This is a genomic window from Nitrospira sp. CMX1, from assembly GCF_054902215.1.
On sequence record NZ_JBUBKD010000043.1, the window covers coordinates 1 to 57,088 of the forward strand.

A 57,088-nucleotide genomic window follows, 5' to 3' on the forward strand; every position below is an offset into this window, starting at 1 on the left:
TCAGTCGGGGAAGGGGGGGGGGGAGAGAGGAGAAGATCTACGAGTGGGAGACCCAGGAAAAGCGGGTGTGATGGGGGTGGGGGGCACAAAAACCAGCCTTTCCCCCCCGCCTCATGTGTGAGAATGTTTTGGCGTGAGTACTTCTGACAGAAATCGTCCGGTGTATGATCCTGCCACTTTGACGATCTGCTCGGGACGTCCTTCCGCGACGATCTGGCCTCCTGCAGCGCCGCCTTCGGGGCCGAGATCGATGATCCAGTCGGCGGATTTGATGACATCGAGATTATGTTCGACGACAACCAATGTGTTCCCGGCGTTCACGAGTTTGTGGAGCACGGCGAGGAGCTTCTTGATGTCTTCAAAATGGAGCCCGGTGGTCGGCTCGTCCATGATGTAGAGCATGTCCTTGGCAGAGGCATCTTTCAGTTCGGCGGCGATCTTCAATCGCTGGGCCTCACCACCTGATAATGTCGTCGCGGATTGGCCAAGGCGAAGATAGCCAAGTCCGATGGAGGAGAGCAGCTGGAGCTTGTCCTGTAGCTTCGACGTTCCATTGAAGAATGAAGCGGCTTCTTCCACGGTCATGTTGAGGACGTCGGCGACATTCTTGCCGCGATAGCGGATTTTCAAGACCTCTGCTTTGAAGCGCTTGCCTTCACAGGCCTCGCAGGGTGCATAGATATCCTCGAAAAAGTACATCTCCAGTTTTTCCACCCCACTGCCTTCACAGCGTTCGCAGCGGCCACCGGCGGCATTGAAGGAAAAGTGTCCTGGCGTGAGTCCTTGTTGTTGCGCCTCTCGTTCCGCGGCGAAGAGCTGACGGATCTCGTCGAAGGTCTTCAGATAGGTGATCGGATTGGAGCGTGGCGTACGTCCAATCGGTTGTTGATCAATCAAGCGGATGCCTTTGAGGTGCTCGATGCCCTTAATGGCTTTGAATCGCCCCATGGGAAGAGACTCTACGCGAAAGGCACGAGCCACAGCTCGATAGAGCGTTTCTTCAACCAACGTGCTCTTGCCTGAACCAGACACCCCGGTGATGCAGATCAGCATGCCGAGGGGAATGCGGATGGAGAGGTCTTTCAGATTGTGCTCTGTCGCTCCGGCGAGCACCAGCATCTTCCCGTTTCCATTTCGACGCGAATGAGGTGATGGGATCTCCTCTTCACCGCGCAAGTATCGGGCTGTGATGGCTCGACGGTCCTGAAGGAATTCTTTCGTTGAGGCTGCACAGACGATCTCACCACCTTTTTCACCGGAGTGAGGGCCCAACTCGACAAGGAAATCGGCTGACTCAATCATGCGACGGTCATGCTCAACGACCACGACAGTATTGCCGGTTGCTGCGAGATCACGGAGGATTCCGGCCAATAGGTCTGTATCTCTTGCATGGAGACCAATGGTCGGTTCGTCGAGCACGTAGAGTGTCCCGACCAGTCGAGAACCAAGTTGATTCGCCAGCGCCACCCGCTGGGCTTCGCCGCCGGAGAGGGTTTTCGTTTGTCGATTGAGCGTCAGGTACCCAAGGCCGACGCGTTGGAGGAAGCCTAGCTTGGCCTTGAGCTGCCGGAGGATATCTGAGGCGATCTCCTGTTCGGATTGGCGTAAGGGGAGGGAATCCACCCACCCTGCCAGACTTTCCACTGTTCGTTCCGTCGTCTCGTGAATATCGTTGCCGGCGAGCTTGACGAAGAGGGCTTCCGATTTCAGGCGGCTGCCATGGCAGCCAGGGCAATCGAAGGGAGTGCGGTAGCGGCTGAGAAAGACGCGCACGTGCAGCTTGTACCGCTTGCCTTCGAGGTACTCAAAAAAGTCGTTGATGCCGTCGAAGGATTTGGCGCCTTCCCAGAGCAATTGTTGCTGGTCCACCGACAGTGCCTTGAAAGGAATCTCGACATCGACGCCATGTTTTCTCATCGCAGTCAACATCTGTTTCTGCCACCAGGCTGAGCTGGGTTTACTCCAGGGTTCGATTGCTCCTTGGGCGAGAGATTTCGACTGGTCGGGGATGACCAGTTCCGGATCATATCGCAGCACATTGCCGAACCCTTTGCATTCGGGACAGGCACCGAGGGGATGGTTGAATGAAAAGAGAATCGGCCGCAGAGGCTCAAAGGTCCGCCCGCAACTCTGGCAGAGAAACTTAGTGCTGTAGGATTGCCGTCCGTGGTCGATGATATCGACAGAACAGCGGCCCTCTCCTTCACGAAACGCTGTTTCGATGGCTTCGATCAGGCGTGTATGGTTGTCCTCTCGGATGACCAGGCGATCAAGGACTATATGGATTGAGGAGCACTTGTGGAGTGATGGCTTGTCCACTTCATGCAAGTCGATGACGTCGTCCTGCGTTTTGAGTCTGGTAAAGCCACGAGTCAGCAGCGATTGAACGAACGCAGCTTCCTCTTTGCGCGAGGGAGTCGTAACGGGGAACAACACCATGGCTCTAGTATCGGGCCACCGCGTGAGCAGGTCGTCCGTGACAGAGTCGGGTTGAAATGCCCGGCCTTCCTGCTTGCAGTCAGGGCAAGTGGGTTTACCGATCTTGGCAAAGAGTAGACGCAGCAGATCGGCGATCTCCGTCGTCGTGCCGACCGTCGAGCGGGAGGTACGCACCTGATTCTTCTGCTCGATGGCAATCGCCGGCCGCACATTGATCAGCCGATCCACATCCGGGCGAGCCACTTTGTCGAGAAACATGCGGGCATAGGTCGAGAGGGATTCGACGTAGCGCCATTGGCCTTCGGCAAAGATTGTGTCGAAGGCAAGCGAAGATTTCCCGGATCCTGACACACCGGTAATCGCCGTGACCTGATTGTGGGGAATCTGCAGCGAGACGTTCTTGAGGTTGTTCTGCCGAGCCCCCTCGATGATGAGGTGATTGGTTGAGGGATTGGGGTTCAGAGGGGTCGGCATGGCAATTGTTTCAGAGAAGGAACGACCGGCCATCGTAGCAATACCTGACGATCTGTTCAACGAGGGGGATGCCGAAAATCGAGTCATGCCATTCGAAGGGCCTGCCCTGAGCTCTTCGACAAGCTCAGAGCAGGCTCGCCGAAGGGTTGCCTTTGTCTGGTGGAGGCGTAGAATGCGCCTCGTACGTAGCCTCCTCGGTTAGCCTGAAATTGTTATGGCCACCATCTATCTCTCATCAACCTACGAAGATCCAAGGATTTCCGATCCGCGGTGATACGTGCGCTTCGCCAAAGCGAGTATCATGTGATCAATATGCTGGACCATGAGAGTCTTATCTCCGTCGCTCACGAACGGCGCTTCGTGGGCTGGCCGAGGCTGGCCCTGTGGATTAAGGCCAACCAAGAGAGTTTATTTGTCCTGCGTCAGGCGGAGATCGAAGCCAATGAATGGAAAGACCACAGTTATGATCTTAACTATTTGTGGCCTGACGAGCGCCTCAAGGTTAATCGGTATCTCGCAGCATTTGGTGATGCATGGCCTGGGGTTGAGCTCGCAAAGGACGGCTTGCCGGATATCGTGTGGATTGAAATCCCCAGAGAGCAGGTCAGATTGCGGGATGTTGGCCACCTGTTTACAGTCACACCATTCCGTATTGCCAAATATCCAGTGACCAACGAACAGTGCGAGGCGTTTCTTAAGTCAGAGGACGGCTTTGGAAACAAGGTGTGGTGGAAGAATCTCGAACAGAGCCCTAAAGATGATAGGCTGGCATGGAGTGAGGCGAATGCGCCACTGGAGACGGTGTCGGGGTACGAAGCCGTCCCTTTTTGCCGATGGCCGAGTGCCAAGGCCAGAACCAGCATTCGTCTGTCCACTGAGTGGGAGTGGCAGCAAGCAGCGACGGGCGGAGATCTGCAGCGCGACTTTCCGTGGCCTGGAGGCTGGGATTCAGGCCGATGTAACAGCGAGGAGAGTCGCCTGAGCCACACGACCGCTGTCGGGATGTATCCACGGGGGCCACGCTTCAGGGTGTGTACTGGATATGGCAGGCAATGTGTGGGAGTGATGCTTAAATACGTACGACAAGCCTGAACACGAGAAGGTGTTACAGACCGACAAAGGAGGTGGCGAGCACGTGATCCGGGGCGGTCCCTGGAGCAGCAGATCGGTGCTCCTGCATGCATGGTATCGGTTCAGGAACTTCGCCGTCGACCGGAGCCTCAATATCGGCTTCCGTCTTGCCCCGGATATTGAGAAATAAGACCGTTCAAGCTTAAGCAAGGAGGGACTCACCATGGCACTGTACGCGTTTGATGGTACATGGAACGAAGATGAAGCCGATGAAGCCAAGGAAACGAATGTTCTGGCCTTCTACAAATGCCTCTCCCCTAATACGAAAGAGTTCTACTTAAAAGGTGTGGGGACGCGGCTTGGTTTTGTCGGTAAACTGCTCGGTGGTCTCACCGGGGCGGGAGGGCATTTTCGGATTCACGAAGCGATGGAGAAGCTGCGACAGTATTTTGCGGAAGGGGATCGGACGGTCGACATTATCGGGTTCAGTCGAGGAGCGGCGCTGGCGTTGCATTTTGCGAATCAAGTGCAGGAGGAGCAGCCTGGGGCCGTGGTGCGTTTTCTCGGGCTGTGGGATGTGGTCGCTTCGTTCGGCATTCCAGGGAACGATCTGAATATCGGTTGGCACTTGACGCTGCCCGACAATGTTCAACACTGTTACCACGCGATGGCGCTGGATGAACGCCGCCGGAACTTCACTCCCACTCGGGTTGTGCTAAGAAAGGGTGGTGTCATCGGTGATCGGCTTCAAGAAGTATGGTTCCGTGGGGTTCATTCCGATGTCGGGGGTGGACAATGTGCCGGGCTGGCAAACATTGCTCTCTGTTGGATGCTCCGGCGTGCCAAGGAAGCGGGCCTTCCGCTGGTTGAGGAAAAGTTGCGGGAACATGAGGCTCTGTGTAATGCGGATGCTGCCGTGTCCAAGAACTTTGATCCCAAAAAAGACCCTCAGCGCACGATCAATTCCGGAGACTTTGTGCATGAGTCGGTGAAAGTCCGTGGACAGTTGGGGGGGAGAATCCATAATGATCCACCCGCGAGTTGCGTGATTATCCATGGGTAGTGTGTCCATCAAAATGCCGTTGGGCTTGTGCACGAGGCCGTTTGCTGCTGTGGAAACGGGAAAGGGTTTGGCAATTCTTCAAGATGAATGATCGGATAAGGGTACTGAACCAGGAGGGCACATGATTCTATCGACGACCAACAATATCGAGGGCAAGAGGGCAGTAAAATATCTAGGCTTGGTGTCCGGGGATGCGATTCTCGGCGCGAATATTTTTCGAGATTTTTTCGCGTCGATCCGAGATATCGTCGGTGGGCGTTCGGCTAGTTATGAGAAAGAACTGCGGAAGGCCAAGAACATTGCGCTGGAAGAAATGGAGGAACAAGCCAAGAACTTGGGGGCCAATGCGATCGTCGGGATTGATATCGATTATGAAACTATCGGCACAAACAGCAGCATGTTGATGGTCAGTGCGAACGGGACGGCGGTGGTCGTGGAGTAGCAGGAGACTGAAAATGCCCGCCAGCTTCGTTCTCGCATTGTTCAGACCCTCAACATACCCCAGAGGGTATGCCTCGGCCCTTCACTTGCTGCAGCCTCGCTGACGGTCATTTTGAGCCTCCTGCAGGAGAAGGGGCCTTCAGCGCGCAGCAAACGCCGGCTCCAGATGCTTCTCAAGTATGACTTTCCAGCTCTGCATTGGATACTGTGGTGTGGGCTTGTTCAAGTTGGTCTTGGCGCAAAGTTAGTCAATGCGGCAAGGCTTCTCAGCGGTATATGCAACCACGTAACTCTTGGAAAGTCGGAGTTCTGGTAAACCTGAGCTCGTGCGGCTAACGCAGCATCACCTTCACCAGCCCCACGCATCCCAGATAGAGGACGAGCGCCCCGGCCATTGCGGGCCAGAAGCCAAGGCGTGGGATGCCCATGATCATGGCAACCACATAAACCGTCCACGGTGGGACAAACCAGAGGAGGCTCTTGGCATAGTCGACCGTCGTTGTACCGCCTCCGCTTGCATACAGCAGGATGAATGTCACGCCGGTGATGGCGGGAAAGGTGCTCGCCATGGCTGCCAGGAAGGATTTACCCTGCGAGCCAAGATACGTGGAGAAGCTGACAATCGAGCCGCCCAACAGAAAATAGAGCAGATACTTGCCGAGATCATTCACCGACTATCCTCCTTCGTTCCCGTGAAACGCCTCCATGGCTTCTCGCTTCACCGCCTCCCCTTGGCCGGTATAGCGGGGTGAAAAGTGAAACACGACGAGGTCTCGAACCTGAGCCTTGCGGGCCATGGAGCCGGCTTGTCTGGCCGTCAAATGATACCGGTCACGAGCCTTTTCTGCATTACAATCCAAATATGGTGATTCGCAATAGAAGACATCGGCGCCGCGGGCCAATGCGACGATTTTGGCTTCGTTCTCCTCGTCATGTCGCGCATCGACGACGTACGTAAGTTTCTGCCCTCGTGAGATCGCCAAGAATCGCTCCTTGACCTCACCCAGCACAAACTCTCGGTCTTCTCGTCGATGCTCGTCGTAGAGCGCCACGGTGAATCGGAAATCGTCCGGTTTGCCCTCCCAGATATACCGCTTGACCTCTTTGAGCCACGCGCCGACTCTCAGCCCCGCCTCATGCAGTTTCTGCTTGTTGACGTTGATATGGAACTGTTCCTCCAGCGAATATGCGAACGAGGGGATGCGATGATTTAGAGCGACCGCCTTGACGGTGAACATCGGATCGTCCAGCACGATAAAAGGTGGATCATCGTGGCGTGGTGCCGGAATCGTTACTTGTTCAGGCGACTGGAATCCGTTACTGGCGAGAAACACTGCCTGGCGAATTTCATCTTTGTGGAACTCGCGGACTTTGATTGTGAGGGGGTAGCCATCCACCAAATTCCAGGTGTAGCCGCGCAGCTTGCCTTGCACGTTGTCGATTAAGCCCGGAGGGCCGAACAGTTTGAGCGTCTTCCCTCGTCCTAATGCCACACGAAGAATCGTGTCGAATCCGATGAAGTGGTCCATGTGTGTATGGGAGATGAAGATCTCTTCAGCTCGCAGCAGCCTCGTGGGCCCAAGGTTGTCGTTGTGTCCGAGATCGAACAGCAAGGCTCGTTTTGACCACCGAATGTTCACATACACACCAGGATCACCGAAGACATCGTTGACCAGGTAGCTGGAGAAGGAGGGATTCATCAGATCATGTGGACGAGGCCATCATTGCGAAGGAACACTCCATTTTATCCGATCGCTGCCCTGACAGCACTGTACATGATGATGACTTCGACGGCGTGGGCGATGATCGTGATCCAGAGGTTGCGCGTTCTGAGCCAGATTGTTCCCCAGACGAGTCCATCCCACAGCGCGATCCAATGGAGATAACGAAAGGTATTCACCATGAATGGGTCGAATGAAAACGTCAGTGTCGTCGCCAGCAACGCAAGGGGAGCAAGCTGTTGCCCGGAATGAGCCCCTCTCCATTGCCGTTCGTATTCGGCCAATCGACCTAAGACGAACCCGCGAAAGGTGATCTCCACGAAGAATGCGATGCCGCAGATGAACCAGGGCACCATCAGTAAGACCGGCAGACGACCGTGAGGGGTCTGTTGCAAAAAGGTGATATCGTAGCCGAGTGCTGGATAGATCGAGAGGATCACGAACGTATTGAGGCAACCCAGGGTCAGCCCTATAAGCAACCCCCAGTTCAGCCCGGCGATAATCTTCGTTTGTTCCAATCCCAGGTCAGTCGAGAGATCAGCTGTGCGCGAAGCCCAGATGCCCATTGCCAGATAGGCTAGCAACTGCGGGGTGAATTGAAGCAGCAGGTGGTCTTGGAGGGAAGCGGGCAGGGCGTAATAGCCGAGTGTAGCTCCGATGGGGAGTAGCGTCAGTGCTGCTCCCGTCTGAACAACGTGACGGTGAACGAGCCGATGGGGCTCGGGCGTCATGGATGGGCTACGACAGTTCGAGGTGATAGCGATCCAAGGTGGTTGCCTTGTGTCGAGACAAATTCGACAAAGACTTGTTGTAATCGACGATCGCACGCAACTCGTTCCCTTGCGCGGTTGCGAGGTCGCGCTGGAACTCGAGCACGAAGCGCGTCGTGCTGAGTCCCACTTTCAATCGTTCCTGCTCGGCCTGGAGTTGTTTCTCCGCCATGATGCGGGCGGAACGAGTGGTTTCGATCCGTTTGAAATCCGTCTGCACCCGGCGCACCGCTTCACGAACGCCGACGATGACTTGCTGCCGCACGTTCGCGAGAGCCACCTCAGCGTTTTGAGCCTCGAGCTTCCGTTTATTGTAGGTGCTGACGGCAGCTCGGTTTCCGAGGGGATAACTGAGCACCAATCCTGCGCCGTAGTTATAAAAGTCTCCGCTGAAATTTCTAGTGAAAGATTCGCTATAGTCTCCGCCCAGGCCGGCTAGTCCGACCGTGCCTTGAAGGGAGAGCGTCGGAAGCAGCTGGTTACGCGCAAACTGCTTATTGAGCTCACCGGTTTCGATGTTTTTCTTGGCCTGTGTAATTTCAGGCCGTTGTTCGATCGCGGTATCGATGGCCTCCTGGAGGCTCAGGGGTTCAAGCACGGTGACGGGAGGATCGACGGGAGTGAGGCGGACGTCTTGCCGCAGATCCTCCTCACCAGGATTCAAGAGTCGCCGGAGTTGATCTTCTTGATCGCGAATGGCTTTCTCAGCCACGAGGACTTGCTCCACCCGTGAGGCCACCGCAGCTTCGGCTTGGAGGACATCGACGATCGACATGACACCCGCCTTGGTCTTCGCCCGGTTGGCGGCCAAGAGTTCTTCGGCGGCCTTCAAAGCTGCTTGAGCGACCTTCAGGTTTTCATTGGCAAATACCACTTCCCAATAGGTTTGTTCCACCGAGGTGATGACGGTCATGACTCGATCTCGAAAGACGTGTTGCTCGACAATCGCGTTGTTTTGCGCGACCGTGATGAAGGTCTTGTTGATGGCGATCCCCGCGTTTCTGAGCAACGGTTGGGTGAAGGTGAATGCCAGCCCTCCCGTCCAGGACGGGTTGAACAGAAATCCACGCGCGACGTTTTGGTTCACACTGTTTCGGGCCGGGCTATAGTTGATGTCGAAATTGCCGCCGGTGATCAGGTTGGTTTGTGCATCCACCGTCAACGAATGGTTCCGTTGATCGAAGGTGGTGATCTGGTCAAGGACCCCAATAGTTCCTCCGAAGACGGGGCGATTGAGCGGATTCACGGTTCGGTTATATTGGCCGTTGATACTCAGGTTTGGGTCGAACTTCGATTGTTCGATGATGATATCGGCCAGTCGACTTTCGCGATTCTGCCGGCTGATGCTGATATCGAGATTGCTTTGCAACGCCCGCACTGCAGCGTCAGCCAGGGACACGGTTTCGCGCCGTTCCGTCGTGATCGGCTGGGTCACGTCCAGACTCCAACTCATGTGAGGCCAGACAATGCATGCCCATCCTACGATCGCAATGATCGCCAGACGATAGTGGTGCGCCGAGGATGTGCTATGCATAGGTGCCTCCTTGATCAATGATCGATACAAGAGCATACTATAAAGTGTTGTATGGTTCACGTCATGGCTATTCAAAGATATCCGGTTCGACACGTAGGTGCTCAGAAGTGTCAGGTCGGTTCACTAGGCGGGGTACTGTGTCTGCTTACCGCTATGACCCTCTGCACCGACGTGTCTGTATGGGCGCAAAGTACCTCGGGGGTGCGATCGTTCGCCGGCGGGGTCTCTCCGCTGCTGAAGCTTCCCGGAGGGAGTTTGTATATCGACAACCAGGGCACGCAGGGTTTGATCTATGCACCGGGACCGAACGTGCAAACCTACAATTTCAGAAATCCCACGATCGGCCAAGCCTGGAGTGGGGCTATCATGACATTCGGACCCCAGCTTTCCATTGGACTGATCCAGGGTGCGAATCAGATTGGGAGCCCGACCGTTCTACCTCCGCCACCGCGCCAAACGGATCTGTTACCGCCGATTGAGTCTGAGTTGCTTGAACCATTTCCCTAACAGGCTGTTGATAAAGTCCGCCAGCGGCGCTCTCGTCTCGCTCAGAGGCTCACCCGCGAAGAAGTATCACACTGGTGGAGTCTATCCGTTTTCCAAAGATCAATTCGATGGGTGAACGGTTCACACGAAGTGCGGTATGTACCTCCTCGCCTCTTCGCTCTCTGCGGCCTTGTTGGACGGTCTTTCTGAACAGTCTGCGGAGTATCTTTGTCCGGTCGGCCACCGTGTGCACCAATTCTATTTTGGAAACAACGTTGGGTTTCTCAGCAACCGGCTAAGCAAGACAGGGAGAGAATTCCATTGGTTGCAGCCTGGATGCCAACAGGGGGCGGGACGTCAGTTCGTTTGCTGCGGTACGGGAGATCCAGTGGCGGACTCGCCCGCTATGTCCGTCGGTTCGTATGCCAAGTGCCAGGTCACTGCCAAGGCGAATTGGGTTGCAGCTTTGAGGATCTTGGGGTCGATGGTGTCTGCGGTATCAGTTGGTTGATGGAAGTGTGGGTGGATGCCGCCGCTCACGATTGTGATGGTCGGGACGCCGGCTTCTTTAAACGGGACATGATCGCCGCCAGGGAAAAACCCATAGAGATCCAGCTTCTCCTTCACACCGGAAGACTGGCCTGCCGCTAATGCGATCTCCTTCTCAATTCCGGTTACTCCGACGGTGAGTCGCCCGTTTCCAACTCCAGCGTGATCGATATTGATCATGGCCTTCGTTGAACTGAATGGGACAGGCGGACGCGAGGTGTAGAGCCGGGAACCAAGTAGGTCACGTTCCTCGCCGCTGAACGAGGCAAACAGGATCGTGCGCTGAGGCTGGACTCCCATCTTCGTCAGGACCCGTGCGAGTTCTAAGATGACAGCAGTTCCAGAGGCGTTGTCATCGGCACCAGGGAAGAGGAGTCCGCCGGGACGACCGAAATGGTCTCGATGGGCTCCGATGATCACCGTCTCTGGTCCTGTTCCGGGGATCATTCCCAGCACATTGACCAGAAGCCCCTCCTCAGTCTTCGTTTCCCACTGGAGCGAGGCAACCTGCTCAGTCCTTGTTGCGTGTGATGAGGTTGTTTGATTCAGGTGCTCCTGAAGGACACGCAGGCGATCCGGACCATTCCCATTCGATTGTTGGAGAAGCTCTTGGGCCAGGGTTGTGCTGATCCAGACGCCGGGAATCGCTTGGTCCGGAGGTAGCTGTCCGTAAAAGGCACTGGGACTCCCCGTGACGCCGCGACGGATTTCATAGGGGTGGAGAATGGGACCTGTTGCCGTCAGATAGCCGACGGCACCACGTTCGCGTGCGACCCGGACCTTGTCGGCGTGGCTGACCGAGTGTGGATAGTGCTCCGGTTTGCCGCGTAGAAACAGCACGATGCAATTATGTACGTCGACACCGGCATAGTCATCCATGCCGTGGGAAGGGTCGACGATGCCATACCCAACAAAAACGATTTGGCCCTGGACATCCGCAGAGGGCGAATCAAAGATAGGAAGATAGTCTGAGCCAAGAACCTTAGCGGTGAGATGCTCCCCGGAACCGGCTCGCAACGTTGGATCTGATGTGATCAGGGGAGTCGCTATCGGGCTCGCCATCGCACCGGATGAAGCAAGGTCCTTGCTTGTGAAGAACGGTACGGTCAGTGAGTCGTCGCGAACGAGTGGTAAGCGTAACCCAGCCGAAAGAAACCCTTGTGCCACCCACCGTGCAGACTCGAGGTCGGCGCTTGTGCCGCTTTGCCGCCCATTGAACGAGGGACCACTGAGTGTTCGGATATCGGACAACATCCGTTCTGGAGAGAGTGCAGTGATCGCGGCCTGCAGAGCCGTCTCTGGTGCTTGTGCGAGAGGGACCTGAGGTTGTAGCACGAGGGCGATGGCAGCGCAGATCACAATTCGAATGAGCGGCACAATCAGACAGGGGACGACAGCGTTCATGATGATCTCTGGGCCACCGCAGAATAGTGGGTGATCATAACACGTGGAGAAAGCTGGTTGCAGCGCCGTACCGAGCCCAGGTACTATTCGATCAACTGGTATGGATGGCTGTTTATGTCGTGAGGATGGAGATTCAGGATGGCAGGGGGTGAACAGGGAAAAGGACTGTACGATCACTTGTACCGACGGTTTTTTGCCGAGCGTGATACCCATGAAGGGTATTCCTTCCAGCAGGCTCCGGGAGGAAGTGCAGCGCCACCGATGGTGACGTTCAGAGAGAAGCTTCGGTGGTGGACCTGGGATCGCTGGAAACGTCGACGAACGATTCTTGCTGAGCGAGACCGGTTGCAGCGCGACATTCTTCAAATCAAGAAACCGGGAAGCTCGAAGTAGGACAAGGTGTATTGAGAGGGATGGGTGTTCACGTGTCACATATCGGAAGAAACCTGTTAGCGACATTAGCCCTGTTGTCGGTGGTCGGAACGGCCTTCATGATAGAGCCTTCCCTGAGCTATGGCGTTCAACGGGAGACGCAGGAGGAAAAGGCAGCCAATCTCAAGCAACAGGCGAAGGGCGGGCTTTTTCAGCAGTGGCCGTTTGATCAAGAATCGCCTGGAAGGTTGCCCAATGGTTTTGTCAGCGCCGTGTCCGGTGAGGAGCGGCTTGCTGAATGGGTGGTACAACAGCATCCCACGGCTCCTTCTCCGCCCAATATCGTGGCCGCCTCATCGAATTGTCGACAGCTCTGCTATCAGGTGTTGTTGGCGGAAGGAATGCAGTATGAATATCCTGACGTGAGTGTTCGGTTCCATGCCGCCCCGGGGACTGGCGGATCAGGCGGAGTGGTGGTCGGGGCACGTGATGCGAAGAATTTCTATGGTGCGATCGTAGATCTGGCTGCTCAACAGGTCAGATTTATTCGGCTTTCCAGCGGAGTCGCAACGATGCTCGGGCAAGCGCCCGTCAATCTCAAACCGGTTGATTGGCACACCCTCAGAGTGCAACGCAATACGATCATCAGCAAAGATTTCGTCGAGATGTTTGTAGATGGCACGCTCGTGCTCTCTGTTGAGGACCAAGCGTTGGGATTGGGGCAAGTCGGTTTTGTCGTGACGGATAAGTCCGCCATGCTGTTTGATAGCTTTCATGCGGTTCCGCTCTTTTCGCACCGGCCACTTTCTCCGCCGCCGGCGTACTAACGCGACTCTTCCGGTAATTGGAGTTGGTCTCAAACTTGCCTTTATCTTTGCATCTGAGGTACGATTGAAATGCCGGCTTGTGAAAGGCCTGCGCAAGCTCGGCGCAGAAAGTGATGAGGCCTGGGTAGATGTTGTATTGGGCCAGTCCGGGAATCTGATCGGAAGCCAGAGCTAAGCCGCCGTTGTGTTGACGTCTTCGGCCCATTCCTTCCTCGTTGTTTTCTCGAGTCCAAGACAACATCGTTGTGTCAAAGGAGGAGCCTGATGGGTGCGAAGATTTATGTCGGAGGATTGCCCTATGCAACAACCGAACAACAACTGAGTGACTTGTTTGCGGTGCATGGGGCGGTGGCCTCAGCCCGGATCATCACAGACAAGTTTACCGGACAATCTCGTGGGTTCGGATTTGTGGAAATGTCGTCCGATACTGAGGCACAGGCGGCGATTACGGCGTTGAACGGGACGCAACTGGGGGGACGTACGTTGACGGTGAATGAAGCACGTCCGCAAGAACCTCGTTCCGGTGGCGGAGGCCGCGGTGGATTTGGCGGTGGTCGCGGTTAACCAGAGAGCTAGTTCGTAGCTGATGAGGGGCTGCCGGAGGTTCCGGCAGCCCTTTTTGTTTTTGGGGGACTTCGGAGAGATTTGATGCTGATCGAGTACTCATTCTGGCATCTCACGGGAGGTCGTCGTGCCTCCCTTTAAGCTCGATGCTCCGTTCAAGCCCTGTGGGGATCAGCCCGCCGCGATAGAGGTGCTCACGGCAGGAATTCATGCGGGGAAGAAGCATCAGGTATTGCTTGGCGTCACGGGGTCCGGCAAGACCTTTACCATGGCGAATCTTGTTGAACGCGTCCAGAAGCCGACGCTGGTGCTCGTGCACAACAAGACTCTGGCCGGTCAACTCTACCAGGAGTTTAAACAGTTTTTTCCTCATAATGCCGTCGAGTATTTCGTCAGTTACTACGATTATTATCAGCCGGAAGCGTATATCCCGCAGAGCGATACATACATTGCCAAGGACTCCTCGATTAACGACGCAATCGATCAGATGCGGCATTCCGCGACGACGGAGCTGCTGCAGCGAAACGATGTCCTGATTGTCTCCTCCGTCTCCTGTATTTATGGGCTGGGATCACCGGAGGTCTATCATGACATGCTGATTTATCTGGAGGTGGGCCTCGAAACGAGGCGAGAAAAGATCTTATCGAAGTTGGTGGAAATTCAATACGAACGCAATGACGTGGATTTTCATCGTGGAACCTTTCGGGCACGCGGGGATGTGATCGAAATTTTCCCTGCGTCGTCAGAAGCAAAATCCGTTCGCATCGAACTCTTTGGGGATACGGTGGATGCGATTCATGAAATTGATCCGCTCACCGGCAAGTCCTTGAGAAGGCTTCCCAAGATTGCGATCTACCCCAACACCCACTACCTCATCGCCCCGGATCGCTATGAGCGAGCCATTACGGGCATTGAGGAGGAGCTCGACGAGCGTGTCGCCTACTTCAGAAAATCTGGACGGCTGCTGGAGGCTCAACGGATTGAGCAGCGCACGAAGTTTGACCTGGAGATGATCCGAGCCATGGGGTACTGCCATGGGATTGAAAACTATTCCCGCCATCTCAGCGGAAGAAGCCCGGGTCAGGCGCCTCCCACGTTGCTGGATTACTTTCCGAAAGATTTTCTATTGATCGTCGATGAGTCGCACGCGACCATTCCTCAGGTCGGAGGCATGTATGAGGGGGATTTTTCACGAAAGCGAACGCTCGTGGAGTATGGGTTTCGACTCTCGTCGGCGGTCGATAATCGACCGCTGAAATTTTCGGAATTCGAACAGTGTCTCAATCAGGTGGTGTATGTATCGGCCACCCCCGGTACCTACGAACTCAAGCATGCAGGTGATGAAGTCGTGGAGCAGATCGTGCGTCCGACTGGACTGATGGATCCGCACATTGAAGTCGTACCGGCCAAAGGGCAAGTCGATCATCTCCTGGGACAGGTCCGTGCGGAGGCGGCCAAGCAGGGGAGAGTGCTGGTGACCACTTTGACGAAACGGATGGCGGAGGATTTGACGGAGTATTATCACGACTTGGGAATTAAGGTCCGCTACCTCCATTCCGACATCAAAACGCTTGAGCGGGCAGAGATCATCCGCGCTCTCCGGTGCGGAACGTTTGACGTCTTGGTTGGAATCAATTTGCTTCGAGAGGGGCTCGATCTTCCCGAGGTGAGTCTTGTCGCGATTCTGGATGCGGATAAGGAGGGCTATCTGCGGTCTTACCGTGCGTTGATTCAAACGGCAGGCCGAGCGGCGCGGAATCTCGAAGGTCGGGTGATTTTTTATGGAGATAGTGTGACGGATTCGATGAAACAGGCGATCGACGAAACGAATCGCCGTCGTGGGATTCAGGCTGAGTACAACCGCATCCACGGCATTACGCCGGTTGGCATTACGAAAGGGATCCCGTCTCTTGAATATGCGGTGGCTGATCTCGATTATGTGCAACTGCCGCTTGCGGCTGAATCAAGCGCAGAGTACGGACAAGCAGAATCAACCGATCGACTCATTCAGCGACTGGAGATCGAGATGAAAGTGGCTGCGAAGGAGCTGGCATTTGAGCGGGCAGCAGAGCTGCGGAATCAGATTCGGGCCTTGCGACTTCAGGCGTTACAGGCGAAGGATTAACAGAATGCTGAAAAAACCCACCAGCGGCGTTCTTACATCGCTCAGAGGCTCAGCGTACCGGAGCGTACGCCTCACCTCTTCGCTTGCTGCGGCCTTGCTAGACGGTCTTTTTGAGCATCCTGTTAGACGTGCTTATAGAGATAGATGCCGACAAACATGCCAAGGACGCTCAAGATGTTGATCTTGAGGCTGAGCCCTAATACGAGTTTGGCCAGCACAAGATCCACAGTCAAAGGGGGATCAATGCCGGGCATAAAATGCGTGGAGAAGATACTTTGGATGGTGCCTTGAGGCGCCATTACATGGAGAATTTCGCCGAGAATTCCACCGAGCAGACCTCCGATGATCACGAAAACAATCAGAATCCAGGGCGATTTTCGCACGCGTTCGCTCCTCCTTGACGACTTCCCTGTACGTGAGTTGTGAGGTCTAACGGTCTTACAGTGGCACCATATCTGACGGGTTTCAGTATGTCAATAAAACTACTGACTTCTGGTGACCTTGACTTGCTTTCCGTGGTTCTATACACTTTCCGATGCTCTTTCTCTAGGATTTTCGAGGCGATCGGAGGTCTGGTGCAAGGCCTCGATGGCCTATTTCTGTGTTGCGGTACGGTGTCATGCTTGATGCGTTGAGTGAGAAGTTTGAAAAGGTCCTGAAAAAACTACGTGGGCAGGGTGTGCTCACTGAGCAGAATATTTCCGAAGCGCTTAAGGAGGTCCGATTTGCCCTCCTCGAGGCAGACGTCAACTTTAAGATCGTCAAAGAGTTTATCGATCGTGTCCGAGAAAAAGCAATCGGCCAGGAAGTCCTGCAGAGTCTGACTCCGGGGCATCAGGCTGTCAAGGTCGTCTGGGATGAGCTCCGGGCGATGATGGGACAGGATCGGGTTGGTCTTGCCCTCAACTCCCAACCACCGACCATTGTGATGATGGTTGGACTGCAGGGAGCGGGAAAAACGACAGCCAGCGGGAAACTTGCTCGTCTTTTCAAGAATCAAGGTAAGCGAGTGTTGCTGGTTGCCGCTGATCCGCGTCGTCCTGCCGCCGGAGAGCAATTGAGTGCGTTGGGGCGAGATCTTGGTGTCGAGGTGCATCGTGTTGATCAGGCACACGCGTCACAATCCGATGTGGTGCGGATCTGTAGTGGTGGCGTGGACCGAGCCCGAGAACAGGGCTTTGACCTTGTCATTTTGGATACCGGTGGACGCCTGCACATCGATGACGAGTTGATGGGGGAATTGACTGCGGTGAAGGCCGCCGTGGCCCCGCATGAGGTGTTGTTAGTTGCCGATGCGATGACTGGCCAGGATGCGGTCACCATGGCCGGACAGTTTGATCAACGGGTCGGCCTCACCGGCGTGATCTTGACCAAAGTCGAGGGGGACGCGCGCGGCGGGGCGGTCTTGTCGATTCGGGCTGCAACGGGAAAGCCGATCAAGTTTTTGGGGGTCGGGGAAAAACTCGATGCGCTTGAACCCTTTCATCCGGACCGGATGGCCTCCCGTATTCTCGGAATGGGCGACGTATTGTCGCTCATTGAAAAAGCGCAGGAAAGCATTACCCGGGAGCAGGCGGAGGAAGCTCAGAAGCGGCTCACGAGCAATACCTTCACGTTAGAAGATTTCCGGACCCAACTGGGACAGATGAATCGCATGGGTTCCTTTGAACAGATTTTGGGCATGCTCCCCGGTGGCCAAAAGCTCAAGCAGGCGATGGAAGGTGATAAGCCAGAGCGAGAGATCGGTCGAGTGGTCGCCGTGATCGATTCGATGACCGTGAAGGAGCGCCGCGATCATACGATTATTAATGGAAGTCGAAAAAAACGGATTGCGCGGGGAAGCGGTACGACCGTGCAGGACGTGAACCGGCTGATCAAGCAATTTCTATCGGCGAAGAAGTTGGCAAAGGCAATGACCGGTGCGGGAGGGCGTCGGCAACTCGCTCAGCTCTTGCGTGCGCGGTAATCGATTTAGATCATTCGAACTAGTGTAAAGGAGGAATGGCTGTGGCTGTACATTTGAGGCTCGCTCGCACAGGACGACATAAACGACCGATGTATCGGTTGGTGGCGGCGGATTCGCGGAAGGCGCGCGACGGCCGTTTTATCGAGATTCTTGGAATTTTCGATCCGTTGAAGGAAGCTGGTGTGCCGGAGCTTAAGCAGGAGCGGGTGTTGACATGGCTTCATCATGGGGCGCAGCCGACGGTGACCGTGCGGACACTGCTCCGTCGCGCGGGCGTCTGGAAGCAGTTTGAGGCTGAAAAGTCCGCAAAGGAAAAGGCGCCGGTTGAAAAATCTGCCAAGAAGAAGGCTTCGGTAAAAGCCTGACCACGGAATGGTGAATCAGCTGGAAACCGTGACGGTGGGCCGGATTGAGCGGCCGTTTGGTGTCCGGGGAGAAGTCAAGGTTCTTTCCCTCTCCGATGTCCCCGGGAGACTGGAAGGGCTGACGCGCGTCAGCCTTTTGGCAGTAAACGGGCAGACACTGGAGACCGGCGTCACCCACGTGAGGCGGGCGGGAACGCGTTTTATTCTTGGGTTGTCGGCGTTCTCCACACCAGAGGAGGCGGGGCTTTGGCGAGGAGGATTGATTCGAACGGTTCGTGGGTCGGTTCCCGAGCTTCCAGCCGGGCAGTACTATGAGTGTGATTTGGTGGGACTTGACGTCCGAACGGAGGCAGGAGAATCGCTCGGTGTTGTGGAAGCAATTTGGGAGTTGCCTGGCAATTCTGTGGTTGTCCTGCGTAATGGAACCAAAGAGGTCTTGATTCCGGCCGCAAAAGAGTTTGTTGTGGCGGTTGATCTGGTTGCTCGAATCATGACGGTACGGTTGATCGATGGGCTTGACGATTAGTTTATGGTACGGTTCGACGTCCTGACTCTGTTTCCAGGTATGGTTGCACCGGTCTTGGCACACAGTATGCTCAAGCGTGGCCAGGAGAAGGGACTACTCGCGGTGCGTGTGCATAATCTGCGAGACTTTACGGCGGATCGCCACAAGAACGTCGATGATACGCCATATGGAGGTGGTGCGGGGATGGTCATGAAGGCTGAACCGATTCTCCAGGCGGTTGCCGCTGTGCGGAGAGACGCGCAGTTGCAGGGAGAAGAGATTCGGTTGCTGTTCCCGACTCCCCATGGGCGTCCATTAACTCAGGCCTATGCCCAAGAGTTAGCGACCGAGTCTCGTCGAATGGTGATCCTGTGTGGGCACTATGAGGGCGTGGATGAGCGGGTCCGTCAGGCGCTGGCGCCTGAGGAGATTTCGCTCGGCGATTATGTACTTACGGGAGGTGAGTTGCCGGCGTTGGTCTTGATCGACGCCACGACAAGGCTCGTCCCTGGCGTGTTGGGCGATCCAAGTTCTGCCGTTGACGAGTCGTTTTCAGACTCGCTCTTGGAGTATCCGCAGTATACGAGACCGGCGGAGATCGAAGGCATCACGGTACCGGAGGTCTTGCTGTCTGGCCATCATGAGGCCATTCGCTTGTGGCGTCGAAAACAGGCCTTACGCAGCACGTATCTCAGACGCCCCGATCTTCTCAAGGATCGGATGTTCACGAAAGAGGATCGGCAATTGTTGGAAGAGTTGATGAATGAAGGCCTGTTGACGGCCCCGTTATTATGCGAGGAGGAGGGTTGAGGACATGAATCAGTTGGAGCGAATTCAGCGATCATTGACAAAAAAATCGGTTCCGCACTTTGAGATCGGCGATACCGTACGTGTCCATGTCAAAGTCGTGGAAGGAGAGAAAGAGCGTATTCAGGTGTATGAAGGAACGGTGATCGCCCGTAAGGGCAGTTTGAACACCGAAATGTTCACGGTCCGAAAACTCTCGTATGGTGTAGGTGTCGAGCGGATCTTCCCCGTGCATTCTCCAATCGTGTCTAAGATCGATGTCGTGCGCCAGGGACGCGTTCGACGTGCCAAGCTGTACTACCTTCGCGGGAAGAAAGGGCGGTTTGCCAAGGTTGAGGAGCGAGAGTTTGTTGGAGAGAGCAAATCCTCGGCACAGCCAGCAGCGCCAGAAGAAGGAGCCGTCACAGCATAGGTCGGTTCAGCGCATGCGTTCCATCATGGCTGGCCGATTGACCGGATCGTCGGTAAAGAGCAGTTGATGGGACCCACTGATGAATTCGAACGAGCAGCACGGCTCTGTGGGTATCGCCGTGTTGCTGGAATCGATGAAGCGGGGCGTGGTCCGTTAGCCGGCCCCGTGGTGGCCGCTGCAGTGATCCTTCCGTTACGCAGTCGGCTCCCTGGGGTGAATGATTCGAAGCAACTCTCGGAGCGTGAGCGTGAGCGATTCTACCTCGCCATCCTCGAGCAAGCGGTGGGAACGGGAATCGGATGGGCCGACGCTGCGGAAATCGACCAGTTGAATATTCTTGAGGCGACTCGTCTTGCTATGCGGCGGGCTCTCGGGCAGTTGATTCCGTCGCCTGATTATGTGCTTATCGATGCCGTGACCCTTCCCGGTGTCAGCATTCCGATTCGTCCGATCATCAAAGGCGATTCCTTATCTGTCTCCATTGCTGCGGCTTCTATTGTGGCTAAGGTCACGAGAGATCGGCTAATGGCGAGATACCATGACACGTTCCCGGAGTACGGCTTCCTCTCGCACAAGGGGTATGGGACAGCTGAACACCTGGAACGGCTTGCGCATTACGGCCCCTGCTCTATCCATCGTCAAAGTTTTGCTCCAGTCAAACTTGCTATAAGCGTCAGGAAGATGGCGCAGGCTCATCTGTCTGATCCCACGTTGTCCGAGGCCTAAATCTCATGTTCGTTGCAGACCCGCGTCACCAGTTCGGCCAAGCCAGTGAGATGCGGGCGGAACAGTTTTTGATCGCCAAGGGTTATCGCATCCTCGATCGAAATGTGCGGCTGTCAGTTGGTGAATTGGACCTGGTCGCAGATGATCGGGGTGTCGTCGTGTTTGTTGAGGTTAAGGGGAGGAGTACAGAGGCGTTTGGCGGTGCGCTGTTGGCAGTGAATCGTCGCAAGCGGGCGAAGCTTTTGAAGGTGGCCGCACAGTATTTGGCGCAGCGGCATTGGTCTGACAGGCTCTGTCGATTTGATGTTGTTTTGGTTCAAGGGCAGGCGTCAATTTCTGAGCACATTGAACACATCCCCAACGCGTTCGATGTCACTGAACAGTGACCGGTCTCGACACTATCGAGAGGGGTTTTTGTGGACGCGATGATTCAGCTCATTCATGTCTCGAAGTGGTACGATCGAAGATCGGCATTGTCCGATGTGATGATCGAAATCGAGAAGGGGGAGTTTGTGCTGCTCATGGGCCCCAGTGGATCAGGAAAGTCGACAATCCTACGGATGCTGATTGGCGAGGAGCAGCCGGACGAAGGGCAACTCTTTGTTCAAGGTAAGAATGTCACGAAACTCAAACGGTCCGAGATCCCCTATCTGCGACGGAAGGTGGGGTCAGTCTTTCAAGACTTCCGGTTGCTGCCGAAGAAATCGGTGTTCGACAATGTGGCACTCCCTCTGATCGTGCAGGGAGTATCCGAAAAAGATATTCGACGCAAAGTCACGGAAGCGTTGCGGGCGGTCGGTGTTGAGCACAAACGGGACCAGTCGCCGAGCAGTTTGTCCACGGGCGAACAGCAGCGGGTGTGCATCGCTCGAGCAATCGTGAACGGACCAGTTATCCTGTTGGCGGATGAGCCGACGGGGAATCTCGATCCGGAACTCACGGGTGAGATCATTGAGCTGTTCAAGCTGATCAATGCTCGGGGGACTACCGTGGTGGTGGCGACGCATAATCCGCATGTCATGCATCAGGTCAATTGCCGAGTGATTACCCTGACGCAAGGAGTCGTCCTTCCGGAACGGGCGGTGCCCGAGCGTGTTGTCGTATGAGACGGCTCTTTTATCTTGTTCGGGAGGCCTGGGCCAACATGCGGACCAATCGCATGACGACGATTGTCGCCATCTTGACCACGGCTTTTACGTTGACGTGTGTCGGAATCTTTCTCTTACTCTATGTGAATTTGCAGCATGTGGCGGGATGGCTCCAAGAAGACGTGAAAATCATGGTCTATTTGGAGGATCGTCTGTCGCGGGATGGGCGTTTGCAGATGGAATTGATGCTCAAGTCCGATCGCATGGTTGCCAGTGTGCTGTATATTTCAAAGGAGCAAGCCCTGACGGAGTTCCGCACGCAGTTTCCCGCCGACTCTCATCTGCTCGAGGGGCTTGGCGAGAATCCGCTTCCGGCTTCGTTCGTCGTGACGCTCGCCCCGAGCTATCGTTCTCCCGAGGCCGTGAAAGACTGGGTCGAACAAGTTCAAACCATGGAAGGGGTAGCGAAGGTCGACTATAATCAACAATGGATCAGCCTCTTGGCCGACATGATTGGCTATATCGAGCTGGCCGCGATCGGTGTGGGGATTCTCCTCTCTGCCGCTGCAGTGACGATTATTGGCAATACGATCAGGCTGGCCTTGTTTGCCAGACGGGGAGAGATCGAAATTCTTCGCTTGATCGGAGCCACCGGGACATTTATTCGTGTTCCATACTTCATGGAAGGGGCGGTGCTCGGAGCCTGTGGGAGCGCCTTATCCTTGGGCATTCTTAAACTCGGCTTCGAGTTGTTTCGGCAACAAGTTCAGTTTGTTAGCCGCTTCAGCGGAATGGAGGGCCTGATTTCATTTTTTCCATTTTCAGCTTGTCTCACGCTGGTCTTGGCTGGAATGGCGCTGGGGTTTACCGGGAGTGTTGTCTCTCTTCTGCGTGTCGGAGATGGGCGTGTATGAGATCCCCCCTCCTGCTGCTGATAGGGGTTCTGGTGTTCAGCGGATGGGGCGTGAACGTTGATGCGGCCACAGATCCCCTCGCCGAAAAAATTCAGCGTGAGCGAAAGCATCTTGAAACGCTGAAAGACAAGATAGAAGAAAAGCGGAAGCGGGCCGACGCAGCGGAAAAAAAACGGGAATCCGTTCTGCAAGGACTCCAATCCCTGGATGAACGGTTGGTTCGTCATCGGCAAGATCACCACGACATCAATCGGAAATTGCGGCAAAAGGATCGGGAACTGGAGGAAATTACGGAACAGTTGGTGGCGATGCGGACCAGCATTCAGACACGGCGAGAGGCCATTTTGGCCCGACTTCGCGTGCAGTACATGGAAGGTCGCTTCGGATACGTAAAGGCGCTCTTGACGGCTGGTTCGTACAATGACCTTCAACGTCGCGGGCAGTATCTCTCCGCTGTCTCGCAAAAAGACTACGAACTCCTGCGGGGATTTCGAACCGATATGGGCAGGATGGAGCAGGGCGAGCGTCAGCGGGCGGATGCCCGAGATGGCCTGATGGTCTTCAAGCAAAGCATCGAAAAGAAGCTGACCGATATCCGAGTCCTTCAAAAAGAGAAAACGCTCTATCTGACAAAAATCACCCATCAGAAGGATGCCTATCAACGGGCGGTCGAAGAACTGGAACGGTCGGCTTCACGGGTCGATCACTTGCTGCAAGACCTGGAATCGCGTCGACGAACCGTAGCCATGCACCCGCCCACGACGGCATCGCTTCCACGCGGCGTTCGGGGGGCACTACCGTGGCCGGTCGAAGGGCAGGTGGTGTCGTTCTTCGGGCGGCAGAAACACCCCACCTTCGATACCTATGTCCAGCGCAAAGGAATTGATATTCGTACGACCGAGGGAAGTTTGATTCATGCGGTGATGTCCGGGAGCGTCGTCTATGCGGACTGGTTGAAAGGGTACGGACTCGTTATAATCCTTGACCATGCCAATGGATTCTTCTCGCTGTATGCCCATGCGTCCAAGATTCTGATCCAGGTTGGTGATCAGGTGGTCGCAGGTCAGTCGATTGGCGAAACCGGAGACACGGGCATGACGGGGGAAAATACATTATACTTTGAGTTGCGTGAGGGAGCTGAGCCGGTCGATCCGCTCCACTGGCTGGCGAAGAGATAGGCGAGGTCGTGAACGCGTCTCTCGGCCGAACGGTCCGACGACGCAAGAAAGAAGGGATGAAACGATGATGGAACAGCAGCCGCGGCGGAAATCTTGGGTGGTCGGGCCGATGATTGCACTTGCCCTGCTCTGTGGCGTCATCATCGGGAAGGGCTGGGAGCGGACCGGTCATGCCAGCGAAACCTATGAGGAACTCAAGACCTTCTCGGAAGTGCTGAACCAGGTTCAGAAGCACTATGTCGACGAGACCAAACCAAAAGATTTGATTCAAGGTGCCATTCGCGGGATGCTCTCCACCCTCGATCCGCACTCAGCCTACATGACGCCTGAGATGTACAAAGAGATGCAGGTGGAGACCAGGGGAGAGTTCGGAGGAGTCGGAATCCAAATCGGTGTGAAGGACAACCGTCTGGCGGTGATTGCACCGATTGAGGGCACACCCGCTCATCGAGCCGGTATCAAGGCAGGGGATTTCATCGTCAAGGTGAATGAGGATCCGACCAAAGATTTGACGCTGATGGATGCCGTGCAGAAGATGCGAGGCCCGAAAGGGAGTAAAGTCAATCTGACCATTCAACGGGAAGGTGCCCCAGAGCCCTTAGTCTTTACGCTCGTTCGGGATACCATCAAGATTGAAAGTGTCAAGTCGAAGGTGATCGATAACCTTGGCTATGTCCGGCTCACCCAGTTCCAAGAAGCCACAGGGAGAGACCTGGCCAAAGCGATCAAGCAATTTAAAGAGCAGAAGGTCCAGGGCGCGATTCTCGACCTGCGAAACAATCCGGGCGGATTGCTGACCGCGGCGGTCGATGTGTCCGAACAATTCCTGCCGACTGGGAAGCTGGTGGTGTATACCAAGAGTCGAGAAGGGAAGAAGGATGAATGGTTTGCGAAGGCCAAAGATCAATTGGAGGATCTTCCCGTTATTATCCTTGTGAATGAAGGATCGGCGAGCGCATCGGAAATCGTCGCGGGAGCGCTCCAAGATTGGGGGAGAGGCCTCGTAGTGGGGACCACCTCATTTGGAAAAGGATCGGTTCAGACGATCTTGGCCTTGGGAGATGGGTCTGGTCTTCGCCTCACGACGGCGAAGTATTATACGCCCAAAGGTCGCTCAATCCAGTCGACCGGGATCACGCCCGATATTGTAGTGAAGCTGGCTATGCCAGTGGTAGCCAAGGGTTCTGAAGGAAAATCGGGAGACAAGGAAACCGAGCCGAAAGCCGTCAAGCCTCCAACGGGGAAGGATGCCGCACCACAGAATGGGAAGTCTCCGGAGGAGGGAGGATCGAAGAATGGGACGCCCCCACCAGCCTTACCCGAAGCGGGCGGGGAGCTGTCGCTTGAGCAGGATGTTCAGCTCCAGAAGGCGGTGGAATTGTTGAAGAGCTGGAAAATCTTCAAGGAGCTCAAGCCATCGTAGTCGGTACGTTATTAGGAAGATCCCTCAGCCTCATGAGGCTGAGGGATCGGTTCAGTGAATCAAGACCCTCTCCTTGGCCCAAGCCTGCTAATGCTCGGGATTTTTAATCCGTTGTTGAACGGCTTGAAGCAACTTCTCTTCCGACCCTGAGAAGCTCGGGAGGGTGCGAAGTAAGTGCGATTGGATGAGCTGCACTAGGTCAGGCAGTGTCTTGATGCCCAGTCGGAAGTATAAGTAGGACACGAGTGAATCCGACAGTCCCGGAAGCGTTGCCCAACTCTTGACCTCCTCCGGAAGCGGAGTCTTCAGCTCCTCGTAGACGCGGATAGTCCCAGTTTCAAGAAACTCGTCGATCTTTTTGGCCAAATCCGTGCCGATCCCGTCTATTTCTTCAAGCGCCTGGCGCTCTGCTACCACTGCCACATCTTCCTCGAGAGCAAGCAACGCATCGGCTGCACGTCGATAGGCCCGCACCCGATAGGGGTTCGCTCGCTGAGTCGATAGAAGATCAGCCATTGATCGAAAGATGGTGGCGAGTTGCTGGTTGTTGTCTTGCATGGATAAACTCTCGGCAGACTATTGTGCGGGTTTCGTTGAGACCCGCGCAAGCCCTATTTGTTGACAAGGCGAATTCCCGTCCCATAGGATGACAGGCATGGAGAATGCCATTAAAATCCATGTGAATGGCGAAGCTCGGTCCTGGCGCAGCGGTACAACGGTCGCGGATTTATTGAGAGAGTTGGACATCAAGACCGAACGGGTGGCTGTGGAACTGAATCTTGAAATTCTGGATCGTGCAACCTTTGGGCAACGCCAGATCAAGGACGGAGATCGGGTGGAGATTATGAGTTTCATCGGAGGGGGATCATCCTCAAGAGGGCAACATGGCAGATGATCGACTGGTTATTGCAGGACGAGAGTTTAAGTCCAGGCTATGGGTCGGGACGGGAAAATACAAAGACTTTGCGGAAACGAAAAAGGCGATTGAAGTGTCGGGAGCCGATGTGGTGACCGTCGCCGTTCGTCGAGTGAATATTACTGATCGATCGAAAGAGAATCTGCTCGACTACATTGATCCGAAAAAGTATACGATCCTTCCCAATACCGCGGGCTGTTACACTGTGGAAGATGCGGTCAGGTACTCACGGTTGGCTCGTGCGGCCGGTGTCTCTGACCTGGTGAAACTGGAAGTGCTCGGGGATGAGAAGACTCTCTTCCCTGATACGGCTGGCCTCATCGAGGCAGCGAAGATTCTGATTAAAGAAGGGTTCATCGTCCTTCCGTACACGAATGACGATCCCATCGTCGCGAAGAAGCTTGTGGACATCGGCTGTCCAGCTGTGATGCCCTTGGCCGCACCGATCGGATCGGGTCTGGGGATTCGTAATCCGTACAATTTGAAGATTATCATGGAAACCGTGAAGGTGCCGATCATCGTCGATGCCGGTGTCGGAACAGCATCCGACGCAGCTTTGGCGATGGAATTGGGGGCGGATGCAGTCCTCATGAATACTGCTATTGCCGGCGCACAGGATCCGATTGCCATGGCGGAAGCGATGAAGTATGCGGTTGATGCCGGTCGCCTGGCCTACAAAGCTGGTCGTATCCCCAGGAAACTCTATGCGACGGCGAGTAGTCCGATTGAAGGAATGCTGTAGCAGGATGTTGAAAAAATCTCCCAGCTTTGTTCTCGCGTCGCGTAGAGGCTCGACGTACGGCTCAAAGTACGCTTCTGCTTCTGCGCTCGTTGCGGCCTCGCCGGGAGGTTTTTTTGAACATCCTGCGAGATATTCCAGCATCAATAGCGAACAGCTCTCATATAATATAGAGAGTTCCCACACCTCAGCACTCAGCACTCGGTACTCAGCCCTTCACTGATGCCTCCTGTCAATTTTCGCCTGCTCCTCGTCACCGATCGCCACCACACTCAAGGCCGTCCGCTTGTCCCACTGCTCGATTGTGCGATCGAAGCTGGTGTCCAGGCCATTCAGCTCAGAGAACGAGATCTGCCGACCACTGAACTCCTATCGCTGGCGAAAACGATTCATAATATAAGCACACCGCGCTCGGTACCGCTGTTGATCAACGACCGCATCGATCTTATGATGGCGCTCGACCTGGACGGAGTGCATCTTCGATCCAACAGCTTGCCGACACATGCCGCTCGTGAGGTGATCGGGCCGCGACGATTGCTTGGGGTTTCCACGCACTCGGTCGAAGATATGCAACGGGCAAATCAAAACGGCGCCGATTATGTTGTGTTTGGGCCCATCTTTGACACGCCGTCCAAACGATCGTTCGGACCTCCGCTGGGACTCGCATTGCTGACCGAGGTCTGTCGTCGATCGTCCATTCCGGTCTTTGCCATCGGAGGCATCACGTGTGAACGGGTTCCAGCTGTTCGTCGAGCCGGTGCTCACGGAGTGGCGGTGATCGGGGCGGTGTTGAGGCGTGACGATATCGGTGAAGCAGTTCGAGAGTTTATTCACGCGTTGCAGACGTGATGTGGCAACAGGTGAATCTGAGACGCGTCAGATCGTCTGTTGGAGTTGACCACCCCTAGGTCGGGTGTTAGAATCCCTTACACCAAACGTACTCTCGCTTAGGTTCGATATTTCGAGCTGATCGTGTCGTCTCACTATGGCGGATAGCAAGAGTCAGCCAAACCGACTCCGGTCCCTCCGAGATTCTGTTAAGAAGATTACAAAGCAGTTGTCCGAGGGGGAGGAGGGAGAGATGATTCACAAAAGCGGCGAACAGGCTCGAGAACTCGACAAACTTCGCGTGCAAATTCAGTCGATGGAAGAAGAGATCCGGCGACTGTATCAATCTCGCTACCAGCTCGATCAAGCTACCAAACAGAACGAAAAACTCGTTGCGACGCTCCAAGACGCCAAGGCTCAGATCGAGGCTCTCCGGGCTGAGGTGGAAAAGCTGACGGCGCCTCCGTCGAGTTACGCCATCTTTTCCAGTTTGAACGAAGATGGAACGGGCAATGTGTATGTCTCTGGTCGGAAGATGAAAGTTAGCCTCCATCCCTCGATCAAACGGACCGAGTTACGGAAGGGACGAGAGGTCGTCCTGAACGAAGCCCTCAATGTGATTGAGGTCAAGGAATTCGAGAGCCAAGGCGAGGTCGTGCGACTCAAGGATGTGTTGGAAGGGGGGCGGGCATTGGTCACGCTCCATTTCGACGAGGAAAAGGTGGCCGATCTGGGAGATCCTTTGTTGACTGAACGGCTGAGTGTGGGGGATCATCTGCTCTACGATGCCCGTTCCGGCTACGTGATCGAAAAGCTGCCCAGGTCCGAAGCGGAAGAGCTGGTATTGGAAGAAGTTCCGGATGTCGATTACGCGCATATCGGGGGTCTGCAGAAAGAGCTGGAGCAGGTGCACGATGCCGTCGAACTTCCGTTTCTGCACCCACAGGTCTTCGCCGAATACCGACTCAGTGCGCCGAAGGGCGTTCTGCTCTATGGCCCCCCTGGTTGCGGCAAGACGCTGATTGCCAAAGCGGTGGCCAACTCGATCGCCAAGAAGCTGGGTGACCGATCAGGAAAAGAAATTCGGAGCTACTTCCTGCATGTCAAAGGTCCGGAACTGCTTAACAAGTACGTCGGTGAGTCGGAGCGTCAAGTCCGTGAGGTGTTCAAGAAGGCCAAGGAGCGGGCCGAGGATGGGCACCCAGTCATCGTCTTTTTTGATGAGATGGATGCGCTCTTTCGCACTCGTGGGACTGGCGTGTCCTCGGATATCGAATCGACGATCGTCCCTCAATTTCTTTCCGAGATTGACGGTGTCGAGCGGCTGCGCAATGTCATTGTCATCGGGGCGAGTAATCGTCAGGATCTGATCGATCCCGCCGTGCTGCGCGCCGGGCGGTTGGACGTCAAAGTGAAAGTGGGGCGTCCGGATGCTGACGCGGCACGGGACATTTTCTCCAAGTACATCTCGACGGATCTTCCGTTCGCCGAGGAGGATGTCGCGCGTCATGGAGGGGATCGGCACGCGCTTGTGGAACGCTTGACCTCGATGACCGTCGAGGCCATGTATGCGGCCAGCGAAGAAAATAAATTCATCGAGGTGACCTATGCCAACGGCGAAAAGGAGGTGTTGTACTTCAAGGACTTCGCCAGTGGCGCGTTGATCGAGGGGATTGTGTCGCGAGCGAAAAAGTTTGCCGTAAAGCGGGTGATTGCGAATGAGGGAAACGGTTTGCGCTCGGATGACCTGATTCGCGCCATCCGTGAGGAGTTTAAAGAACACGAAGATCTTCCGAATACGACCAATCCGGACGATTGGGCCAAGGTCGCCGGCAAGAAGGGTGAGAAGATCATCCATATTCGAACCATCAGCGGTGGACCGACGGAACATCGTCAGATTGAAACCATCAGTACCGGGCACTATCTCTAGCGAAGTTATGAACGAACAGACTGCCATGAACTCCGCCCGGGTGCTTGGGACGGAAACTGAGTTCGGGATTGCCTCGAGAGATGTGTCGGCACAGGACCCAGTGTCCGGGTCCTGTGCCGTGATCGGGCACTATCCAAACTTGCCGGCTCCGACTGCGATCTGGGACTATGAACACGAGAACCCCTTAGTCGATGCACGTGGGTTTGAGGTCGAGGGAGAGCGTGAGCGTCCGAACCCGGACTATAACCGCCAGTTGAACAAGGTGTTGGCGAACGGCGGGCGGCTGTATGTAGATGGGGCTCATCCAGAGTACTCGACCCCTGAGTGTTCACACGCTCGAGAGGTCGTCGCATTTGAACGGGTGGGGGAGCGTATTCTGGCTTCGTGTCTGCAGACGATGGCCCGCGCACGAGGCGGTGAAGTCTATACCCTCTATAAGAATAACTCTGATGGCAAAGGGAACAGCTACGGATACCATGAAAACTATCTGGTAGCGAGGACAGTGCCGTTCGATCGGATTGCACGGACGTTGACGCCGTTTCTTGTCACCAGGCTGATCTTTGCTGGGGCGGGAAAAGTCGGTGCTGAAAATCAGACCACCCCAACGGAATATCAGCTCTCTCAGCGCGCGGACTTTTTCGAATGTCTTATGGACCTCAATACGATGGTCAAGCGTCCGATCATCAACACGCGCGACGAACCCCATGCAGATTCGGCGAGGTTTCGGCGGCTGCATGTGATTACCGGCGACGCCAACATGGCGGAGTTGTCTACCTATCTCAAGGTGGGGACCTTGGACATTGTGCTGCATCTGCTGGAAGCCGGTGCCGACCTGCCGCAGATCGAACTCGAAGAGCCGGTTCGGGTGTTTAAACAGGTGTCGCGCGACTTAGAAGTCAGGCAGACGGTGAAGTTAGCCGGTGGAAGGCCCACCACGGCGCTGGCAGTCCAACGAGCCTACCTGAGTGCGGCCAAGGTATTTTACGCCTCGCAGGCGCATGGATCCACTACCCAGGATGTGCTGCTCCGTTGGGAAGATGTTTTGAATAAACTTGAGCGTGATCCACGGTTGTTGGTCCATTCATTAGATTGGGTGGCGAAGCGACACTTGATCGAGTCCTACATGGAACGAAAAGGGTGTGGATGGAACGATCCCCGCGTGAAATTGATGGATCTACAGTACCATGACGTCCGTCCAGAAAAAGGGCTTTTTTACACGCTGGAGCGTAGTCAGCTGATCGAACGAATCGTTGACGAGGAAGAGATCCAGCAGGCCGAGTTCCATCCACCGACGGGCACACGAGCCTATTTCCGTGGGCGCTGTGTCAGTAAGTTTGCGAAATCGTTGTACGGGGCCAGTTGGACTTCGGTTCTGTTTGATGCCGGTGATACCACGATCAAGAAAGTCCCCTTGATGGATCCCCATCGTGGGACTCAAGTCTTGACTGGGGCGCTGCTCGATTCTTCCGATTCGGTTGATGTGCTTCTCGAAAAACTCAAGGTGTGACGACTGGTGCTGATACGACGATGAAGTTACCCCACCTTCCCGACCACGACGGTTCCAGTTTTGTGGAGTTTCTTTCGCGACATTATCCAGGTATGGCGCTTGGAACGCAGGCGCTGGCTCCGAATTCCGATCCGGCACGAGCCGCCGGTTCCGTGTCCGTACCCTCTGCCACCACCGTACTCGCGATCAAATATCAGCAGGGAGTGATTATTGCCGGAGACCGCCGCGCCACAGAAGGGTTTCAGATTGCGGATCGCCGGATTGAGAAGGTGTTCAAGATCGATGAGTGGTCGGCGATGGCGATTGCGGGGGCAGCTGGTCCTTGTATCGAGATGGCCAAACTATTCCAAACTGAGTTGGAGCATTACGAAAAGTTGGAAGGCATGCCCCTCTCGTGCGAAGGGAAGGCCAATAAGCTGGGACAGATGGTGAAGGCGAACTTGCCCATGGTGTTTCAGGGGCTGGTCGTGATGCCGCTCTATGTCGGGTATGACCTGAAACGTGGGGAGGGGCGTATTTTTAAGTACGACATCACCGGTGGGAGATACGAAGAGTCCGATTATCATTCGATCGGGTCCGGGGGAAAAGATGCCCGCAACACGATGCGGGAGCACTTTCAGCGAAATCTGTCGGAGGCCGAGGCGATCAAACTCGCGATGCTCGCCCTGTACAATGCGGCGGACGACGACGTTGGAACCGGTGGGCCCGACCTTGTGCGGGGGATTTATCCTACGGCGAAGATAGTGACCGCTCACGGCATTACGGATGTCTCGGAGGATACACTTCGGTCAGTGTGCGACGCCGTCATGTCGGCTCGTCGTTCACGGGAGGCCTAACCTATGCCCATGCCCTACTACGTCTCCCCTGAACAGATGATGCAGGATAAGGCGGAGTACGCCAAGAAGGGGATTGCCAAGGGCCGTTCGATCATCGCGATGGAGTATGTCGAGGGGATTCTCTTGGCCGCCGATAATCCGAGCGCGTCGCTTCATAAAGTCTCTGAGATTTACGACAACATCGCCTTTGCCGGGGCTGGTAAGTACAGCGAGTTTGAGAATCTTCGGAAGGCGGGGATTCGCCATGCCGATCTCAAGGGGTTTATGTATAGCCGGGAAGACGTCACCGGCCGTTCATTGGCGAACGGTTATTCGCAAAGCCTCGGAACTGTCTTCAGTCAGGAAATGAAACCACTGGAGGTGGAAATTCTCGTCGTACAGACCGGCGCCAACAGCCATCCAAATGAAATCTATCGGATTTCCTTTGATGGGAGCATCATCGACGAAAAGAACTTTGCGGTGATCGGGGGCCGGGCGGAAGCAGTGCAGGGATTCCTGAAAGAGAAAAACTCGAGCCATACTCCGACACTCGAAGAGGCCTTACGGCTTTGTGTGACAGCTCTCGATCAAACGACCAATCAAAAGCTTCAGCCGGAGGGGTTGGAGGTTGCGGTGCTGGACCGCAGTCGAACCGGCCGAAAGTTCCGTCGCCTCTCGATCAGTGACATTCGACAGGCGCTCTCTGCCTGATCTCTGCCGTTCATATTGGCGTCCTTTGTTGAAGATCCCGGTCCGGGCGTATAATCTGAGTGTGGCTCGCGCATGTTGACGGTGGGTCCCATGAAACAACGGATTTACGGCCTCGAGAACGAATACGGCCTCATTTTCTCCCCCAACGGCAGGATCTATTTGCCGATGGAAAAGGTCCTGGGATATATCTTTGAGGGACTGATTCCGAACAGCTGGCCGTCGAACGCCTTTTTGGTCAACGGAGCCCGGTTCTATCAAGATACCGGTTGTCATCCGGAATACTCGACCCCGGAATGCGACAACATTGTGGATCTGGTCGTACACGATAAGGCGGGAGAGCGCCTGCTGGAAGCCTGTTTGCCTGCCGCAGAAGAGCGGTTGCGTGAGGAAGGGTTGTCCGGGGAGATTTATATATTCAAGAATAATACCGACTCGTTGGGCAATACGTACGGATGCCATGAAAACTTCCTGATGAGGCGGGACGTCGATTTTTGGAAAGTCACCGAACAGTTGATTCCGTTTTTCGTCACCAGACAGATCTTCAGCGGAGCCGGGAAGGTATTAAAAGTCTCAGGGAAGCCGCAGTATTTTATCTCGCAGCGCGCGCAACATATTCATGAAAAGACGTCGTCATCGACGACGTCCTCTCGGAGTATCATCAACACCCGCGATGAGCCGCATTCCGACGCCGAACGGTATCGCCGTCTGCATATCATCGTCGGGGATTCCAACATGTCCGAGTTCGCGACCTACCTCAAGGTGGGAACCGCCACGCTGGTCTTGTCGATGATCGAAGAGGGGTATGCAGTCCATGGGATGGAACTGGAAGACTCGGTGAAGGCAATCCGAGAGGTGTCTCGCGATCCAACCTTGAAAAAGAAGGTGCGGCTCGATGACGGTCGACAGATGACCGCCATTGAGATTCAGCGAGTCTATCTAAGCCGTGCGAGAGACTATCTGGCGCAAGAAGCGCATGATCCGGTTCTCGATGATGTGTGTAGTAAGTGGGAAACGGTGCTGCAGCAGCTGGAAGACGATCCGATGCAGCTGACGCATCAGATCGATTGGGTCACCAAGAAGCATCTGATCCAATCCTACGTCGACAAGAGGAATTGCGGGTGGGACGATCCGAGGGTGTTGCTGTTGGACCTGCAGTACCATGATGTGAAGCGGACGAGAGGGCTGTACTATCTGATGGAGTCTCGCGGGTTGGTCGACCGAGTTGTGGAGGAAGAGGCTGTCCAGCGGGCGATGTCGACCCCTCCGCAAACGACGAGGGCAAAGGTGCGGGGAGACTTCATTCGCTTTGCTCGCGCGAAGAACCGATCCTATACGGTTGATTGGACGTATCTGAAGCTGAATGGGTACTGGGAGGAGACGATCCTCTGTATGGATCCCTTTAGCGCAGTGAATCGACGGGTTGAAGAGCTGATTTCCCAAGTCTCTGGAGGACGATTCTACCGATGACACTATTGTCCGATCCCTATCGTCTACGGCCAGCCTGGCTGACTCAGTGCGCGTTTGTTGTCGTGCTCCTAGCACATATTGTCGGGGCTCTCTTGCCTGGCTCGATACCGGTCGCTCACGGTACAGAGGGCCGTTATAGCGGTAAACAGGGTCAGGTGCTTGTCGTGAAAGTGCCGTGTGACGATGAATCGGCCACGGTACAGGGAACGTTCCTTGGGCGTTCCATCCGTTTCTTTCCTGAGCCGCGACTCGACGAGCCGAAAGGATCTGTGGGGTTACTCGGGATTGACTTGCAGGATGAGCCAGGAACGCATGAGTTGACTGTGGAGCTGAAACAGGGGGAGCAGAGTCGTACCTTCAGTTACAGCGTGACGGTCGTCAAAGAGAAATTTCATGTGGAGCATCTCTCGCTGCCCAAAGACAAGGTCGATTTAGATGAGAAAGCCGTAGCTCGATGGAAGGCAGAACAGGAGCAGGTCAAAACGGGACTGGCCGTCGATTCACGGGCGAGACTATGGCAGCCTGGTTTCATAGAGCCGGTGAACGGCAGACGCACCGGGATCTTCGGCAGCGTTCGAATCATGAACGGCCAACCGCGAAATCCTCATAACGGAGAAGATATCAGCGCTCCCCTCGGCACCCCAGTCGCTGCCACAAATGATGGGGTGGTACGGCTCACCGTCGAGCACTTTTTCTCTGGGAAGGGCATCTTTCTCGACCATGGACTGGGGTTCTACTCGATGTATTTCCATCTGTCCGAAGTTCTTGTCAAAGACGGCGATGTGGTGAAGGCGGGGCAAATCGTGGGGAGAGTCGGTGCCACTGGTCGGGCGACCGGTCCGCATCTCCATTGGGGAGTGAAACTCAACGGCGCGCGCGTGAATCCATACGCACTGCTTGATCTTCCCTTCAAAGGTGCCGTACAGTCCGCAAGTCCAGCCCTCATTACCGAACCTGCCTCCGGGATGGGTTCGCCGACCCCATAGTGTTGTGTCAAAAATCCATTCGTCCTGAGCTTGTCGAAGGGTGGTCGAGTATCACAATAGAATTCAAGTCACAGGACTGTTTTCAGCCGCTGTCCCACTCCAAGATTTCCAGTTGACCCGAGTCTCACCACAGGCATACCCTTTGGAGCATTATTCACCATGAGTTATCTGACATGCGAAATTTCTTATTCCTCTGCTCGGCACTCTCCCTTCTCATCTCTGCGCATAAGTTTTCACTGGCCGAGCCGAGTGGCCAGTACAAGAGCGCGTTATTCTTTCTCCTCATCGGCATCCAGATGCTGATCACCGGAGCACTCATCGGTGACCATCAAGACGAGCGAGATCTCAAGTCAGAGGCGGAGACTGAGAAGGAAGGTTCAAAAGTAACCGAGGCAAATGCGGTGAATGAATTGGAAGAACAAGGGAGGAAATCCTGAGGGACTGTTCGGTGAATTACCCAAAGAAGTAGTGTGCTGATCCTACCCGTCATGAGTAATGAACGCTTCTACTGAAACCAGCGAGACGCAGCTGTGATAGGATTGGTTAGTGATCTTTACATAAAAGCCGTGGGCAGGTGTTTCGTCCGCGTGTCCGGCGGACGTTTTCGTGAGTTGTCGACTTGATCTCTACCTCCAAGCAATGCCATCGAGGCGATAGGCTGACTTTACGCGAAACGGCGGAGTTGATCGAACATGGGATTACCGTTGGGCGACCCTTGTGCGACTACCTTGAAGTGCCCGACGCCCATGAGGCGGTCTCATGGGTGCGCAAACTTATGGCTGCGATGACACTGATTGCAGAAGTCGCCGTGTGTGAGTTGCATCGACGGATTGTGTCTAGCAGTCAGCCTGAGGTTGGAGGAGTGTATAGTACTCTTCCCCGCCGCATTGCCAGCTCCTTGGTGGTATTTCCCAACGCAGTAAAGATTCCCGAACTGATGTGGGCTTATGGCGAATAGGTTTCACGGCTGGCATCTGAACCGGTGACGAGCTTTGATGCGCATTCGCGCCTCGTAGTTATTCACCTGTTTGTGGATGGGAACGGGCACATCGCTAGGCTTGTGATGAATGTCCTACGCTTGCGTGGCGGGCATCCGCTGGTTGCTCTACGATCTGAAGACCAAAAACCTATCTTGATGCGCTTGACCATGCTTCCATGAAGGAAGATCTGATGCCCTTTCAAGCGTTCATGCACTGGAGACTGGACGTGCCCCTTGGGCCGTACCTGAGAGCCTTGCAAGAGGCATGGCTCCCTGAGAGTCGAAGGATCCGAGTCATGCAATCTTTTCGGCAGAAGAGTGAAACACTATCCAGATCGCTTTCATCAATACACGATCGTCGGGCGCTTACCTCTTACGATCAGCAGCAGCCGCTTAAACTGTAAGGGCTTATCGGGATCGCGGGTATAGTGGGTGGGATCTTCTGAAACCTCAAGCTCGCTCAGCGGGATGGAGAGTTTCTGCCGCATATGAGGGACGGGTGTCTCAAGCTCCAGGTCGACTAACTGATCGGTACAGTTGGTCACGACCGTATTGATATCGCCTTGGTCGTCAAACTGGACGGTGATCCGTTCCTCCGGATTGATCCACGGGGTGATGAGAGCTAACTTTTCTGCTCGGCTCATGGTTGAGGAATCGTCCACCATGCTGTCATCTTACCCTCAAGACCCCGGCGAAGTCACTCGGAAATTCCCGCAGTGATCATCAACATTGTCTCCAATAAGGCGTGTGCAGGTCTTATCGTGACTGAGGAAGTAGTATGAGATACTGTCGATCGTGCCACATAAGAAGCTATCAGAATGCTGAAAAAGTCCTCCAGCGGCGTTCTCGCATCACTCAGACGCTCAATGTACCGAAGCGTACGCCTCGCCTCTTCGCTCGCTGTGGCCTTGCGGGACGGCTTTTATGAGCATTCTGAGGTGTAGAGTGCCACAGTGCTTTCCAACAACCTGCAACGATGCGCGAAGCCGAAGCCGAGTTTTTCAGCAAACTGCTAGAGGCTCGATCACCACAAGTGCCTAACTCCTATGACGAAGGGGAAGGGGGTTGGATACCTTTACTTCACAGCTTGCCTTGCCACGGGCGCGTCTTGTACGGACCAACTCGACACAGTGGAGTAAGCTTCGTGTGACGGGACAAGGCACGGAAGAGAGCCTCAATGACGAGCAGCAAGGACCATGCTAGCTGAGGAGCCATTCCCAGAATGTGGTGAACCAACTGAGAATCATGCTCACCCACGAGTTGCCTGAATCAGGCGGGTTCGCATTCATCGACGGTGATGAGACTGAGGGTGGAGGAGTGGAGAGACTTGGCAGAGGAACCACTGGTTCTGGTCGTTGAGTCACGATGGGTGCTTGCACCGGTGGTTCGGCAGGTACGGGTGGTTGAACGGCAATGGCCTGCACGACGACTGGATCTTCTTCATCCGTGCGTATTGGTACAGCAGCTTGGGCATCTTCCATCTCCTGCTTATACTGTGCGGCCGTACTGTGCAAGGAGGCACTCTCCTGCCGAAGGTCTGCGATCTTGCGTGCCAGGTGCCAGCTCTGGTTCAGCAACACCGAAACCTGCCCTTTTAGCGAGGTGAGCATCGTCTCTGCCCGCTGTCTCATGACCGGCAACTGTTCTTCTTCGTGTTGAAGCGCAATACGCATTTCGGCTGTCGTTGCATCTTCTTGTCGATTGGCGGCTTGCAGCTCAGCGATCAGCTGATCAAGTTCCTTTACCTCGCCTCTTACCACCTCAAGCGTTTGCGTATCTTCTTTGGCCTGGGCTTTGAGCCGTTCATAGGCACTCTGACCGACGCAGCCAGCTTCTATCCAGAGCATACCCACGAGTACACAGACTGTGATCCGTTGAAGGGCTCTTGGGGCGGTGCTGGTAGGGTTTGTCATAGACTTCGCCTCATGGGTTAGGTGCCAAGAGCGCACGTGTGTCTTGAAGTGTCATTGGGTCGGTGAGGACCTGAGCGTAGTGTCTCAAGAATCAGTGAATTGCTCAACATACTTACGAAAGTTTACCTGGCTCGGTACATTTCTCAGGACAGCCAATGTTGGTGTGTAGACAGTGATCGTAGTGCCAGCAGTCTGACGATAATCTTCAGGTCGCAGGTCTCAGTGCACTATAGGCGCGCGTTTGCCTTTGGTGGTTACGAGTAGGCGTTCAAATTGTGGTGGTGTGTTGGGATCTCGCGTGTCGTGAGCGGGATCTTCGGAGGTCTTGATCTCACTCCATGGGATGATAGATATGGCGTCGGATACTCGTATTAGGCAAAGCGATGCATGTGTGTGGAGGGTGAACGGTGATCGCTGCAGGCTGCTGATTCTGCGCAGGTCACGTGTCTCAATGCACAATAGCTGGGTCTTTGCCTTTGATAGTCGACAGCAGCCGATTGAATCGTACCGGCTTGTCTGGATAGCATGTGTTGTGGAGGGACTTTCTGAAACCAGGACCTCACTCAATGGGATCGATAGTTTCTTCCGCAGGTGAGGTGCAGGGGGTTCCAACGTCACAGCCGCCATCCCAAGAATCGGACGCTTTGTCTCATCGCACCATCCGTTTCTATTGTCGTAATCAGCCAGGATCTCTTGACGCTGTCAGACAAATTCTGATACTCCGTCCGACAAGAGGTTCGTATGGCGCTTGTTCAGGTTTCCGCCCGATTAAATCCCACACAACTTCGGAGAGCCAAAAAGCACTCGGCGCCAAGGCAAGGAGCGAAACGTTACAGCGTGCCTTGGATTTGGTCACAGAAAAGGCCGAGCGCGATCGAATTTCCCAACGATACAGCGGAATAGGCAAGCCCGATGCGTTCGGTGAAGACCACTAAGTTCGTACCCCTTGATACGACGGTCTATATCGAGAATTTCCGATCGGGCCGTTTCACCTGGTGCAATCTCCTTTTGTTATTCGCCGTTCTTCAGTGGTTCTTCACGAACTGCTCCGCGGGGCTTAAACAACTACTGAACGAAGGCTTGTCCTTGACGATCAAGAGGAGATGTTTCAATTGTACTGGCTTGTCGGGATGAGGGTATAGGGGGTGGGATCTTCCAAGACCTCGACTTTGCTCAATGGGATCGATAGTTTCTGCCGCATATCGGTAGGTGGTTTCAACTCGACCAGCGCTCAAAGGAAAAACAGCTCTTGGGGTAGAAACCGTTGTTTTGCCCATCCGTAGGGTTTGTCCCGATCACGTCTGAGAATCTCGAAGGTTTCTCAGCCCTCCCACACCCAGACCGACCAGCGCAATGAGTCCGACACCAAAGAGAATCGCTGCCGGGGGCAGCGGTACGGCTGTCAGGCTCGTGATCGATCCGATAGAGGCAAAGGGAGCACCGTGTTCATCTTGGAAGAAGAGTCGCCATCTCGCCTGAGTCAGGCTTTCGAAACTTGGCGGATCCTGGAGAGCCGTATTTGTGAACAGTCCTCCCCCGTTACGGTCAAGATGAATGTCAAAGTTGTATGGTACGGTACCACTTAATTCAGATCCGGTTGCTGCAGACACCAGCGTCCAACGATCACCACTCAGCCCTCCTCCCAGAGTAGTGCCCTGTGAAATCGTCACACCATTGATCCCAGGGGAAAAGGACGAAGTGTATGTCCCGATGGTCACACGGAAGTTCGTCACGGCGCCATTATAAACGCCACCGTTCCCATCCGTGGCTTTGTTAAATTGAAAGGAGCCGAGAACGGGAAGCGAGTCGCCAGGGTTCTGAGCATCGGTCATGCCAGTGAACGAGTAGGACACAAACGCTGCATGCGCTGGTGTGAGGGAGAGTGCCAGGGTGCACATCACAATCGAAGCTGACCGCATGAGTCCTCGCTTAAGGGAGTGCTTCAGCATAGACATAACACGGCTCCTTGCTTGTGAATGGGCTACGAGAGACATATGTGAACGAATCATAAGAGCAGCAAATCACAGACCAAAACCGATATGGCTATGTCAATGAAAAATAAGGCCGAGTTCGGAACTCGCCATGAAGCCTCTGTCGATATTGGTACAGGAGTGTTCAAATTTGCATGAGCCGGGAGCAGATGTAGGGTGTGGCTCTAACAGAGTAGTGGGGCAGAATTAGGTATGTAAATGGTGTGTGGTCGAGCCTGGGGCTACCACGAAGTGGGTTGAGAAACCTCATGGTCAAACGGCTCAGCGAAGGGCGTTCAGTAGTGCGATTCCAGGCTGGTTGGTGTTTTATTCAGCACGGTTGCAGCGGCTTGTGAGAGGGCTGCATCGTGGGCATGGTCTGGCGAGTAAATCCGAAATTGGACCAGTCTCGTGGGCAGCAGATCTAAGCATTCTTCCAATAGCTCAGTCGAAACCTGGCCTGTGCCGGGATCATAGACATACAGCGGATTTCCCCGCGAGTCCTTGGGGTCTGGCCGTGGATCCAACAGCGCCATATCCACTCGAAAGGGGATTTGCTTCAGACGAGTTGGTAACTCCTTGAGAATCTGTTGTTCAAAGTGCTGATGGCTGGGGAAGGCCATTCCGCGCTCCTGTCCCTTTTCTTTTAAGGTCGTGCTGTAGGCCATCTTCCATTTGACGTTACGGTCCAAGATCCTTGCCCATTCCTGTCCCAACTGTCGGCGGGTTCTGTTGCGGCTGTTCGCCCACCCTCGGACTTCCTCCAAGAGCGACCAGTCGGTCAGTCGACAATAACCACCCATATTCTTTCGTGGATCGCGGGGACAGATGTGCTTCATCGTGTCTCCGAAAATGTTGCGAAGGTGGATATCGATGGCTCTGGTAGTGCGATGGAAGTACACATTTGAATAGAGATACATCCGGGTGTTGAGGAACATCTGGAGTGCGGGGAGCCCGGTCTTATGAATGGTGAATCCTTTCTCGGTCACGATAGTGTAATGAATGAGCCGTGTGAGATCGACCGGTCCCACCGCGACGCCGCACATGTACGAATCTCTCAGGACGTAATCAAGATTGTCCCCGGTGTAGCTTCCGGAGATGACCGGTTGGAGCATGTTCAGCCATCGAGGGAGGCGAGAGTTGTCTTTGTCTTTTTCCTTCAGAATCAGATGGGCGATCTGGTCAGGATTTAACTCTTCCCCTTTGGCGAAGGGGCCAGAAGGACTTCGGCGGATTCTTTTGATCAGGGGGGCGAGATGGTCTCGGATGATAATTTGCCCCAAACGTTCATGGGTCAGACCGAATCCGTGGAGAAAATTGTCGTCGAAGAAATGGCAGAACGGACCGTGTCCGATATCATGCACCAAAGCCGTGATCCGTAAGAGCTCTTCAACATAGTTGGCCGACGGTACGTCTTTGAGGGTATTTTTGAGAAAGGGGTACAAATGTCGAGCAAATCGTCCTGCCACATGCATGGTTCCGAGGGAGTGAACGAATCTGGTGTGTTCAGCGGATGGATAGACCCAGCGGGCGCTCTGCAACTGGTAGATGTATCGTAGACGCTGGACCCAAGGGGAATCGATCAGGTCCTTCTCGGTATGTTCATGTGGGTCCGGGTTTGCAAATGGAACGGTAAAGGTAACGTACTTATGAATTGGATCGGCGATGAGGGCGGATCCATCATAGGGAGCATCAGGCCGGTCTACCGATTCCATGGGTACCGATTATCTTAGCCCACTCGGTCAGAGGGGGGCAATGGTTCGGCCTGATCGGATGGCGGCGCAGGCCGGTATTTTGTAATGAAGAAATACGCGGCAGGGTATGACATCAAGGCGCCAAGTATACTCAGGGTGAGTCCTCCAAGCGCAAAGGGACCGGCGTACGGGAGGACTTGGTCATAGATCCCGTTGAAGCTCAAGTCCTGCCAGTTGAAGGTGGGTGCATCAGTTCGTCCGAGCAAGAAGGCCCCGGTCCAATAGGTTGCGCCGAGGATCGGAATGATTGTCCAGGGATTGTTGATCCATGCCCCAGCCAACAACGCGATAAAATTCAGACCGAACAACCAGGTGCACAACGCTACCATCGCTGTATGTAGGCCATAAGCCGGCGAGAACGCGATAAAGACGCCCAGAGCGAAGGCCAAGGCCGTACGGCGCGGCGATTCTTGCAGATGAAGAATTTGGCGAAACAGTGCACGGAAGGATCGACCACCACCCACTGGTTGTTTGCTGAGTTCGGACATTTACCGGAAGTGCTCGTAACTGGTGGCCAGCAGCGGGCGTCTCTGCCCGTCGGATGACAACTGAAGGCCAAATCGTTTTGGGCGAATGGTACCGATACAGGTCATGTGATAGCCACGGGTGCGGGCCTGCTGTTCAATCGTCCTTCGGGAGCCCGGAGCGACGGTGAAGAGCAGTTCATAGTCTTCGCCTCCGGTGAGTGCGAGTTGAACCGGTGAGCAGCCCGTTGCTTGGCCGTAGGCTTGGCAGGCCACCGAGATGGGGAGTTTCTCAGCTTCAATTTCGGCGCCGACTCCACTCTTCTCGCATAAGTGCCGAAGATCTCCCGAGAGACCATCGGACACATCAATGGCGGCAGAGGCCAGCCGCTGTCTATTAACCCACTGTCCTTCGGCGACTCTCGCCGTTGGGCGGAAGTGGCGGCCTATCAGAAATCGTTCATGCGAGGGGGAGAGGGCGATCCTCTCCTTCCTCGAGCCTTGAGCCTTGTGGAGCGGCATCACGAGGCGAAGGCCGGCAAGGGAGTCTCCAAGCGTACCGGTGACGTAAATCAGGTCTCCAACGTGAGCGCCGTGGCGAAAGAGAGCCTGTTGTGTGGGGGTGGTCCCAATGAGCGTGATATTGAGAAAGAGCCCGTTCTTGGAGGCAGAGGTATCTCCACCAATGAGTGCGACGCGATACCGGCGGCATGCGCTCATCATGCCGCTGTAGAGTGTGAAGATGTGCGATGGTTTCAGTGCCTTTGGGATGGCGAGTGAGACAAGCAGATAGTGAGGGGTGGCCCCCATAGCGGCCAGATCGCTGAGGTTGGCCATGGCGGCTCGATACCCGACGGATTCGGGGGCCGCAGACTTGAAGTTGAAATGGATTCCTTCCGCGAGCAGGTCTGTCGTGACATGCCACCAGGTCTGTGCGGTGGGTTTAACGACTGCGGCATCGTCCCCGATGCCCTGGACAAGGCCAGGCGCTGGGCGAGCGAACCGGCCCGCGAGGCCTTGGATCAGAGGGAATTCCTGAATGACTGATTTGGCCTTGCGATTGGCCACAAAGCGATCCTATGAACGTGCCGGGATTCGGTCGGCCATCGCCGTGGCCGGCAGCTCGTGAGACCGCCGCCCTTTGCCTGATCGTAGCGGACGGATGCGGGCTGGTGCCGGAGAGGCTGGTTGTTTCTTCGAAGCTGGTGGCGTCTTCCCACGTCGACGGAGCGCGATCTTCATAACGTCATCCATGGTATCGACAAACGCCAACTGAATGCCTTTCAGCAGGTGTTTGGGAATTTCTTCGAGATCTTTTTTGTTCCGGCGAGGCAGGATGACGGTCGTGAGCTTGGCCCGTTTGGCTGCCAGGATCTTTTCTTTTAGTCCTCCGATCGGAAGGACGCGGCCGCGCAAGGTGATCTCTCCCGTCATGGCCAGGTCCCGCCTTGTAGGAATACCAGAGAAGGCCGAGGCAATAGCTGTGGCCATCGTGATGCCGGCGGAGGGTCCATCCTTGGGGATGGCCCCGGCCGGGACATGGATATGCAGATCTTGCTTGTTGAACACGGTGGGATCGATGTTCAGGCTTTTCTCCCTTGAACGGACATAGCTGAGGGCCGCTTGTGCGGACTCTTTCATGACATCCCCGAGGTGGCCGGTGAGGGTTAATTGGCCTTTACCTTTCATGACGGTCGCCTCAATGTACAGCACGTCGCCCCCTGCCTCGGTCCAGGCCAGACCGGTGGCGACGCCGGTCTCATCTTGCTCGAGCTCGGCTTCCGGAACATATTTCGAGACACCGAGGTATTTATTGAGATTGGATGGATCGATGGAGAAGCCCTGCCCTTTGCCTTCGGCCACTTTCTTTGCGACCTTGCGCATGACGTTTGCGATCTCGCGCTCGAGGTTCCGAACCCCGGCTTCCCTAGTGTAGTGCGAGATAATTTGTCTGATGGCAGGTTCCGTGAGCTGCACATGTTTGTTCGTGATGCCGTGTTCGTCGAGTTGGCGCGGAATCAAGTAACGCTGGGCGATGCCGAGTTTTTCCTCCTCGGTGTATCCTGGGATTTCAATGACCTCCATCCGATCGCGCAGTGCAGGCAGGATCGGATCGATCAAATTGGCCGTGGTGATGAACATCACTTCGGTCAGGTCAAAGGGGACTCCGAGGTAGTGGTCGGTGAAGGCCGTGTTCTGTTCAGGGTCGAGCACTTCGAGTAAGGCGGCAGAAGGGTCGCCTCGGAAATCCATTCCCACCTTGTCCACCTCGTCCAGCATAAACACGGGATTACTGGTTCCCGCCTGTTTCATGCCTTGGATGATACGGCCGGGCAATGCTCCGACGTAGGTGCGGCGATGGCCACGGATTTCTGCCTCATCCCGCACACCACCCAAGCTGATCCGCACGAATTCCCGACCTAAGGCTTTGGCAATTGATTTACCCAACGAGGTTTTGCCGACTCCGGGCGGGCCGACGAAACACAAGATCGGTCCCTTCATTTTCTCTTTGAGTTTTCGAACCGCCAGATATTCCAGGATGCGCTCTTTGACCTTTTCAAGATCGTAGTGGTCTTCGTTCAGCACCTTGGCCGCAGCTTTCAGCTCCAGATTATCCTTCGAACGCTTCGACCAGGGCAACTCGACCATCCACTCCAGATAGGTTCGGACGGTGGCGGACTCGGCGGTGTCGGGATGCATTTTCTCCAGGCGTTTCAGCTGTTTTTCCGCTTCCTTCAGCACCTTCTCGGGCATCTTGGCGTCTTTGATGCGTTTGCGGAATTCAGTGACTTCTTCCGTTCGTTCATCTAGTTCACCCAACTCCTTCTGAATCGCTTTCAGTTGTTCCCTGAGAAAATATTCGCGCTGGGTTTTGTCCATCTCGCCTTTGGCTTGTGCCTGGATCTTCTGCTGCATGGAGAGGACTTCGATTTCTTTTCCGAGGATGTCGCTGACCTGGCGAAGTCGCTGAATCGGGTCGGCGATTTCCAAGACGGCTTGGGTCGTGTCGACTTTGAGCCCAAGATTGGAAGCGACCATGTCGGCCAAACGCCCCGGCTCCTCGAGATTTTCGATGACGACCATGACATCGGGGATCAGGACCTTGCCCAAACTGACGATCCGTTCGATCTGTTCCTTGACGGTCCGCATCACGGCTTCGGCCTCCAGCGGCGTGGCCGTCGGTTTCGTGTCCGGGACTTTATCGATTCGAACGGAGTAATACGGGTCGGTTTGGATATATTTGTTGATCTTGGCTTTGGCGATGCCTTGTACCAAAATTTTGATGCGTTCATCCGGCAGCTTCAGCATCCGCATGATGATGCCGACGGTTCCAACGGTGTGGATATCCTTGGGGGTCGGATTCTCGACATCCAACGCTTTTTGGGTGGTAAGGAAAAGCATCCGGTTGCCAGCCAAGGCCGCTTCTATGGCCTTGATCGACATATCGCGTCCAACGAACAACGGAAGGACCATATACGGAAAGACGACAATGTCTCGGACTGGTAACAGCGGGAGTTGGCTGGGAACCTCAATGTTTTGTGGGGGTTGAATATCTTGCTCGTTTGGGTCGGTCATAATATATGGACCTGTTTGGTTGCGCTACACATGGAATTCCGGGTCAAGGGACCAAGGCTGCTATTGCTATCGTGCCTGGGAACGATTTGCTCACTCTGTCGTACGCCACGTTCAGGAAGAAGTGCCAATTTGAGATTGTGTGATGTGCCGAGCGAACAATCTGCTCACGGTCAAACTGGGTGCAGATTGGTCGTTGCAAGATCCTTAGCGACAGAGTGGCCATCAGGACCGACAGCGTCATCCGCGACGATTATTCGATGTGGTATGCATCCTGGTCGAGAGGTAATCGCGGAACTCTGCACCCAATGCCGGGTTCTTGAGTGCAAACTCCACGGTTGCGATCAAAAATCCAAGCTTGTCTCCAGCGTCGTGGCGCTGGCCCTCTACCTCGAGCGCATACATCGGAGATTTTTTTGCCAGTGTCTTGAGCGCATCGGTCAATTGAATTTCTCCGTTCTTCCCTGGGGCTGTTTTCCGTAGGATCGGAAAGATTTCCGGAGGAAGTACATAGCGGCCGATCACAGCGAGCGTAGAAGGTGCATCGGTGGGTGACGGTTTCTCAATCAAATCCTCCACTCGATGTAACCCATGAGAGAGGCGTTTCGGAGTGACGATGCCATATCGGCTGACATCCGCCTTCGGAACATCCTGCACTCCAAGGACTGCCCCGTGGCGTTTCTTATAGACGTGGATGAGTTGAGCGAGCCCCGGCACATCGGCGTCGATGATTTCGTCTCCCAGAATCACCGCAAAGGGTTCGTCCCCAATGAGGTGTTGGGCACACAGGACGGCATGTCCCAAACCCAGTGCCTCTGACTGGCGGACATAGCAGAAGTTCGCAAGGTTTGAAATTTGTCGAATTTGATGGAGGACTTGGCTCTTTCCAGTTCCCTTCAGATTTTCTTCCAACTCCACGGAACGGTCAAAGTGGTCTTCAATGGCACGTTTGCCGCGCCCTGTGATCACAATAATATCTTCGATCCCTGAGGCTACGGCTTCTTCAACCGTATATTGAATGAGCGGCTTGTCGACCAGGGGCAGCATCTCCTTGGGAGAGGCTTTGGTCGCGGGAAGAAATCGTGTTCCCAGGCCAGCTGCTGGGATGACCGCTTTTCTGACTGCGAGGCGAGACATGTGAGGATAGTATGTGATGAGTGGAGTGAAGTCAAGAAACAGACAAACTGATTGCATGGAGTGTGAGAGTGAGTGGTAGATGATCTCAGGCAATTATTGGGACTGCGCTGGGATACTTACGATGGTCCCTTCCTCCTACGGGGCCCCATCACCTGCGCCGGTGCAGCACTTGTGCCGAATCGTCTTGCTCTGGACAAGAGCCGACGTCATGCGTAGGGGAACCCATACGGGATCTGCGTGTAGGTATGGTTGATACTCAGTGTATCTGGTTCGATGGGTAGATTGATGCGCAGAGCACTGGTAATTCTCCAAGCGCGCGCTCGATCGCTGCTTTACAATGTGTGACGACCTCAATATAATCCAGAATTTTTGCGAGTCTGTGCGGTGATTCGGAGACGTGGAGGGTCGTTGTCTCCAGCGGGGTGTGAGTGAAGAATGTGGTGGTGAGAACGTCACCAGTTGGGGGCTGGTGTGCAATCGGTGTGCGATCAAACGAGCTGAGCGTGTTACGTATCGTGAGGAACCCATGATAATGATGTCGCCCCTGCCGTCCATCTCCATTTTGCGCCAGAGGATTCCTCATTGGTGACCGGGCATGTCGTTTACAGATCCCGATCACTGCTGGTCGCGGCACTGTTGGTTTCTGTCTTCTTGGGTGGGCTCGATGTGTATGGGCAAGGCGTTGAGCCGAAGGTGGCTTCGATCGATATCCGGGGAGCCAAGCGGATCGAGGTGCCGGCTATTGTCGGTCGCCTCACCCTCAAACCGGATGATCCCTATACCTCAGAACATGTGCGTGGCCAGATTCGAATTCTGTACGACACAGGATTTTTCGAAGATGTGCAGGTGGAAACCGAGTCAGTTGCAGCCGGTATGGCGGTGACCTTTGTTGTGCGAGAAAAGCCCTTCATCAGCGAGGTCGTTTTTGACGGAAATGAGCATCTGAGTGACGAGAAGCTCAAGGAAAAGACGACCATTAAGAGCCAGACGTTTCTGGACCAACAACAGGTGAAGGAGAGTGCCGAGCGGCTTCGTCTCGCCTATCAGCAGGACGGGTACTACAGTGCGCAAGTCATTCCGGTGGTTCAGGCCATCGATGAGGATCGGATGCGCCTGATCTTTCATGTGACTGAGGGAGAGAAGGCGAGAGTCAAGACGGTGGTGTTTGAAGGGATTACCGGGGTGAGCAAGGCTGAATTGCTCAATGTCATGGCAACCAGGGAATGGATTCCTTGGTACGGACTCATGACACAGATGAAGCTCCCCTCCTTTTTTTCTGATGCCGGGGTGCTGAAACGCGAAGAGATGGGGAATGATGTCGAGCGGATCAAAGAAGTCTTGTTGAATAAGGGGTATTTCAACGCTCGAGTCAGCCAGCCGTCCGTTGAATTGACCGAAGATAAAAAGTGGTTCACTGTCCACTATTCGATTTCCGAGGGAGAACCATTCACGGTCGGGGAAGTCGGGTTTCGTGGGCACACGGTGTTCGAGGATCCTGAGCTTCGTGCTGGGTTGAAGATCAAAGAAGGGGAGATCTTTCAACGGGCGAAAATCAGGGATGAGATGACGCGGTTGACCGATTTGTACGGGAGTAAGGGGTATTCCTTCGCTGAAGTAGTGCCCAGCGTCATTCCGAACAATGAAGAACGGATGGTCAGCATCATCCTCAACGTCAAAGAAGGCGAGATGATGCGTATCCGGCAAATCAATATCTATGGAAATGATAAGACGCGAGACAATGTCATTCGGCGTGAGATTCGGGTTGATGAACAGGATGTGATCGATACCGCCTCGCTGAAGCGCAGTTTTCAGCGACTAAATAACCTGAACTTCTTCGAGACGGTCGAGATTCTGCCGAATCAGGTTGCGCCCGACAAAGTCGATCTGAACGTACGGGTCAAGGAAAAGCCGACCGGCATGTTCAGCCTGGGGGGAGGCTTTAGCACTCTTGACCGGCTCGTGGCGATCGCTGATATTACGCAGGGGAATTTGGGCGGATATGGGTATCTTGGTCGCATCCGCGGGCAGCTCGGGCAGCGGCGAAGTCTCGGGTCCATCACCTTCCGCAATCCCTATCTCTATGATTCGTTGACGTCGCTCCAGGTCGACGGCTATCGCAGTCAGACGAATTACCTTTCCTATTTTGAGAACCGAACAGGCGGGAACATCACACTCGGGCGTTGGCTCTCGGAGTATGTGACGGGGAGCATCAGTATCTTTGCAGAAGAAATTACGTACAAGGATCCGCAAGACGGCCTTTGTCCTGATTTGGTCCCTATCGTTTGTCGCCAATTAGGCACACGGTCGTCGACGGGCTTTCGATTGGCACTCTTTCGGGATACCAGAGACTATTACATCGATCCCAGGACCGGCTGGCGGATCGGCGGTGGGTTTGATATCGGCACGCCCCTGATGGGGGGGAGCAACAACTTCATCAAGTACTATGCAGACGTGATCAAGGTCACGCCGCTTCCCTACGACCTGCGAGTATCGCTGCGTGCGCGTTTTGGCGAGGTTCGAGCACAGGGTGGGACGCAGATCCCGTTGAGTGAACGATTCTTCGTGGGCGGCATCAATACCATGCGCGGGTTTTCCTTTGGCCGAGCCGGCCCCACGGTTCCAACCACCCATGCTCCATTTGGTGCCGCAAAACAGTTGATCTTCAGCAGCGAGTTGATCTTTACGATCTCCGCGGAGGCTAAATTGAATGGTGTGCTCTTCTTCGATTACGGCAAAGGGTTTGATGACGACGAACCGCTGTCGATCCATCTTCGGCCTGCAGCTGGTCTAGAAGGACGGTGGATTTCGCCATTTGGTCCATTGCGTGTTGCCTATGGAATCAATCTAGATAAACGAACCGGTGAGCGATTCGGTGTGTTTGAATTTACGATCGGAACCTTGTTCTAAACGGAGTCTTATTGTGGCAGGTGTACTGTGAACTGGAAGCGGCCCTGGGGGGGAATCTCGCGGATCGGATGGCTGGCTGGGCTGGGCGTTCTCGCGTACGTTGTTGGCGGCTGTGCGGGTACCGCAGTCAAGATGGAGAACAAGGTTGGGGTGATCAATGCGCAGCGTCTTCTGAACGAAACGAACGTGGGGAAGCGGGCAAAGGACAATCTGGCCTCTTTCTCCAAGAATCGACAGGCCTTGATGGAGTCAGAAGAACGGGAGTTGCGACGGATGGAGGAGGATTTTTCGCGACAGGCGTCCATCCTCAGCCAGACGGGGAAGCGGGAGCGAGAGGAACAATTTCGTCGACGCATGCAGGAGTATCAACAAAAGGCCGCGGAATTGAATCGTGAGGTTCAGGAAAAACAAAAGGATGTTTTGGAAGGGTTTCGCGACAAGGTCGAAGCCGTGGTGGCAAAAGTTGCAAAGCGTCTGGGATTACAGGTAGTTGTCGATAGGAGTAAGGGAGGTCCAACTATCTATCACGAAGAGGGGTTGGATATTTCAAACCAAGTGATTGAGGAGTTCAACCGAGAATATCCGTAAGTGTCGGTGGGAGGTAGGTCATGATGAATCGTACGAACATGATCGGGTTGGCCGTTCTGTGGTGCATGGCCCAAGGGGCGACGCCGTTATATGCCGGAGACTCGGCCAGGGTCGGGGTGTTGGATCAACAGACCGTCATGGAGCGAAGCAAGGCGGGGAAGGCGGCATTGGATGATATGGCGGGTTATGCCCAGACCAGGCAGAAGATTATCAATGCTGATGAGCAGGAGCTCAAGGAATTGCAACAATCCTTGGAGGATCCGAATACCAAGCTCACCGATGCGGTTCGGCAAGAGAAGGAGGAACAGCTTCGAAGCAAGGTAGAAGCCTATCAGCATCGAGTGCAAGAGTTTAATCGTGAGGTGCAGCAGAAGCGAGGTGAAATGGTCGCAGACTATTCGCGAAAGATTGCGGCAGCGGCGCAATCTGTCGCTCAAAAAGAAGGTTATGCGGCCATTCTCGATAAGGGCAATGACGCGATGCTTCGCATCGTACTCTATCATCAGGCTGCGTTGGATGTGACGGAGTCGGTTGTCAAAGAATTTGATCGGCAAAACCCTTAAATCAGGGACAGAGAGGAGGCAGGGCAATGGCGTCGGTCGAGCAGGCTGAAATTCAAGCATTACTTCCCCACCGGTACCCTTTCCTGTTAGTAGATCGTGTGAAAGAGTTTGAGCCGCATAAGCGGATCGTCGGGATCAAGAATGTGACGGTCAATGAGCCGTTCTTCCAAGGCCATTTCCCAGGGCGCCCAATCATGCCGGGGGTGTTGATGATCGAGGCCATGGCGCAGGTGGGGGGGGTGTTGGTCTTCAAGTCGGGAGGGACGGTCGGCAAGACCATCATGTATTTGACGGGTGTTGAGGACGCCAAATTCAGGAAACCGGTCGTTCCAGGTGATCAGCTCCGGTTGGAGATCGATGTGCTCAAGACGCGTCCGCCTTTCTGGAAGATGCAGGGGAAGGCATTCGTCGACAATGAGGTGGTGTGCGAGGCCGTGGTGACGGCGATGGTGATGGAAGAAAAGACCGACACGCAGTAATCAATCATCGTCACGTGTCAACCTCTACGCTGCAAGGTCGGATGGGCGCAATGCGGATCTCGTGGTTGAAGGGGCTCAGTTGACGGCTGACGTATCTTAAAGGGGGAAGGTGTGAAGATACATCCATCAGCGATTGTCCATCCCAAGGCCATGCTCGATACTGATGTCGAGGTCGGGCCGTTCTGTGTCGTTGGCGAACACGTGGTCATTGGAAAAGGGAGCCGCCTCCTCTCTCACGTGAATGTCGAAGGGTGGACGGAGATTGGGGAACGGAACGAAGTGCACCCCTTTGCCTCCATCGGAGGGCCTCCTCAGCACCTCGCGTATAAAGGGGAGCCGACCAAGGTGACAATCGGCCATGACAACATCCTCCGGGAATACGTCACGATTAACCGGGGAACCGTCCAAGGCGGGGGAGTGACCTCTCTCGGGTCCAAGGGCATCCTGATGGCGTATGTGCATGTGGCGCACGATTGCCGGCTCGGCAACCATATTATTATGGCCAATGCGGCGAGCCTGGCCGGACATATCACCATTGGAGATCATTCCGTTATCGGAGGGTTGACCGGTGTGCTTCAGTTTGTGCGTATCGGAGACTACGTCATGGTCGGCGGGTGCTGTGCGATCGGTCAGGATATTCCGCCATTTACGTTCGCAGCCGGTGGGTATCGTGCGCATCTGTACGGCCTCAATACGGTCGGGTTGCAACGACACGGCTTCTCGACGGACCGTATTGCTTCGTTGAGGAAAGCATTCGATCTGCTCTTTCGAACAGGTCATCGAACGGCTGAGGCGATCAAGTTGGCGAAGAAGGAGTTCAAGGGACAGGAAGATGTGGCCAAGATTCTTACGTTTATGGAGGGGACTAAGCGTGGAATCTCGAGGGCAGTCAGCTCAGACCTTGAACGTGAATTCGATCAACCGGTATGACATCGATTGCGATGGGTTTGACCATGCCTATAACGGACGGTCGAATCGGGGTGATCGCCGGGAACGGGCGATTCCCGATCATCTTTTCCGATAATGCTCGCAAGATGGGTCTTCACGTGTCTGCTGTGGCCCACGAAGGTGAAACAGAACCGGAGCTCGAACAGCATGTCGACCGGATTCATTGGGTCAAGCTCGGCCAACTTAATAAATTGATTAACGCCTTCAAGGCCGACGGGGTACGCCATGTCGTCATGTTGGGAGGTATTAAGAAGACGCATATCTATAGTCACGCCCGTCCTGATTTTCGCGTGCTGGCCTTGGCTACGAAATTGGTTCTTTGGAAGGATGACGATATTCTCCGTGCGTTGGCGGCGGAGCTCGAAAAGGATGGCCTCACGATTTGTGAGTCGACATTCGGCCTTGACGGGATTCTCGTCACGGAAGGCACGTTGACCTCTCGCCAGCCGACGAAGAAAGAATGGGCGGATATCCGGTATGGGTGGGAGGTTGCGAGAGAGACCGGGCGTCTCGACATCGGTCAATGTGTGATCGTCAAGGATCACACAATCGTGGCGGTCGAAGCGGTTGAAGGAACTGATGAGGCAATCAAGCGTGGAGGCGCACTCGCCAAGGAGGGAGTGGTCGTCGTGAAGCGATGCAAGCCGCAACAGGACCTCCGATTTGATTTGCCCGCTGTCGGGCCTAAAACTATTGAGGTCATGCGATCGGTCAAGGCGTCCGTGCTTGCCGTTGAAGCAGGTCGGTCTGTGATGCTGGATCGAGACGTGCTCCTTCGCAATGCCGAAGATGCCGGGATCGTCGTCGTCGGCGTCGCTCGCGAAGAAGAATCAGGCATGGGGACCTAAGCCGACGGAGAAGTTCCGGAGTCTGAAGATCTGTTGACCTATTGATTTCCGACACTCGCCGGATCAATCGAATCAAGAGATTCCCCAATTCAGTCAAAGAGGTGTATGGTCAAACTTCGTGCCGGTGTGATTGGGGTCGGACATCTCGGGCAACATCATGCGCGCCTCTATGCCTCAGCTCCGGATGCCACGTTAGTTGGTGTCGTGGATCAAGACGGCGAACGGGCCTCTTCCATCGCTCAGCAATACCATGTACAGGCTTTCCGCGGATTGCCGGAGCTTCTCAAACAGGTCGATGTCCTCAGTATTGCCGTACCTACTTCCGGTCATTACGCTGTCGCAAAGGCCTGCCTTGAAGCCGGAAAGCATGTCCTAGTAGAAAAGCCGATCGCGGTGTTGCCGAGTGAGGCGTGGGACCTTGTCGAGGTGGCCAGCCGTCACGGTTGCACGTTGCAAGTGGGGCACAGTGAGCGGTTCAATCCCATCATGTCGTTGATGCGACCGTATCTCCGCACTCCGATGTTGTTCGAATGTCATCGATTGAGCACGTATAGTGAACGGGGTACCGATGTCGATGTTGTGCTCGATCTCATGATTCATGACATTGATCTCGTGCTTTCTTGCAACCCTGGCGCTGTCGAGGCGGTGTGGGCGACAGGTGGGGCTCTGCTTTCTTCAACCAATGATGTCGCCAACGTACGCATTCAGTTTAGGGAGGAGTGTGTGGCGCAGCTGACTGCCAGTCGTATCTCGCCGAAAGCTATGCGCCAATGGCGAGTGTTCCAACCCGATGGGTGTGCCACGATCGATTTCCAGTCTCGGCAGGGCGTAATCGGGCGTCGAACCGATGCGGTTGCTGGAAAACCGACAATGCTCGTAGAGGAGATTCAAGCCGGCGATGCCGAACCTCTCAAATTGCAGCTTGAGTCGTTTCTCCATGCCGTTCGTGAGCGATCTTCTCCCGTAGTATCTGGTGCAGACGGAGCCGCGGCAGTGGAGCTGGCTCATCGCGTGCTGGCTGCAGTGAAGAGGCCTGGGTAGCAGAAACGACCTGAGGATCCTTGGCCGAAGCAGTAGGGTCAGGTGTTGTCGGCTGAGCTCATCGAACCATCATACTCATATTGATCATGCTTGATAGGCCACCATGGCACGCATTCTGATTGTAACGGGCGAGGCTTCTGGTGACCTTCATGGGGCAAACCTGGCAAAGGCGCTGAAGGCCTGTGATCCTCATGTCTCTGTGGCAGGAATTGGCGGACGTGCCATGGAGGATGCCGGGGTGGAATTGGTCTGCAAGATGGGGCAGTTCGATGTCATGGGCATGGTCGGACCCCTGGCATTGTTGGCGATTATTCGACGGTTGTTCTTCATGCGGCGATTGTTCAGGTCGGAGCCATGGGATGCGGTCGTTTTTGTCGACAACCCAGGATTGAACCTACGGTACGCCTATTTTGCCAAGGGCGCTGGGTTGCGTGTGTTCTATTATATTGCGCCCCAGATTTGGGCCTGGGGCCCTTGGCGGATGTACTGGATTAAGAAACGAGTCGATCAGGTGTTGGTGATTCTGCCGTTTGAACAACCGCTCTTTGAGAAAGCAGGTATGCGATGCACGTTTGTCGGCCATCCCATACTTGATGCAGTCGGTGGGGCCGATGATCGGACGGCGCTTCGCAGGAGGTTTGGCTTCTCTGATCATGAGCGTGTCATTGCCTTATTGCCAGGGAGTCGAACGCATGAAGTGCAGGTTCTGCTGCCGATCCTTCTTGCAGCAGCAGAGAAATTGGCGCGGCATAGGCCAGGAACGAAGTTTCTCCTGGCACAAGCCTCCACAATTCAGGATAATCTCTTACAGCCGCTCTTGCGACACAGCGCGGTTCCTGTCACTCTGGTCAAAGAACAAACCAGTGAAGTGCTGGCGGTTTCCGACTTTGCATTGGTCAAGTCGGGTACGGCAATATTGCAGGCAGCTGTGGTGGGGACCCCCATGGTGCTGCTCTATCACATCAGCGCATGGCAATGGTGGATTGGGAGCTTCTTTATGCGAGTCAAATGGATCGGTCTTGTCAATCTCGTGGCAGGTCGATCCGTCGTGCCGGAGTTGTTGCAGGCTGAGGCCACCGGTCAGCGGCTCTATGAAGAGGCACTGCGGATTTTAGAGGATCCGACCGTGTATGCTGAAATGAAACGGAACTTGGCACAAGTACGGGAAGCCTTAGGCGCACCCGGCGCATCAATGAGAGCGGCAGAGGTGGTGTTGGCGGCATGTCGGGCTTAGATCGATTCAAACGGCTGATGGGGTATGTGAAACCGTATCAGGTACGGTTTCTGGCAGCCTTTGCCTGTTCAGGGTTAGTGGCGCTCTTGAGCGGGGCCTACGCGTGGCTTGCTCGGCCGGTGTTGGACGATATCTTCATTCAAAAGAACGAGCAGATGTTAATGGTACTGCCGCTGGTACTCTTCGGCGTGGCGACGCTGAAAGCCGTGTTTAGTTATGGTGTGGGATATTTGATGGCGTATGTCGGGAATCGGGTCGTGGCGGACATCCGACAGGAATTATTCCAGCAACTCATGCGGCAGTCGGTTGGGTTTCATGATACCCATACATCGGGGCGCCTCGTCTCACGCGTCGTGAATGATGTGGGAATCATGGCGAATGCCGCGTCGAGTGTCGTGAAAGATATTTTCCAAAACGGGCTCACTTTTCTCGCGATGGTGGGCGTCATCCTCTATCAGAACTGGAGGTTGGCGGCGATCTCGATGGTCGTCATTCCTCTTTCGGGGTTGACAATGGCGCGGGTGGGAAAGCGGTTGAAACGACTAGCGACCAGCGGACAGGAACAGATGGGAGACTTGTCCTCGACGCTTCAAGAAACCTTTTCCGGCATTCGGGTGGTGAAGGCGTTCGGCCGGGAGGAGGCGGAGGCTGAGCGGTTTCATCGGAGGAACCATGCGTTTCTCTCGACGACATTGAAGTCCAATCAGGTGTGGTCGCTCGGCCATTCACAGATGGAGATCATCGGAGTCATCGGTGTCGCCACGATTATTTGGTACGGAGGGTATCTGGTTATTCAAGAGCTGATGACCCCAGGTGCATTTTTTTCGTTTATGGCCGCCATGTTTATGGCCTATACACCGATCAAAAAACTCTCTGGCTCCAATAATCTGATCCAGCAGGCGCTGGCAGCGGCTGAGCGGGTCTTTGACATGCTGGATTTAGAAACCGAGCAGTCTCAGAACCGCGGGACGATCCCGCTGGTCCAGATCCGTCGGGCGATCGAGTTTCAGAACGTCTCCATGCGGTATGAGAATCAATCAGTTCCGGCCCTCACCGACGTGGATTTGTCCATTAAGCCTGGCGAGGTCATCGCGCTTGTTGGAGGCAGTGGAAGTGGAAAGACGACGCTGGTCAGTTTGTTGCCACGGTTCTATGAACCAACGTCCGGGGCTCTTTTGCTGGATGGCGTTCCCTTGACCTCCTACGAACTGCGATCGTTACGGGCCCACATTGGAATTGTTTCGCAAGAGGTTGTCCTGTTCGATGATACGATCAGCAACAACATTGCGTTTGGGCGAACCGGTGCCGATCAGGCCGAGATCGAACGGGCTGCGAAGCTGGCCTATGCGCATGACTTTATTCTGCGTCTCCCGAAGGGGTACGATGCGGTGATCGGGGAACGGGGGCTCAAGCTATCGGGTGGTGAGCGGCAACGGTTGGCGATTGCCAGAGCTATTCTTCGCGACCCACCGCTTCTCATCCTTGATGAGGCAACCTCCGCGCTTGATACCGAGTCTGAACGGATCGTGCAGCTGGCGTTGGGTAATTTGATGAAGAATCGAACGAC

The 57,088-nt window shown here is 54.9% G+C and carries 56 protein-coding genes (1 of these 56 cut by a window edge); 40 read left to right on the forward strand and 16 right to left on the reverse strand.

The genetic code is table 11. The annotated features are described in order from the left end of the window. Window positions 1-111: 111 nt before the first annotated feature. Window positions 112-2,913 carry an excinuclease ABC subunit UvrA gene (gene uvrA, locus ACYX34_RS10875; protein ID WP_462076585.1) on the reverse strand — a complete coding sequence of 934 codons (2,802 nt, stop codon included), beginning with the start codon at window positions 2,911-2,913 and terminating at the stop codon, window positions 112-114. 270 nt (window positions 2,914-3,183) lie between these two features. Here uvrA and ACYX34_RS10880 point away from each other — a divergent pair, with 270 nt between their 5' ends. The 3 genes from ACYX34_RS10880 (at window position 3,184) to ACYX34_RS10890 (ending at window position 5,489) form a co-directional block, all read left to right on the forward strand. Continuing rightward, on the forward strand, window positions 3,184-4,005 hold the full coding sequence (locus ACYX34_RS10880) for a formylglycine-generating enzyme family protein (protein ID WP_462076586.1): 822 nt from the start codon (window positions 3,184-3,186) through the stop codon (window positions 4,003-4,005). A gap of 202 nt (window positions 4,006-4,207) precedes the next feature. Continuing rightward, window positions 4,208-5,047, forward strand: a complete 840-nt coding sequence (locus ACYX34_RS10885) for a phospholipase effector Tle1 domain-containing protein (RefSeq protein ID WP_462076587.1) — start codon at window positions 4,208-4,210, stop codon at window positions 5,045-5,047. Window positions 5,048-5,168: 121 nt separating this feature from the next. Next, entirely contained in the window at window positions 5,169-5,489 is a 321-nt protein-coding gene (locus ACYX34_RS10890; protein ID WP_462076588.1) for a heavy metal-binding domain-containing protein, read from the forward strand. Window positions 5,490-5,820: 331 nt separating this feature from the next. Here the strand turns inward: ACYX34_RS10890 and ACYX34_RS10895 are convergent, their stop codons facing one another. Genes ACYX34_RS10895 through ACYX34_RS10910 form a run of 4 tightly spaced genes read right to left on the reverse strand, consistent with a single transcriptional unit; the run spans window position 5,821 to window position 9,513 of the window. Beyond that, complete coding sequence (locus tag ACYX34_RS10895) at window positions 5,821-6,159, reverse strand: DUF3147 domain-containing protein (protein ID WP_462076589.1); 339 nt, start codon at window positions 6,157-6,159, stop codon at window positions 5,821-5,823. 3 nt (window positions 6,160-6,162) lie between these two features. Further along, complete coding sequence (locus ACYX34_RS10900) at window positions 6,163-7,188, reverse strand: ribonuclease Z (RefSeq protein ID WP_462076590.1); 1,026 nt, start codon at window positions 7,186-7,188, stop codon at window positions 6,163-6,165. A 44-nt stretch (window positions 7,189-7,232) separates the two neighbouring features. After that, entirely contained in the window at window positions 7,233-7,940 is a 708-nt protein-coding gene (locus tag ACYX34_RS10905) for a lysostaphin resistance A-like protein (protein WP_462076591.1), read from the reverse strand. Between the two features lie 7 nt (window positions 7,941-7,947). Next, window positions 7,948-9,513, reverse strand: coding sequence for a TolC family protein (locus ACYX34_RS10910; protein ID WP_462076592.1), 1,566 nt, complete (start codon window positions 9,511-9,513; stop codon window positions 7,948-7,950). A 63-nt stretch (window positions 9,514-9,576) separates the two neighbouring features. Here ACYX34_RS10910 and ACYX34_RS10915 point away from each other — a divergent pair, with 63 nt between their 5' ends. Beyond that, on the forward strand, window positions 9,577-10,020 hold the full coding sequence (locus tag ACYX34_RS10915) for a hypothetical protein (RefSeq protein WP_462076593.1): 444 nt from the start codon (window positions 9,577-9,579) through the stop codon (window positions 10,018-10,020). 336 nt (window positions 10,021-10,356) lie between these two features. Here the strand turns inward: ACYX34_RS10915 and ACYX34_RS10920 are convergent, their stop codons facing one another. Further along, complete coding sequence (locus ACYX34_RS10920) at window positions 10,357-11,952, reverse strand: M28 family peptidase (RefSeq protein WP_462076594.1); 1,596 nt, start codon at window positions 11,950-11,952, stop codon at window positions 10,357-10,359. Between the two features lie 138 nt (window positions 11,953-12,090). Here ACYX34_RS10920 and ACYX34_RS10925 point away from each other — a divergent pair, with 138 nt between their 5' ends. The 4 genes from ACYX34_RS10925 to uvrB all read left to right on the forward strand — a co-directional run bounded on the left by ACYX34_RS10925 (window position 12,091) and on the right by uvrB (window position 15,840). Continuing rightward, window positions 12,091-12,345: a hypothetical protein gene (locus ACYX34_RS10925; RefSeq protein ID WP_462076595.1), complete on the forward strand. Its 255-nt coding sequence runs from the start codon at window positions 12,091-12,093 to the stop codon at window positions 12,343-12,345. Between the two features lie 32 nt (window positions 12,346-12,377). Then, window positions 12,378-13,151 carry a hypothetical protein gene (locus tag ACYX34_RS10930; protein ID WP_462076596.1) on the forward strand — a complete coding sequence of 258 codons (774 nt, stop codon included), beginning with the start codon at window positions 12,378-12,380 and terminating at the stop codon, window positions 13,149-13,151. A 264-nt stretch (window positions 13,152-13,415) separates the two neighbouring features. After that, complete coding sequence (locus tag ACYX34_RS10935) at window positions 13,416-13,715, forward strand: RNA recognition motif domain-containing protein (protein ID WP_462076597.1); 300 nt, start codon at window positions 13,416-13,418, stop codon at window positions 13,713-13,715. 127 nt (window positions 13,716-13,842) lie between these two features. Then, window positions 13,843-15,840: an excinuclease ABC subunit UvrB gene (gene uvrB / locus ACYX34_RS10940; RefSeq protein ID WP_462076598.1), complete on the forward strand. Its 1,998-nt coding sequence runs from the start codon at window positions 13,843-13,845 to the stop codon at window positions 15,838-15,840. 122 nt (window positions 15,841-15,962) lie between these two features. On the opposite strand, the gene ACYX34_RS10945 is transcribed toward uvrB, so the two are convergent. Next, entirely contained in the window at window positions 15,963-16,223 is a 261-nt protein-coding gene (locus ACYX34_RS10945) for a DUF4321 domain-containing protein (RefSeq protein ID WP_462076599.1), read from the reverse strand. Window positions 16,224-16,459: 236 nt separating this feature from the next. On the opposite strand from ACYX34_RS10945, the gene ffh reads away from it, so the two are divergent. The 11 genes from ffh to ACYX34_RS11000 all read left to right on the forward strand — a co-directional run bounded on the left by ffh (window position 16,460) and on the right by ACYX34_RS11000 (window position 25,224). After that, the gene (ffh, locus tag ACYX34_RS10950) at window positions 16,460-17,806 is read left to right on the forward strand and encodes a signal recognition particle protein (protein WP_462076600.1); all 1,347 of its coding nucleotides are present in this window, start codon (window positions 16,460-16,462) and stop codon (window positions 17,804-17,806) included. Window positions 17,807-17,847: 41 nt separating this feature from the next. Next, window positions 17,848-18,171 carry a 30S ribosomal protein S16 gene (gene rpsP, locus ACYX34_RS10955; protein ID WP_462076601.1) on the forward strand — a complete coding sequence of 108 codons (324 nt, stop codon included), beginning with the start codon at window positions 17,848-17,850 and terminating at the stop codon, window positions 18,169-18,171. Between the two features lie 7 nt (window positions 18,172-18,178). Further along, the gene (gene rimM, locus ACYX34_RS10960; RefSeq protein WP_462076602.1) at window positions 18,179-18,697 is read left to right on the forward strand and encodes a ribosome maturation factor RimM; all 519 of its coding nucleotides are present in this window, start codon (window positions 18,179-18,181) and stop codon (window positions 18,695-18,697) included. A 3-nt stretch (window positions 18,698-18,700) separates the two neighbouring features. Further along, window positions 18,701-19,486 carry a tRNA (guanosine(37)-N1)-methyltransferase TrmD gene (trmD, locus tag ACYX34_RS10965; protein WP_462076603.1) on the forward strand — a complete coding sequence of 262 codons (786 nt, stop codon included), beginning with the start codon at window positions 18,701-18,703 and terminating at the stop codon, window positions 19,484-19,486. A gap of 4 nt (window positions 19,487-19,490) precedes the next feature. Next, the gene (gene rplS / locus ACYX34_RS10970; RefSeq protein ID WP_462076604.1) at window positions 19,491-19,895 is read left to right on the forward strand and encodes a 50S ribosomal protein L19; all 405 of its coding nucleotides are present in this window, start codon (window positions 19,491-19,493) and stop codon (window positions 19,893-19,895) included. A gap of 66 nt (window positions 19,896-19,961) precedes the next feature. After that, window positions 19,962-20,621 (forward strand): ribonuclease HII, encoded by a 660-nt coding sequence (locus ACYX34_RS10975; protein ID WP_462076605.1) that lies wholly within the window; start codon window positions 19,962-19,964, stop codon window positions 20,619-20,621. A gap of 5 nt (window positions 20,622-20,626) precedes the next feature. Next, window positions 20,627-21,007, forward strand: coding sequence for a YraN family protein (locus ACYX34_RS10980; protein WP_462076606.1), 381 nt, complete (start codon window positions 20,627-20,629; stop codon window positions 21,005-21,007). Window positions 21,008-21,046: 39 nt separating this feature from the next. After that, entirely contained in the window at window positions 21,047-21,727 is a 681-nt protein-coding gene (gene ftsE / locus ACYX34_RS10985) for a cell division ATP-binding protein FtsE (RefSeq protein WP_462076667.1), read from the forward strand. After that, window positions 21,724-22,623 carry a cell division protein FtsX gene (locus tag ACYX34_RS10990; RefSeq protein ID WP_462076607.1) on the forward strand — a complete coding sequence of 300 codons (900 nt, stop codon included), beginning with the start codon at window positions 21,724-21,726 and terminating at the stop codon, window positions 22,621-22,623. The genes ftsE and ACYX34_RS10990 overlap by 4 nt, the downstream gene beginning before the upstream one ends. Further along, the gene (locus ACYX34_RS10995; RefSeq protein ID WP_462076608.1) at window positions 22,620-23,801 is read left to right on the forward strand and encodes a murein hydrolase activator EnvC family protein; all 1,182 of its coding nucleotides are present in this window, start codon (window positions 22,620-22,622) and stop codon (window positions 23,799-23,801) included. The genes ACYX34_RS10990 and ACYX34_RS10995 overlap by 4 nt, the downstream gene beginning before the upstream one ends. 64 nt (window positions 23,802-23,865) lie before the next feature. After that, on the forward strand, window positions 23,866-25,224 hold the full coding sequence (locus tag ACYX34_RS11000; protein ID WP_462076609.1) for a S41 family peptidase: 1,359 nt from the start codon (window positions 23,866-23,868) through the stop codon (window positions 25,222-25,224). A gap of 87 nt (window positions 25,225-25,311) precedes the next feature. Here ACYX34_RS11000 and ACYX34_RS11005 read toward each other — a convergent pair whose 3' ends face one another. Then, window positions 25,312-25,782: a histidinol-phosphatase gene (locus ACYX34_RS11005; RefSeq protein WP_462076610.1), complete on the reverse strand. Its 471-nt coding sequence runs from the start codon at window positions 25,780-25,782 to the stop codon at window positions 25,312-25,314. 97 nt (window positions 25,783-25,879) lie between these two features. Here ACYX34_RS11005 and thiS point away from each other — a divergent pair, with 97 nt between their 5' ends. From thiS to ACYX34_RS11065, 12 genes are all read left to right on the forward strand, one after another. Next, a complete protein-coding gene (thiS, locus tag ACYX34_RS11010) occupies window positions 25,880-26,119 on the forward strand; it encodes a sulfur carrier protein ThiS (RefSeq protein ID WP_462076611.1) in 240 nt (79 codons plus the stop codon). Continuing rightward, window positions 26,109-26,882, forward strand: coding sequence for a thiazole synthase (locus ACYX34_RS11015; protein WP_462076612.1), 774 nt, complete (start codon window positions 26,109-26,111; stop codon window positions 26,880-26,882). The genes thiS and ACYX34_RS11015 overlap by 11 nt, the downstream gene beginning before the upstream one ends. Before the next feature lie 219 nt (window positions 26,883-27,101). Next, on the forward strand, window positions 27,102-27,728 hold the full coding sequence (gene thiE, locus ACYX34_RS11020) for a thiamine phosphate synthase (RefSeq protein WP_462076613.1): 627 nt from the start codon (window positions 27,102-27,104) through the stop codon (window positions 27,726-27,728). Between the two features lie 136 nt (window positions 27,729-27,864). After that, complete coding sequence (arc, locus tag ACYX34_RS11025) at window positions 27,865-29,637, forward strand: proteasome ATPase (protein WP_462076614.1); 1,773 nt, start codon at window positions 27,865-27,867, stop codon at window positions 29,635-29,637. A gap of 7 nt (window positions 29,638-29,644) precedes the next feature. Then, window positions 29,645-31,144 carry a depupylase/deamidase Dop gene (dop, locus tag ACYX34_RS11030; protein ID WP_462076615.1) on the forward strand — a complete coding sequence of 500 codons (1,500 nt, stop codon included), beginning with the start codon at window positions 29,645-29,647 and terminating at the stop codon, window positions 31,142-31,144. Beyond that, complete coding sequence (prcB, locus tag ACYX34_RS11035; protein WP_462076616.1) at window positions 31,141-31,980, forward strand: proteasome subunit beta; 840 nt, start codon at window positions 31,141-31,143, stop codon at window positions 31,978-31,980. Before dop ends, prcB begins: the two co-directional genes overlap by 4 nt. A gap of 3 nt (window positions 31,981-31,983) precedes the next feature. After that, window positions 31,984-32,670, forward strand: coding sequence for a proteasome subunit alpha (prcA, locus tag ACYX34_RS11040; protein WP_462076617.1), 687 nt, complete (start codon window positions 31,984-31,986; stop codon window positions 32,668-32,670). Between the two features lie 90 nt (window positions 32,671-32,760). Beyond that, entirely contained in the window at window positions 32,761-34,137 is a 1,377-nt protein-coding gene (gene pafA, locus ACYX34_RS11045; protein WP_462076618.1) for a Pup--protein ligase, read from the forward strand. Further along, window positions 34,134-35,123 (forward strand): M23 family metallopeptidase, encoded by a 990-nt coding sequence (locus ACYX34_RS11050; RefSeq protein ID WP_462076619.1) that lies wholly within the window; start codon window positions 34,134-34,136, stop codon window positions 35,121-35,123. Before pafA ends, ACYX34_RS11050 begins: the two co-directional genes overlap by 4 nt. Window positions 35,124-35,296: 173 nt before the next feature. Further along, window positions 35,297-35,560: a hypothetical protein gene (locus tag ACYX34_RS11055; RefSeq protein ID WP_462076620.1), complete on the forward strand. Its 264-nt coding sequence runs from the start codon at window positions 35,297-35,299 to the stop codon at window positions 35,558-35,560. Window positions 35,561-35,742: 182 nt separating this feature from the next. Then, on the forward strand, window positions 35,743-36,081 hold the full coding sequence (locus tag ACYX34_RS11060; RefSeq protein WP_462076621.1) for a hypothetical protein: 339 nt from the start codon (window positions 35,743-35,745) through the stop codon (window positions 36,079-36,081). 24 nt (window positions 36,082-36,105) lie between these two features. After that, window positions 36,106-36,282 carry a Fic family protein gene (locus ACYX34_RS11065; RefSeq protein ID WP_462076622.1) on the forward strand — a complete coding sequence of 59 codons (177 nt, stop codon included), beginning with the start codon at window positions 36,106-36,108 and terminating at the stop codon, window positions 36,280-36,282. A 164-nt stretch (window positions 36,283-36,446) separates the two neighbouring features. Here the strand turns inward: ACYX34_RS11065 and ACYX34_RS11070 are convergent, their stop codons facing one another. The 8 genes from ACYX34_RS11070 to galU all read right to left on the reverse strand — a co-directional run bounded on the left by ACYX34_RS11070 (window position 36,447) and on the right by galU (window position 46,913). After that, window positions 36,447-36,746 (reverse strand): hypothetical protein, encoded by a 300-nt coding sequence (locus tag ACYX34_RS11070; protein ID WP_462076623.1) that lies wholly within the window; start codon window positions 36,744-36,746, stop codon window positions 36,447-36,449. A gap of 555 nt (window positions 36,747-37,301) precedes the next feature. After that, entirely contained in the window at window positions 37,302-38,015 is a 714-nt protein-coding gene (locus ACYX34_RS11075; RefSeq protein WP_462076624.1) for a hypothetical protein, read from the reverse strand. Window positions 38,016-39,310: 1,295 nt separating this feature from the next. Further along, entirely contained in the window at window positions 39,311-39,970 is a 660-nt protein-coding gene (locus tag ACYX34_RS11080; protein ID WP_462076625.1) for a hypothetical protein, read from the reverse strand. A gap of 311 nt (window positions 39,971-40,281) precedes the next feature. Further along, window positions 40,282-41,700 (reverse strand): HD domain-containing protein, encoded by a 1,419-nt coding sequence (locus ACYX34_RS11085; RefSeq protein ID WP_462076626.1) that lies wholly within the window; start codon window positions 41,698-41,700, stop codon window positions 40,282-40,284. A 14-nt stretch (window positions 41,701-41,714) separates the two neighbouring features. Next, window positions 41,715-42,227 (reverse strand): DUF2062 domain-containing protein, encoded by a 513-nt coding sequence (locus ACYX34_RS11090; RefSeq protein WP_462076627.1) that lies wholly within the window; start codon window positions 42,225-42,227, stop codon window positions 41,715-41,717. Next, window positions 42,228-43,271 (reverse strand): thiamine-phosphate kinase, encoded by a 1,044-nt coding sequence (gene thiL / locus ACYX34_RS11095; protein ID WP_462076628.1) that lies wholly within the window; start codon window positions 43,269-43,271, stop codon window positions 42,228-42,230. Window positions 43,272-43,280: 9 nt separating this feature from the next. Further along, complete coding sequence (lon, locus tag ACYX34_RS11100; RefSeq protein WP_462076629.1) at window positions 43,281-45,779, reverse strand: endopeptidase La; 2,499 nt, start codon at window positions 45,777-45,779, stop codon at window positions 43,281-43,283. Window positions 45,780-46,016: 237 nt separating this feature from the next. After that, a complete protein-coding gene (gene galU / locus ACYX34_RS11105) occupies window positions 46,017-46,913 on the reverse strand; it encodes a UTP--glucose-1-phosphate uridylyltransferase GalU (protein ID WP_462076630.1) in 897 nt (298 codons plus the stop codon). 585 nt (window positions 46,914-47,498) lie between these two features. Here galU and bamA point away from each other — a divergent pair. The 9 genes from bamA to msbA all read left to right on the forward strand — a co-directional run. Further along, window positions 47,499-49,820 (forward strand): outer membrane protein assembly factor BamA, encoded by a 2,322-nt coding sequence (gene bamA, locus ACYX34_RS11110; protein WP_462076631.1) that lies wholly within the window; start codon window positions 47,499-47,501, stop codon window positions 49,818-49,820. A gap of 27 nt (window positions 49,821-49,847) precedes the next feature. Continuing rightward, the gene (locus ACYX34_RS11115) at window positions 49,848-50,408 is read left to right on the forward strand and encodes an OmpH/Skp family outer membrane protein (protein ID WP_462076632.1); all 561 of its coding nucleotides are present in this window, start codon (window positions 49,848-49,850) and stop codon (window positions 50,406-50,408) included. Window positions 50,409-50,428: 20 nt separating this feature from the next. Further along, complete coding sequence (locus ACYX34_RS11120) at window positions 50,429-50,971, forward strand: OmpH/Skp family outer membrane protein (RefSeq protein WP_462076633.1); 543 nt, start codon at window positions 50,429-50,431, stop codon at window positions 50,969-50,971. Between the two features lie 26 nt (window positions 50,972-50,997). Further along, complete coding sequence (gene fabZ / locus ACYX34_RS11125; protein ID WP_462076634.1) at window positions 50,998-51,450, forward strand: 3-hydroxyacyl-ACP dehydratase FabZ; 453 nt, start codon at window positions 50,998-51,000, stop codon at window positions 51,448-51,450. 111 nt (window positions 51,451-51,561) lie between these two features. After that, window positions 51,562-52,380, forward strand: coding sequence for an acyl-ACP--UDP-N-acetylglucosamine O-acyltransferase (gene lpxA / locus ACYX34_RS11130; RefSeq protein WP_462076635.1), 819 nt, complete (start codon window positions 51,562-51,564; stop codon window positions 52,378-52,380). Further along, the gene (locus ACYX34_RS11135; protein ID WP_462076636.1) at window positions 52,377-53,246 is read left to right on the forward strand and encodes an LpxI family protein; all 870 of its coding nucleotides are present in this window, start codon (window positions 52,377-52,379) and stop codon (window positions 53,244-53,246) included. The genes lpxA and ACYX34_RS11135 overlap by 4 nt, the downstream gene beginning before the upstream one ends. Before the next feature lie 105 nt (window positions 53,247-53,351). After that, window positions 53,352-54,287 carry a Gfo/Idh/MocA family oxidoreductase gene (locus ACYX34_RS11140; protein ID WP_462076637.1) on the forward strand — a complete coding sequence of 312 codons (936 nt, stop codon included), beginning with the start codon at window positions 53,352-53,354 and terminating at the stop codon, window positions 54,285-54,287. Window positions 54,288-54,390: 103 nt separating this feature from the next. Continuing rightward, a complete protein-coding gene (lpxB, locus tag ACYX34_RS11145) occupies window positions 54,391-55,521 on the forward strand; it encodes a lipid-A-disaccharide synthase (RefSeq protein ID WP_462076638.1) in 1,131 nt (376 codons plus the stop codon). Continuing rightward, a protein-coding gene (gene msbA, locus ACYX34_RS11150; RefSeq protein ID WP_462076639.1) for a lipid A export permease/ATP-binding protein MsbA crosses the window boundary here: on the forward strand, window positions 55,509-57,088 show its 5' portion. Its footprint extends 169 nt past the window's final position; only the first 1,580 of its 1,749 coding nucleotides appear in the window; its start codon is at window positions 55,509-55,511; the stop codon falls past the right edge of the window. Before lpxB ends, msbA begins: the two co-directional genes overlap by 13 nt.

Coding starts and splice junctions, on each gene's coding strand:
- uvrA (WP_462076585.1), bottom strand. CDS start 2,913: ATGCCGACCCCTCTGAACCCCAATCCCTCAACCAATCACCTCATCATC.
- ACYX34_RS10885 (WP_462076587.1), top strand. CDS start 4,208: ATGGCACTGTACGCGTTTGATGGTACATGGAACGAAGATGAAGCCGAT.
- ACYX34_RS10890 (WP_462076588.1), top strand. CDS start 5,169: ATGATTCTATCGACGACCAACAATATCGAGGGCAAGAGGGCAGTAAAA.
- ACYX34_RS10900 (WP_462076590.1), bottom strand. CDS start 7,188: ATGAATCCCTCCTTCTCCAGCTACCTGGTCAACGATGTCTTCGGTGAT.
- ACYX34_RS10905 (WP_462076591.1), bottom strand. CDS start 7,940: ATGACGCCCGAGCCCCATCGGCTCGTTCACCGTCACGTTGTTCAGACG.
- ACYX34_RS10910 (WP_462076592.1), bottom strand. CDS start 9,513: ATGCATAGCACATCCTCGGCGCACCACTATCGTCTGGCGATCATTGCG.
- ACYX34_RS10915 (WP_462076593.1), top strand. CDS start 9,577: ATGGCTATTCAAAGATATCCGGTTCGACACGTAGGTGCTCAGAAGTGT.
- ACYX34_RS10920 (WP_462076594.1), bottom strand. CDS start 11,952: ATGAACGCTGTCGTCCCCTGTCTGATTGTGCCGCTCATTCGAATTGTG.
- ACYX34_RS10925 (WP_462076595.1), top strand. CDS start 12,091: ATGGCAGGGGGTGAACAGGGAAAAGGACTGTACGATCACTTGTACCGA.
- ACYX34_RS10935 (WP_462076597.1), top strand. CDS start 13,416: ATGGGTGCGAAGATTTATGTCGGAGGATTGCCCTATGCAACAACCGAA.
- ffh (WP_462076600.1), top strand. CDS start 16,460: ATGCTTGATGCGTTGAGTGAGAAGTTTGAAAAGGTCCTGAAAAAACTA.
- rimM (WP_462076602.1), top strand. CDS start 18,179: ATGGTGAATCAGCTGGAAACCGTGACGGTGGGCCGGATTGAGCGGCCG.
- trmD (WP_462076603.1), top strand. CDS start 18,701: ATGGTACGGTTCGACGTCCTGACTCTGTTTCCAGGTATGGTTGCACCG.
- rplS (WP_462076604.1), top strand. CDS start 19,491: ATGAATCAGTTGGAGCGAATTCAGCGATCATTGACAAAAAAATCGGTT.
- ACYX34_RS10975 (WP_462076605.1), top strand. CDS start 19,962: ATGGGACCCACTGATGAATTCGAACGAGCAGCACGGCTCTGTGGGTAT.
- ACYX34_RS10980 (WP_462076606.1), top strand. CDS start 20,627: ATGTTCGTTGCAGACCCGCGTCACCAGTTCGGCCAAGCCAGTGAGATG.
- ftsE (WP_462076667.1), top strand. CDS start 21,047: ATGATTCAGCTCATTCATGTCTCGAAGTGGTACGATCGAAGATCGGCA.
- ACYX34_RS10990 (WP_462076607.1), top strand. CDS start 21,724: ATGAGACGGCTCTTTTATCTTGTTCGGGAGGCCTGGGCCAACATGCGG.
- ACYX34_RS10995 (WP_462076608.1), top strand. CDS start 22,620: ATGAGATCCCCCCTCCTGCTGCTGATAGGGGTTCTGGTGTTCAGCGGA.
- ACYX34_RS11000 (WP_462076609.1), top strand. CDS start 23,866: ATGATGGAACAGCAGCCGCGGCGGAAATCTTGGGTGGTCGGGCCGATG.
- ACYX34_RS11005 (WP_462076610.1), bottom strand. CDS start 25,782: ATGCAAGACAACAACCAGCAACTCGCCACCATCTTTCGATCAATGGCT.
- thiS (WP_462076611.1), top strand. CDS start 25,880: ATGGAGAATGCCATTAAAATCCATGTGAATGGCGAAGCTCGGTCCTGG.
- ACYX34_RS11015 (WP_462076612.1), top strand. CDS start 26,109: ATGGCAGATGATCGACTGGTTATTGCAGGACGAGAGTTTAAGTCCAGG.
- thiE (WP_462076613.1), top strand. CDS start 27,102: ATGCCTCCTGTCAATTTTCGCCTGCTCCTCGTCACCGATCGCCACCAC.
- arc (WP_462076614.1), top strand. CDS start 27,865: ATGGCGGATAGCAAGAGTCAGCCAAACCGACTCCGGTCCCTCCGAGAT.
- dop (WP_462076615.1), top strand. CDS start 29,645: ATGAACGAACAGACTGCCATGAACTCCGCCCGGGTGCTTGGGACGGAA.
- prcA (WP_462076617.1), top strand. CDS start 31,984: ATGCCCATGCCCTACTACGTCTCCCCTGAACAGATGATGCAGGATAAG.
- pafA (WP_462076618.1), top strand. CDS start 32,761: ATGAAACAACGGATTTACGGCCTCGAGAACGAATACGGCCTCATTTTC.
- ACYX34_RS11050 (WP_462076619.1), top strand. CDS start 34,134: ATGACACTATTGTCCGATCCCTATCGTCTACGGCCAGCCTGGCTGACT.
- ACYX34_RS11055 (WP_462076620.1), top strand. CDS start 35,297: ATGCGAAATTTCTTATTCCTCTGCTCGGCACTCTCCCTTCTCATCTCT.
- ACYX34_RS11070 (WP_462076623.1), bottom strand. CDS start 36,746: ATGAGCCGAGCAGAAAAGTTAGCTCTCATCACCCCGTGGATCAATCCG.
- ACYX34_RS11075 (WP_462076624.1), bottom strand. CDS start 38,015: ATGACAAACCCTACCAGCACCGCCCCAAGAGCCCTTCAACGGATCACA.
- ACYX34_RS11080 (WP_462076625.1), bottom strand. CDS start 39,970: ATGTCTATGCTGAAGCACTCCCTTAAGCGAGGACTCATGCGGTCAGCT.
- ACYX34_RS11085 (WP_462076626.1), bottom strand. CDS start 41,700: ATGGAATCGGTAGACCGGCCTGATGCTCCCTATGATGGATCCGCCCTC.
- ACYX34_RS11090 (WP_462076627.1), bottom strand. CDS start 42,227: ATGTCCGAACTCAGCAAACAACCAGTGGGTGGTGGTCGATCCTTCCGT.
- lon (WP_462076629.1), bottom strand. CDS start 45,779: ATGACCGACCCAAACGAGCAAGATATTCAACCCCCACAAAACATTGAG.
- galU (WP_462076630.1), bottom strand. CDS start 46,913: ATGTCTCGCCTCGCAGTCAGAAAAGCGGTCATCCCAGCAGCTGGCCTG.
- ACYX34_RS11120 (WP_462076633.1), top strand. CDS start 50,429: ATGATGAATCGTACGAACATGATCGGGTTGGCCGTTCTGTGGTGCATG.
- fabZ (WP_462076634.1), top strand. CDS start 50,998: ATGGCGTCGGTCGAGCAGGCTGAAATTCAAGCATTACTTCCCCACCGG.
- ACYX34_RS11135 (WP_462076636.1), top strand. CDS start 52,377: ATGACATCGATTGCGATGGGTTTGACCATGCCTATAACGGACGGTCGA.
- ACYX34_RS11140 (WP_462076637.1), top strand. CDS start 53,352: ATGGTCAAACTTCGTGCCGGTGTGATTGGGGTCGGACATCTCGGGCAA.
- lpxB (WP_462076638.1), top strand. CDS start 54,391: ATGGCACGCATTCTGATTGTAACGGGCGAGGCTTCTGGTGACCTTCAT.